General features: G+C 61.5%; 57 protein-coding genes (1 of these 57 only partly in view). 26 read left to right on the forward strand and 31 right to left on the reverse strand.

Features of this window, described 5'->3' with window-relative positions:
• Positions 1-105: 105 nt before the first annotated feature.
• Positions 106-909: an AraC family transcriptional regulator gene (locus CI807_RS26445; RefSeq protein WP_016976716.1), complete on the reverse strand. Its 804-nt coding sequence runs from the start codon at positions 907-909 to the stop codon at positions 106-108.
• An 85-nt stretch (positions 910-994) separates the two neighbouring features.
• Complete coding sequence (locus CI807_RS26450; RefSeq protein ID WP_095016866.1) at positions 995-1,963, reverse strand: hypothetical protein; 969 nt, start codon at positions 1,961-1,963, stop codon at positions 995-997.
• Between the two features lie 173 nt (positions 1,964-2,136).
• On the opposite strand from CI807_RS26450, the gene CI807_RS26455 reads away from it, so the two are divergent.
• Together CI807_RS26455 and CI807_RS26460 are read left to right on the forward strand one after the other, a co-directional pair.
• A complete protein-coding gene (locus CI807_RS26455; protein WP_095016867.1) occupies positions 2,137-3,627 on the forward strand; it encodes a PAS domain S-box protein in 1,491 nt (496 codons plus the stop codon).
• Between the two features lie 107 nt (positions 3,628-3,734).
• On the forward strand, positions 3,735-4,007 hold the full coding sequence (locus CI807_RS26460) for a DUF1652 domain-containing protein (protein WP_071489650.1): 273 nt from the start codon (positions 3,735-3,737) through the stop codon (positions 4,005-4,007).
• On the opposite strand, the gene CI807_RS26465 is transcribed toward CI807_RS26460, so the two are convergent.
• Both CI807_RS26465 and CI807_RS26470 read right to left on the reverse strand, forming a co-directional pair.
• Positions 3,970-5,163 carry an MFS transporter gene (locus CI807_RS26465; RefSeq protein WP_095016868.1) on the reverse strand — a complete coding sequence of 398 codons (1,194 nt, stop codon included), beginning with the start codon at positions 5,161-5,163 and terminating at the stop codon, positions 3,970-3,972. The two genes, CI807_RS26460 and CI807_RS26465, sit on opposite strands and share 38 nt — an antisense overlap.
• Before the next feature lie 77 nt (positions 5,164-5,240).
• Complete coding sequence (locus CI807_RS26470; protein ID WP_095016869.1) at positions 5,241-5,549, reverse strand: RcnB family protein; 309 nt, start codon at positions 5,547-5,549, stop codon at positions 5,241-5,243.
• A 141-nt stretch (positions 5,550-5,690) separates the two neighbouring features.
• Between CI807_RS26470 and CI807_RS26475 the strand changes: the two genes are divergently transcribed.
• From CI807_RS26475 to CI807_RS26490, 4 genes are all read left to right on the forward strand, one after another.
• Positions 5,691-6,248, forward strand: a complete 558-nt coding sequence (locus CI807_RS26475) for a helix-turn-helix domain-containing protein (protein WP_095016870.1) — start codon at positions 5,691-5,693, stop codon at positions 6,246-6,248.
• An 11-nt stretch (positions 6,249-6,259) separates the two neighbouring features.
• Complete coding sequence (locus tag CI807_RS26480) at positions 6,260-7,606, forward strand: glutamine synthetase family protein (protein WP_095016871.1); 1,347 nt, start codon at positions 6,260-6,262, stop codon at positions 7,604-7,606.
• Between the two features lie 34 nt (positions 7,607-7,640).
• Positions 7,641-8,741 (forward strand): DNA alkylation repair protein, encoded by a 1,101-nt coding sequence (locus CI807_RS26485; RefSeq protein ID WP_095016872.1) that lies wholly within the window; start codon positions 7,641-7,643, stop codon positions 8,739-8,741.
• 146 nt (positions 8,742-8,887) lie between these two features.
• Entirely contained in the window at positions 8,888-10,747 is a 1,860-nt protein-coding gene (locus CI807_RS26490; protein ID WP_095016873.1) for a DUF3857 domain-containing transglutaminase family protein, read from the forward strand.
• 104 nt (positions 10,748-10,851) lie between these two features.
• On the opposite strand, the gene CI807_RS26495 is transcribed toward CI807_RS26490, so the two are convergent.
• Positions 10,852-11,745 carry a LysR family transcriptional regulator gene (locus CI807_RS26495; protein ID WP_095016874.1) on the reverse strand — a complete coding sequence of 298 codons (894 nt, stop codon included), beginning with the start codon at positions 11,743-11,745 and terminating at the stop codon, positions 10,852-10,854.
• 129 nt (positions 11,746-11,874) lie between these two features.
• On the opposite strand from CI807_RS26495, the gene CI807_RS26500 reads away from it, so the two are divergent.
• The 6 genes from CI807_RS26500 to CI807_RS26525 all read left to right on the forward strand — a co-directional run bounded on the left by CI807_RS26500 (position 11,875) and on the right by CI807_RS26525 (position 19,551).
• Positions 11,875-13,521, forward strand: a complete 1,647-nt coding sequence (locus CI807_RS26500) for a GMC family oxidoreductase (protein WP_095016875.1) — start codon at positions 11,875-11,877, stop codon at positions 13,519-13,521.
• A 65-nt stretch (positions 13,522-13,586) separates the two neighbouring features.
• Complete coding sequence (locus CI807_RS26505) at positions 13,587-15,212, forward strand: MFS transporter (protein ID WP_095016876.1); 1,626 nt, start codon at positions 13,587-13,589, stop codon at positions 15,210-15,212.
• 162 nt (positions 15,213-15,374) lie between these two features.
• On the forward strand, positions 15,375-17,324 hold the full coding sequence (locus CI807_RS26510) for a DNA topoisomerase III (RefSeq protein ID WP_095016877.1): 1,950 nt from the start codon (positions 15,375-15,377) through the stop codon (positions 17,322-17,324).
• Between the two features lie 131 nt (positions 17,325-17,455).
• The gene (locus tag CI807_RS26515; protein ID WP_095016878.1) at positions 17,456-17,896 is read left to right on the forward strand and encodes a CBS domain-containing protein; all 441 of its coding nucleotides are present in this window, start codon (positions 17,456-17,458) and stop codon (positions 17,894-17,896) included.
• Positions 17,897-17,904: 8 nt separating this feature from the next.
• Positions 17,905-18,750: an NAD-dependent protein deacetylase gene (locus CI807_RS26520; RefSeq protein ID WP_095016879.1), complete on the forward strand. Its 846-nt coding sequence runs from the start codon at positions 17,905-17,907 to the stop codon at positions 18,748-18,750.
• A gap of 471 nt (positions 18,751-19,221) precedes the next feature.
• The gene (locus CI807_RS26525; RefSeq protein WP_095016880.1) at positions 19,222-19,551 is read left to right on the forward strand and encodes a hypothetical protein; all 330 of its coding nucleotides are present in this window, start codon (positions 19,222-19,224) and stop codon (positions 19,549-19,551) included.
• Positions 19,552-19,612: 61 nt separating this feature from the next.
• Here the strand turns inward: CI807_RS26525 and CI807_RS26530 are convergent, their stop codons facing one another.
• Complete coding sequence (locus tag CI807_RS26530; protein ID WP_095016881.1) at positions 19,613-20,518, reverse strand: LysR family transcriptional regulator; 906 nt, start codon at positions 20,516-20,518, stop codon at positions 19,613-19,615.
• Between the two features lie 133 nt (positions 20,519-20,651).
• Here CI807_RS26530 and CI807_RS26535 point away from each other — a divergent pair, with 133 nt between their 5' ends.
• The 3 genes from CI807_RS26535 to CI807_RS26545 are packed head-to-tail and all read left to right on the forward strand — an operon-like array spanning position 20,652 to position 23,237.
• Positions 20,652-21,350, forward strand: coding sequence for a CoA transferase subunit A (locus CI807_RS26535; protein WP_095016882.1), 699 nt, complete (start codon positions 20,652-20,654; stop codon positions 21,348-21,350).
• A 34-nt stretch (positions 21,351-21,384) separates the two neighbouring features.
• Entirely contained in the window at positions 21,385-22,044 is a 660-nt protein-coding gene (locus CI807_RS26540; protein WP_003211625.1) for a CoA transferase subunit B, read from the forward strand.
• Positions 22,045-22,055: 11 nt separating this feature from the next.
• Entirely contained in the window at positions 22,056-23,237 is a 1,182-nt protein-coding gene (locus CI807_RS26545) for an acetyl-CoA C-acetyltransferase (protein ID WP_095016883.1), read from the forward strand.
• A gap of 169 nt (positions 23,238-23,406) precedes the next feature.
• On the opposite strand, the gene CI807_RS26550 is transcribed toward CI807_RS26545, so the two are convergent.
• Together CI807_RS26550 and CI807_RS26555 are read right to left on the reverse strand one after the other, a co-directional pair.
• Complete coding sequence (locus CI807_RS26550; RefSeq protein WP_095016884.1) at positions 23,407-23,823, reverse strand: PaaI family thioesterase; 417 nt, start codon at positions 23,821-23,823, stop codon at positions 23,407-23,409.
• A 249-nt stretch (positions 23,824-24,072) separates the two neighbouring features.
• A complete protein-coding gene (locus tag CI807_RS26555) occupies positions 24,073-25,158 on the reverse strand; it encodes a DUF1615 domain-containing protein (RefSeq protein WP_095016885.1) in 1,086 nt (361 codons plus the stop codon).
• Between the two features lie 146 nt (positions 25,159-25,304).
• On the opposite strand from CI807_RS26555, the gene CI807_RS26560 reads away from it, so the two are divergent.
• A complete protein-coding gene (locus CI807_RS26560) occupies positions 25,305-25,919 on the forward strand; it encodes a LysE family translocator (RefSeq protein ID WP_095016886.1) in 615 nt (204 codons plus the stop codon).
• 27 nt (positions 25,920-25,946) lie between these two features.
• Here CI807_RS26560 and hemB read toward each other — a convergent pair whose 3' ends face one another.
• The 3 genes from hemB to CI807_RS26575 all read right to left on the reverse strand — a co-directional run bounded on the left by hemB (position 25,947) and on the right by CI807_RS26575 (position 28,582).
• On the reverse strand, positions 25,947-26,921 hold the full coding sequence (gene hemB, locus CI807_RS26565) for a porphobilinogen synthase (RefSeq protein WP_016977356.1): 975 nt from the start codon (positions 26,919-26,921) through the stop codon (positions 25,947-25,949).
• A 116-nt stretch (positions 26,922-27,037) separates the two neighbouring features.
• Positions 27,038-27,880, reverse strand: coding sequence for a PhzF family phenazine biosynthesis protein (locus CI807_RS26570; RefSeq protein ID WP_095016887.1), 843 nt, complete (start codon positions 27,878-27,880; stop codon positions 27,038-27,040).
• A gap of 3 nt (positions 27,881-27,883) precedes the next feature.
• Positions 27,884-28,582, reverse strand: a complete 699-nt coding sequence (locus CI807_RS26575) for a glutathione S-transferase N-terminal domain-containing protein (RefSeq protein WP_095016888.1) — start codon at positions 28,580-28,582, stop codon at positions 27,884-27,886.
• 253 nt (positions 28,583-28,835) lie between these two features.
• On the opposite strand from CI807_RS26575, the gene CI807_RS26580 reads away from it, so the two are divergent.
• Positions 28,836-29,537: a histidine phosphatase family protein gene (locus tag CI807_RS26580; protein WP_095016889.1), complete on the forward strand. Its 702-nt coding sequence runs from the start codon at positions 28,836-28,838 to the stop codon at positions 29,535-29,537.
• Positions 29,538-29,592: 55 nt separating this feature from the next.
• Here CI807_RS26580 and CI807_RS26585 read toward each other — a convergent pair whose 3' ends face one another.
• Complete coding sequence (locus CI807_RS26585; RefSeq protein ID WP_010211333.1) at positions 29,593-30,345, reverse strand: TerC family protein; 753 nt, start codon at positions 30,343-30,345, stop codon at positions 29,593-29,595.
• A gap of 42 nt (positions 30,346-30,387) precedes the next feature.
• Positions 30,388-30,639, reverse strand: coding sequence for a hypothetical protein (locus tag CI807_RS26590; protein ID WP_095017630.1), 252 nt, complete (start codon positions 30,637-30,639; stop codon positions 30,388-30,390).
• 134 nt (positions 30,640-30,773) lie between these two features.
• On the opposite strand from CI807_RS26590, the gene nhaR reads away from it, so the two are divergent.
• Positions 30,774-31,676: a transcriptional activator NhaR gene (gene nhaR, locus CI807_RS26595; protein ID WP_020372645.1), complete on the forward strand. Its 903-nt coding sequence runs from the start codon at positions 30,774-30,776 to the stop codon at positions 31,674-31,676.
• Positions 31,677-31,680: 4 nt separating this feature from the next.
• Here nhaR and CI807_RS26600 read toward each other — a convergent pair whose 3' ends face one another.
• Positions 31,681-32,838: an MFS transporter gene (locus CI807_RS26600; RefSeq protein ID WP_095016890.1), complete on the reverse strand. Its 1,158-nt coding sequence runs from the start codon at positions 32,836-32,838 to the stop codon at positions 31,681-31,683.
• Positions 32,839-33,067: 229 nt separating this feature from the next.
• Here CI807_RS26600 and sstT point away from each other — a divergent pair, with 229 nt between their 5' ends.
• Positions 33,068-34,288: a serine/threonine transporter SstT gene (gene sstT, locus CI807_RS26605; protein ID WP_095016891.1), complete on the forward strand. Its 1,221-nt coding sequence runs from the start codon at positions 33,068-33,070 to the stop codon at positions 34,286-34,288.
• A gap of 69 nt (positions 34,289-34,357) precedes the next feature.
• On the opposite strand, the gene CI807_RS26610 is transcribed toward sstT, so the two are convergent.
• Complete coding sequence (locus tag CI807_RS26610) at positions 34,358-34,867, reverse strand: DUF1993 family protein (RefSeq protein ID WP_095016892.1); 510 nt, start codon at positions 34,865-34,867, stop codon at positions 34,358-34,360.
• A gap of 115 nt (positions 34,868-34,982) precedes the next feature.
• Between CI807_RS26610 and CI807_RS26615 the strand changes: the two genes are divergently transcribed.
• The gene (locus CI807_RS26615) at positions 34,983-35,630 is read left to right on the forward strand and encodes a YceH family protein (protein ID WP_095016893.1); all 648 of its coding nucleotides are present in this window, start codon (positions 34,983-34,985) and stop codon (positions 35,628-35,630) included.
• 33 nt (positions 35,631-35,663) lie between these two features.
• Here the strand turns inward: CI807_RS26615 and CI807_RS26620 are convergent, their stop codons facing one another.
• Genes CI807_RS26620 through CI807_RS26630 form a run of 3 tightly spaced genes read right to left on the reverse strand, consistent with a single transcriptional unit; the run spans position 35,664 to position 38,101 of the window.
• Entirely contained in the window at positions 35,664-36,470 is an 807-nt protein-coding gene (locus tag CI807_RS26620) for a sulfite exporter TauE/SafE family protein (RefSeq protein WP_095016894.1), read from the reverse strand.
• On the reverse strand, positions 36,471-37,715 hold the full coding sequence (locus tag CI807_RS26625) for an FAD/NAD(P)-binding oxidoreductase (protein WP_095016895.1): 1,245 nt from the start codon (positions 37,713-37,715) through the stop codon (positions 36,471-36,473).
• 50 nt (positions 37,716-37,765) lie between these two features.
• Positions 37,766-38,101, reverse strand: coding sequence for a helix-turn-helix transcriptional regulator (locus CI807_RS26630; RefSeq protein WP_005789341.1), 336 nt, complete (start codon positions 38,099-38,101; stop codon positions 37,766-37,768).
• 94 nt (positions 38,102-38,195) lie between these two features.
• On the opposite strand from CI807_RS26630, the gene CI807_RS26635 reads away from it, so the two are divergent.
• The gene (locus tag CI807_RS26635; protein WP_095016896.1) at positions 38,196-39,059 is read left to right on the forward strand and encodes an MBL fold metallo-hydrolase; all 864 of its coding nucleotides are present in this window, start codon (positions 38,196-38,198) and stop codon (positions 39,057-39,059) included.
• On the opposite strand, the gene bkdR is transcribed toward CI807_RS26635, so the two are convergent.
• Positions 39,056-39,541, reverse strand: a complete 486-nt coding sequence (bkdR, locus tag CI807_RS26640; RefSeq protein WP_010209335.1) for a Bkd operon transcriptional regulator BkdR — start codon at positions 39,539-39,541, stop codon at positions 39,056-39,058. The genes CI807_RS26635 and bkdR overlap by 4 nt on opposite strands.
• A gap of 195 nt (positions 39,542-39,736) precedes the next feature.
• Between bkdR and CI807_RS26645 the strand changes: the two genes are divergently transcribed.
• From CI807_RS26645 to CI807_RS26665, 5 genes are all read left to right on the forward strand, one after another.
• Positions 39,737-40,972 carry a 3-methyl-2-oxobutanoate dehydrogenase (2-methylpropanoyl-transferring) subunit alpha gene (locus tag CI807_RS26645; RefSeq protein ID WP_016978111.1) on the forward strand — a complete coding sequence of 412 codons (1,236 nt, stop codon included), beginning with the start codon at positions 39,737-39,739 and terminating at the stop codon, positions 40,970-40,972.
• Position 40,973: 1 nt separating this feature from the next.
• Positions 40,974-42,032, forward strand: a complete 1,059-nt coding sequence (locus CI807_RS26650) for an alpha-ketoacid dehydrogenase subunit beta (protein ID WP_016978112.1) — start codon at positions 40,974-40,976, stop codon at positions 42,030-42,032.
• Positions 42,033-43,292 carry a dihydrolipoamide acetyltransferase family protein gene (locus tag CI807_RS26655; protein ID WP_095016897.1) on the forward strand — a complete coding sequence of 420 codons (1,260 nt, stop codon included), beginning with the start codon at positions 42,033-42,035 and terminating at the stop codon, positions 43,290-43,292.
• A gap of 3 nt (positions 43,293-43,295) precedes the next feature.
• The gene (lpdA, locus tag CI807_RS26660) at positions 43,296-44,675 is read left to right on the forward strand and encodes a dihydrolipoyl dehydrogenase (RefSeq protein WP_095016898.1); all 1,380 of its coding nucleotides are present in this window, start codon (positions 43,296-43,298) and stop codon (positions 44,673-44,675) included.
• A gap of 200 nt (positions 44,676-44,875) precedes the next feature.
• On the forward strand, positions 44,876-45,895 hold the full coding sequence (locus CI807_RS26665) for a branched-chain amino acid aminotransferase (RefSeq protein WP_095016899.1): 1,020 nt from the start codon (positions 44,876-44,878) through the stop codon (positions 45,893-45,895).
• Positions 45,896-45,931: 36 nt separating this feature from the next.
• Here the strand turns inward: CI807_RS26665 and CI807_RS26670 are convergent, their stop codons facing one another.
• The 12 genes in view from CI807_RS26670 to gspE are tightly spaced (at most 48 nt apart) and all read right to left on the reverse strand, a layout consistent with a single transcriptional unit that may run on beyond the window.
• Positions 45,932-46,822, reverse strand: a complete 891-nt coding sequence (locus CI807_RS26670) for a GNAT family acetyltransferase (protein WP_095016900.1) — start codon at positions 46,820-46,822, stop codon at positions 45,932-45,934.
• A gap of 48 nt (positions 46,823-46,870) precedes the next feature.
• The gene (gene gspD, locus CI807_RS26675; protein WP_095016901.1) at positions 46,871-48,982 is read right to left on the reverse strand and encodes a type II secretion system secretin GspD; all 2,112 of its coding nucleotides are present in this window, start codon (positions 48,980-48,982) and stop codon (positions 46,871-46,873) included.
• Positions 48,983-48,987: 5 nt separating this feature from the next.
• Positions 48,988-49,506, reverse strand: coding sequence for a general secretion pathway protein GspN (locus CI807_RS26680; protein WP_095016902.1), 519 nt, complete (start codon positions 49,504-49,506; stop codon positions 48,988-48,990).
• On the reverse strand, positions 49,503-50,105 hold the full coding sequence (gene gspM / locus CI807_RS26685; protein WP_095016903.1) for a type II secretion system protein GspM: 603 nt from the start codon (positions 50,103-50,105) through the stop codon (positions 49,503-49,505). The genes CI807_RS26680 and gspM overlap by 4 nt, the downstream gene beginning before the upstream one ends.
• Positions 50,080-51,072 carry a PilN domain-containing protein gene (locus CI807_RS26690; RefSeq protein ID WP_095016904.1) on the reverse strand — a complete coding sequence of 331 codons (993 nt, stop codon included), beginning with the start codon at positions 51,070-51,072 and terminating at the stop codon, positions 50,080-50,082. Before CI807_RS26690 ends, gspM begins: the two co-directional genes overlap by 26 nt.
• The gene (locus tag CI807_RS26695; RefSeq protein WP_095016905.1) at positions 51,069-51,770 is read right to left on the reverse strand and encodes a general secretion pathway protein GspK; all 702 of its coding nucleotides are present in this window, start codon (positions 51,768-51,770) and stop codon (positions 51,069-51,071) included. Before CI807_RS26695 ends, CI807_RS26690 begins: the two co-directional genes overlap by 4 nt.
• Positions 51,767-52,336 (reverse strand): prepilin-type N-terminal cleavage/methylation domain-containing protein, encoded by a 570-nt coding sequence (locus CI807_RS26700; protein ID WP_095016906.1) that lies wholly within the window; start codon positions 52,334-52,336, stop codon positions 51,767-51,769. Before CI807_RS26700 ends, CI807_RS26695 begins: the two co-directional genes overlap by 4 nt.
• Positions 52,333-52,665, reverse strand: coding sequence for a type II secretion system protein (locus CI807_RS26705; protein ID WP_095016907.1), 333 nt, complete (start codon positions 52,663-52,665; stop codon positions 52,333-52,335). Before CI807_RS26705 ends, CI807_RS26700 begins: the two co-directional genes overlap by 4 nt.
• Positions 52,662-53,087, reverse strand: coding sequence for a GspH/FimT family pseudopilin (locus CI807_RS26710; RefSeq protein WP_095016908.1), 426 nt, complete (start codon positions 53,085-53,087; stop codon positions 52,662-52,664). The genes CI807_RS26705 and CI807_RS26710 overlap by 4 nt, the downstream gene beginning before the upstream one ends.
• A gap of 7 nt (positions 53,088-53,094) precedes the next feature.
• Complete coding sequence (locus CI807_RS26715; protein WP_016978124.1) at positions 53,095-53,484, reverse strand: type II secretion system protein GspG; 390 nt, start codon at positions 53,482-53,484, stop codon at positions 53,095-53,097.
• A gap of 13 nt (positions 53,485-53,497) precedes the next feature.
• Positions 53,498-54,694, reverse strand: coding sequence for a type II secretion system inner membrane protein GspF (gene gspF / locus CI807_RS26720; protein WP_095016909.1), 1,197 nt, complete (start codon positions 54,692-54,694; stop codon positions 53,498-53,500).
• Positions 54,691-55,567: the 3' portion of a type II secretion system ATPase GspE gene (gene gspE / locus CI807_RS26725; RefSeq protein WP_371858019.1), read on the reverse strand. 785 nt of this gene lie beyond the right edge of the window; only the last 877 of its 1,662 coding nucleotides appear in the window; the start codon falls outside the window, past its right edge — the gene reads right to left on this strand; it ends in the stop codon at positions 54,691-54,693. The genes gspF and gspE overlap by 4 nt, the downstream gene beginning before the upstream one ends.

A 55,567-nucleotide genomic window follows, 5' to 3' on the forward strand; every position in this document is an offset into this window, starting at 1 on the left:
CGGCCAGCGTGTTTGACGGGGCGCCTAAGATCAAAAGCCCGATCAAAAGCCAGATCAAAATCACGATCAAGAACGGCTCGCTTCGCATTGTGGTTTGTGCTGGTGTCAGCTACGGCGCCATTCATCCGGCGAGATGCCCAACACCCGGCGAAACACATGGGCCAGGTGCGACGGTGATTCGTAGCCGACGTTGTTGGCGATCTCCAGCACCGACAGGCGTGTATGCCGAAGAAGGGTTTGCGCCCGTTCCAGGCGCAGCCGTTGCACATAGGCCAACACCGTCTCACCGGTGTGCAACGCAAACAGGCGGGTCAGGTGCCGACGCGACATATGGAACACTGCCGCAATCTCATCCAGCCCCGGCGCATGCTCAAGGTTGCCTTCCACATAAGCCTTCACATCGCGCACCAGCATGGCGCCGTGGCGTTCGGTGGACGAGCGCTGCAGGCTCGGCTGGCTGAGGGAAACCGCCAGGCATTCGAGCAGCAGCAAATGATCGGCCTGGGCCAATTGGCGACGGCGGTCGACATAGGGGTCGGGTTGGCTGAAGGCCTTTTTCGCCAGCAGCAAATGGTGCAGCGGCGCCGAGGTTTGCCAGATACCCAGGGTGGGCACGCGCAGCAGGCGGTTGGCGTCACCGGACAGGTCACGCAGGGCGTAGCGCATGTAGTCAGGGTCGACGTAGAACGCCAGGTGGCCCTGGCTGGCGGTGAGTGACGATGAGGAATGGCTGCATTGCGGCGGCACCAACACGAACTGGCGTTCGATCACCGAGGTGGTGCGCCCGCTGTCTTCGTCCTTGAAGCGCAGCAAACCGTGTTCGGGCACCATCAGCATGAACTCGTCATGGGCGTGGGCCCCGGTTTCATAGGCGCCGTTGGAGTTGAAGACGCTGTAGATATCACGCATCGCCAGGCACTGCCGGTGGGTGTTGGAGTGCTGACACTAGCATGTTTGGTGCCAGTGAAAAGCAGCGTCCATGCTGCAAACCCCGTTAAGCCAACGGCACTCGACGCGTGGTCAGGGCCATGCGCCCCACCAGGAAGCTCAACGCTGCGCCCAGCAGCAACATCGCCAAGGTGCTCCACGCCGCGCGGGAGAGCTGTTGGGCCGCCACTTCGCCGGCTTCACGGGCTTTCTGCTCGGCCTGCTGTTTCAGCTCATCGACCTTCTGCATGGCTTGTTGATAAGCCTGGGCATAGTTGTCGACGATCTGGGTGGCTTCCTCCTTACTCTTGCCAGTGCGGGCCGCAACGATATTGACCAATGCGTCTTTGTCCGCTGCATTCAGCGCGGGCTCACCGGAAGCCTTGACGCGTTCGAACCATTGCTTCAACGCATCGCCAGCCTGGGCAGGGTTGCTGGCTGCGGCGGTCGCCGACCGCTTGCCATCGGCAGTGGCCTGGTCGGTTTTCTGTTCGACGTTGGCCGGGTCCAGCTCAGGCTTGCCGCTTTGCTTGAGCAAGGTATCCAGCTCGCCTTGCAGGCTGTTCCAGTCCAGCTGGATGCCCTGCTCGTTCAACTGCTGCTTGACACTGTCGCCAATGCCCGGTGCTACCGCGGCAATGCCGCTGCCGGCAGCCGACAGGCCTTTGCCCACCACATTGCCGGCGGTGCCGACGACACTGGCGGCCAAGCCCGCCAGCAGCCAGGTGGTGAGCAGCGTGGTGAGGGTCCAGGTCAGTACGCCGTGCAGGCCGCCGCGATCAGGGGCCGTGCGGCCGGCCACAAAGGCGCCGAGGCCAACAGCGACCAGGGTCGAGACAAACAGCCAGATCCCGGCACCGGTGCCGAACCCACTCAAGGGGTTGCCCGCTTGCATGGGGTTGACGGCGCTGGCGCCGATGGCGGTGCCCAACACGCTCAGCACCAGGTAACTCACCAGGGCAATTGCACTCCCGGCCAGCACCGCACTCCAGGACACGCGAAACGGCGAACGGTTGGTTTCATAGACAGGGGTCATGATTGATCCTTTTAGCGTTATTGACCGCCTTAGTCTGGCGAGCCAAGTACCGCTCGTCCCCGCGCAAATGCACCGGGCTGCATAGTGCATTTGCACCCCACCCCAGGCAATTGGTCTGCACTATCCTGAAGCCCCGGTGTCGTAATTCCACGCGTCTAAAACCCGGAGAAACCATGACCCAGGATGTCCTCGCCAAAGAAACCAACCGCCGCCAACTGCAGCAGATTGTCTCCGGGGTATCCGACGGCATCATCCTCGCGGAAGTCGACCAAACCATCCTCTGGGCCAACGAAGCTGCGCTGAACATGCACGGCATCGATGACGTCGCTGCACTGGGTGCCAATACCCAGGCCTACGCCGAACGATTTGCCCTGCGCTATCGCAACAACCACCCGGTGCTGTTGGAGAACTACCCCCTGGCCCGTGTCGCTGCTGGCGAAGAGTTCAGTGACGTGGTGGTGGAAGTCACGCCCACCGCCGATGAAGAAAAAACCTGGGTCCACCGCCTGCGCAGCCTGGTAATCAGTGACTCCCACGGTGAACCGGAACTACTGGTGCTGATCCTCAGTGACGCCACCGAATGGGCCAGCGCCGAACAGCGCTTCGAAAAAACCTTCAATGCCAACCCGGCGCCGGCAGTGATCTGTCGCCTGAGTGACTTGCGCTACATCAAGGTCAACCAAGGCTTCCTGGAAATGACCGGCTACAACCGCGATCAGGTCATCGGTAAATCCGTCTATGAACTGGACGTGCTGGAACAGGCCGAGCGCAAGGACCTGGCCATCCAGCGCCTGGGCGAAGGCGCGACCATCCCGCAGATGCAGGCCGAACTGCGCCTGCCTGAGGGCGGCAGCAAATTGGTGATCGTGGCCGGCCAGCCGCTGGACATGAACGAAGAGGACTGCATGTTGTTTTCGTTCATGGACCTGGAGCCGCGACGCAAAGCAGAAATCGCCCTGCGCCAGAGCGAGGAGCGTTTCGCCAAATCCTTCCGCCTCACGCCCGTGCCGACCCTGGTGTGCAGCGCCGGCAACCGCCAGGTGGTGGACATCAACGAGGCGTTCATGAGCATCACCGGCTATATCAGCGAAGAGCTGATCGGCAAGTCCATTGAAGACATCGACTTTATCGACAGTCCCCAGGCGGGCGCGCAGTTGTTTGCCACCCTGGAAAAAGCCGGCAACCTCGACGGCCAGGACCTCAAGGTGCGCAAGAAAGGCAGCGAAGTGATCGATTGTGTGGTGTCCGCCGATACCGTGATCATTGAGGACGTGCCGTGTTACCTGCTGGTGATGATGAACATCACCGAACGCAAACGCTCCGAGCTGGAGTTGGTGGCGGCCATCGAGGAAGTGATGCAGGACGCTTCCTGGTTCAGCCAGACACTGATCGAAAAACTCGCCAACGCCAAGAGCGTCAACAGCCCCAATCAACCGAATATCGCCTTTACCGACCTCACGGCCCGTGAACGCGATGTCCTGGGTTTGATCTGTGAAGGCCTGGCCGACAAAGAGATCGCCTCACGCCTCAAACTGGCGCCCAATACCGTACGTAACCATGTGGCCACGGTGTACTCGAAGTTGGGGGTGCACAGCCGCAGCGCGGCTATCGTCTGGGCCCGTGAACGCGGGCTGTTTGCCGGGGAATTGCGCCTCAAGAAATAGGCCGCGAAAGTGCAAATGCACTAGTGCACCTAGTGCGAATTCGCCTTATTGCAGCGGGCGGCACGCCATAACCTTCAAGCATCGAACTTATGCCTGAAGGAACCCGCATGTTTACCCTCTCTCAACTGCGAAATTGCATCGAAGAAGGCCTGTCGCCGCTGACATGTGAGTTCACCCTGTGCCGGGACGCGTCCCTGACCCTCAAGGTCTATGACGCCGAAACCGGCCGGGTGGATCTGGTGGTGACCGGGATCAGCACCAACCGCCTGCAGACCCCGCAAGAAGTGGAAAAGATGGTGGAAGAACTGCGCTACGAACTGCAGAGCAACACCATGGGCAAGCTCACACTGGATGACTTGCCTTCAACGACGCCCCAATGAAATAGAACACCCCGCCCCCCACGATGAACGCCCCCAGCATGTAGAACATGTAGTGGGCCGGCAGGCTGGACAGCACCAGTCCGCATAACACCGGCCCCAACGCGGCGCCCAGGTTGGACAGGTTCTGTGCCCCGTAGTACATGCCGCGCAGGTGGTCCGGGGCAATCCGGTCGATAAACATGTACTCGGCCGGAAACACGATGATCTCCCCCACCGTGAACACCGCCATCGCCAGCACCCACGCCAACAGGCTGGTCGACAACGCGAAACCAATGATCCCCAGCAAAAACATGCCCAGGCCTGCGATCAGCCATTGACCGAGATAGCGGTGCGAAATGCGCCGCCCGATCACGTATTGCAGAGCAATCACCAGCACCGCATTGGTGGTCAGCACGGCACTGACCACGGTGTAGGTGTAATCGGCAGTGGTGGTCGTTACCAGGTATTGCGAAAGCCACGCGGTGAACTGGCCGAACACCACGGCACTGAGCACGCCGCCGAAGGTGAAGCAGACCAGGCGATGATCGCTTAAAAGCACCCGGCCGACGGCCAGGAACGGCACCGGCTTTTGCGGGGCATCGACGGTGGCCAGGCTACGGTCGCCCCAGCGCCAGTACAGCAGGAAAAACCCTACACCCAAGAGCGCAGACAGAATAAACGGCAAGCTGATATCCAGCTTGGCAATCATCGCCCCGAAAAAAGGCCCAACCGCATAGCCGATATTGGTCAGGGTGTACTTGATGGAAAACACTTCGCTGCGGGCACCTTCGGGCAACAGGCTGGCAAAGCCGGCTTTGACGGCGATATCGATCACCGCGTAAGCCAGGTTGATCAGGATCAGGCAGGTGTAGAACGCCCAGATAGTCTGCGCCAGTACCGTGCCGATGAAACCCAGCACAAACAGCATGCTCAAGGCCAGCAGTAGCCGGTAGCTATTGATGCGGTCTACGAGAAAGCCGCCGTACACACTGAGCAACGAGCCGACAATCAGCGAACTGCCGATCACCAGGCCGACCTGGGTGATATCGAGGGCGAAGCGATGGCTGAGGTAAATGACCAGATACGGAAACGTGATTGCCTTGGCCAACGTGAGCAGCAACGTGGCAGACAACAACAGATTAACGGTGCGGGGGTAGTTTCTTATTGTGGCAAGCATCCTGCTCTCGATCTTTATAAGGTAACCCGGCCTCTATAGCCGGTTACCTTAACCCGGGGCAATCCACACCCACACTGTCATTTCTTCACGGGGGTGATCTCAAGAATGGTGCCGTTGGTGGTCTTGAGCAACACAAACTTGTCGCCCACCCGCGCCCACTGGCTGTCTTCTTCAGGCTGCTTGAGGCCGCGTTTTTGCCAGTCGCTGACCGCCGACTCCTTGCGCATCAGAATATCGGGCGCGCGGTCACCTTCTTTCAGGTCACGGGTGTTGATGTTGGAAGGTTGCACGGTTTCCTGAGGCGTATCACCGGCCTGCACGACAAAACTGACAGTGGACAGGCTGGTGGCGACCAGCAGCGAGGCGATCAGGGATTTGGACTTCATGGGTGCTCCTTCAATGAATGATGCGTACCCAGGTTCGGACCGCTGCCGCGCATGATCATTCAATCCACCTGGGGCAGATGTCCCATTGCCTCCGTGAAATAAATCCTGTAATTTTTCATGAAATTTATCGAAATAAATTTCATGACACCCCAAGAAGAACTTGCCGCCCTCGCCGCGCTGATCCACGACCTGCGTAAGCACAAGAAGCTCACCCTCGCCCAGCTCGCGCAAAAAATCGAGCGCTCGGTGGGTTTCCTGTCCCAGGTCGAACGTGGCCTGTCCCGCCCGACCGTGGCCGATCTCACTGCCATCAGTCACGCCCTCGACGTGCCCACCACCTATTTCTACAGCCAGCCCAAGCCCAAGGCGGTGGACTGGATTACCCGCCCCAATGAGCGGCGCACGGTGTATTACGCCAATGGCATCACCGACATCCTCGTCTCTCCGAGCATGAACGGCGCCTTTTCGATGCTCGACAGCCTGTTGGCGCCTGGCGCCAACAGCGGTGAACAAACCATGAGCGACCGCGCCGAACAAGCCGGTTTTGTGCTGGAAGGCGAGTTGACCCTGTGGGTTGAAGGTGAAGCCGACTCGGTCACCCTCGGCCCAGGCGACAGTTTCCACCTGGCCAGCTTCGCCCATTGCCGCTATGCCAACCTGACCGACCTGCCCGCCCGCGTGTTGTGGGTTTACAACTAGGAGCTGCACCCGTGAAAAGCCAAGCCTGCACGTTACTGGCCGAAGTACGGACCTTTCGACAGAACCACCCCGACGTGCGTTATGTCGACCTGATCGCCCTGGACATCCCAGGGCACTTCTACGGCAAGCGCTACCCCGTCGAGATGCTGGAAAAAGTCGCCGCCGGCAGCCCGCTGAAGCTACCGCAGAACGCCGTGCTGCTGGGGGTTCAGGGCGGGTTGTTCAAGATTGGCGACTATTGCTTCAACGACGGCGACCCGGATGCCAACCGCCGCCTGGTGCCTGGCACGCTCAAGCCAGTGAGCTGGGAGTCGCAGCCCTTGGGCCAGATGCTGATCACCTCGGACGGCACCGAAGCGCCCATCGAATTCGAACCCCGCGAAGTGCTGGCCAAGGTGCTGGAGCGTCTGCAGCACAAGGGCATCCACCCGGTGGTGGCGTTTGAACTGGAGTTCTACCTGTTCGACAAAAAACTCGACAACGGCCTGCCGCAATTCGCCCGCGACCCACTGAGCGATGACCCCGACGACCAGCCCAACCTGCATATCGAACGGCTGTCGCGCTTTGGCGAAGTGCTCGACGACATGGCGCAAACCGCCACGGACCAGGGCATCGACATCACGGTGATCACTGCCGAGATCGGCCCCGGCCAGTTCGAGATCAACTTCGGCCACCTCGACGATGGCATGCGCGCCGCCGACTGGGCCGCCCTGTTCTGCCGCAGCACCCGTGGCGTGGCGCTCAAGCACGGTTACCGCGCCAGCTTCATGGCCAAGCCGTACCTGCAATACCCGGGTAGCGGCATGCATGTACATGTCAGCCTGTATGACGGCGCTGGCAATAACCTGCTGGCGGCGCACCAGCAGCAACCGCTGCGGCATGCTGTGGCCGGCTGCCTGGAATTGTTGCCTCATTGCATGCCGATCTTCTCGCCCAACCACAACGCCTTCCGCCGCCTGGGCGGTGCAGTCAACGCCGCCACCCGTGCCAGTTGGGGCTTTGAAGACCGTGACGCGTGCGTGCGCATTCCCGAGTCAGACCCACGCAACCTGCGCATCGAGCACCGGCTGGCCAGCGCCGATGCCAACCCCTATCTGGTGCTGGCGGCGATCCTCGTCGGCCTGGAGCATGGCCTTGAAGCCAAGCGCGAACCCATCGCCCCGCTGAACGAAGATCGCAGCAGTGGCACCGACTTCCCACTGGAAATGCTCGACGCCGTGCGCGCCATGCAGCATCAAGCGGTATTGCGCGATAAGCTGGGCGCCGAATTTGTCGACGTGTACTGCGAAAACAAACGCCAGGACCACCTGGCCTTCCAACAAGAGATCAACGCGCGGGAGTACCGCTGGTTTCTCTAACCGCCACTTTCTCTAACCGCCACCGGAATCACCGATGACCGACCAAAGCGCCCCGGCCCTCAAGGAAATCTTCAACGTCGAACGCCTGCAACACATCGCCGATGAAATGACAGCCGTGTACCCGGCGTTCGACGCCAAGGGCTTCCTCAAGCACGCCAAGGCCGGGTTGGCCGAGTTGTCGGTGATGCAGCGCATGGCGCGGGTCAGCGAAAGCCTGCACGCGGTGATCCCGCTGGATTATCCGCAGACCCTCAAGCTGCTGCATGCCCTGGCGCCGCGCCTGAACAGCGCGTTTGTCAGCCTGTTCCTGCCGCATTTCGTGGCAAGTTACGGGTTGCACGATTTCAAGCGCTCCATGGCTGCTCTTAAATACTTCACCACCTTTGGTTCCGCCGAATTCGCCATCCGCCACTTTCTGCTGCACGACTTCCCGGGCACATTGGCAGTGATGCAAGACTGGTCGCTGGATGACAACGAACACGTGCGCCGCCTGGCCAGCGAAGGTTCGCGGCCGCGCCTGCCTTGGTCATTCCGTTTGGCCGAAGTGCAGGCCAACCCCGAGCTGTGCGCATCGATCCTCGACAACCTTAAGGCCGATAACAGCCTCTACGTACGCAAGTCCGTGGCCAACCACCTCAACGACATCACCAAGGACCACCCGGACTGGGTGCTCAGCCTGATCGAGGGCTGGAACCTGGATAACCCGCACACCGCGTGGATCGCCCGCCATGCTCTGCGTAGCCTGATCAAACAAGGCAACACCCGCGCCCTGACGATCATGGGCGCAGGCGCCAAGGCCGAGGTGAAGATCCACCATCTACAGGTCACGCCGGCGGTGATCAACCTGGGCGACCGCATCAACCTGTCGTTCAGCCTGGAGTCCACCGCCACTACCCCACAGAAACTGGTGGTGGACTACGCCATCGACTACGTGAAAAGCGCCGGCCACAGTGCCGCAAAGGTCTTCAAGCTCAAGGCGTTTACCCTCGGCGCTGGCGAACTTCACAGCCTCCGACGTGAGCAACATATCCGCGAGTTGACCACGCGTAAGCATTACCCCGGCAAGCATGTCGTCCATGTGTTGATCAACGGCGAGAGGCTTGCCAGTGCCGACTTCGAACTGCGAAACGACTGACACAAATCAAAGAAAAGGCTCTAGCACGGGCCTTTCAGCCACATAAATTGTCGAACAATCCTGGCTTTCTCAGTTGCGATCCATTATCATCCAGCGCCTTCTCGCTACCCATTGGGTAGCTGTTTCAATGTGTCACCGAGGCGCCCATGTACCGTTTTTCGTTTCACCGCCCCCTGATTGCCATCAGCCTGGGGCTTGTTGCTCCTGGCGTGTTTGCCGCACTGCAACCGCTGGCCGAAGCACCACTGGCCAGCGACACTGAGCTGCACTGCCACTTCAACCGCGACGCCAGTACCGACTGCACCACCACCTACCGCTATACGATCCTCAAGCCGAGCGGCCGCGAAATGCTCTCGCGCATCGACTTCGATTATTCCGAAGGCGACACCTTTGAAGTGATCAGCGCGCAGTCCACCCAGCCCGGCGCCAAGCCAGTGGCGCTGGATGCGACGCAGATCGACACCCGCACCGCGCCCAATCCGGACCAGGGCTTCAGCCGCAACAAACAGACCTCGCTGGCCTTCCCCAACCTGCGCGTCGGCACGCAGATTCGCTACACCGTACGCGAGCACCACGCCGCCAAGCCCTTGATGACCCAGTTTCACTACGTGCTCAAATTCGGCGCCAGCCCGGCGCGGCGCGACCGATTCAAGGCGCGTTTTACTGCCGAGCGCCCCCTCCAGTGGCGCAGCGAACTGTTCGAGGGTTTCAGCGTAACGCCGTCGCAGAATGGCAAGACCCTGGACGTGGTGCAAAAGGCCCCGACCTACCTCAACTACATCAACGAGGCCTCCAACGCCGCGTTGCTGCGCATCCCGCGTATCGAGGTGGGCAGTGCTCTGGAGCGCCAGGCGTACTTCGGGGCGTTCGCGCAGCGCTACAACCAGATCCTCGGGGCCAACCTGCCATCGCAAAGTGCTGCTGCCGTGGTTGCCGTGCGCGGTTTGGCGCCGGCCGAACAGGTCGCGGCATTGATGCAGCACATCAACGATCACTATCGCTACCTGGGTAATTGGCGGGCGACAGAGCGCGGCTACGTGCCCTTTAACCTCGCTGAAATCGAACAGCACGGTTATGGCGACTGCAAGGACCTGGCAATCCTGCTGACCGCCTTGCTCAAGGCCAGTGGCATCAAGGCCGAAACCGCCTGGGTAAGCCGGGGCGATGTGGTCGAGTCGCTACTGATCCCCGGCACCCAGGCGCCGAACCACGCCATCGTGCGCGCCGAAGTGGACGGCCAGGTGTGGTGGCTCGACCCGACCAACCCGGTGTTCGCCCCCGGCCAGGTCATGCCCGATATCCAGGACCGCTGGGTGCTGGTCAACGACGCCCAGAGTCAGGTGCGCGAGGAACATATCCCGCTGGAACGCCCCGAAACCACCCTGCGCCTGGACAAACAGGTGCACTACGACAAACAAGGCGACGGCGCGACCCAGGCCACGATCACCTTCAGCCGCCTGCCGCTGATGCAACTGAGCGTCGCCGACCGCCAGCAAGGCAGCACCGCTACCGACCAGGACATCTGCGCCAACTTCGGCAACGAGATCAGCGACTGCCAGATCACTCGCCCGGCCACCGGCTTTGTGGTGCATGACGGCTACACCGTCACGGCCCAAATGAATGATCAGCGGGCACTGGAAAAGCTGGCGAATGACTACGTGTACAGCGATGAATCGCTCAAGGGTCGTTGGGATGGTTTTATCAACTACCGCCGCCAAGGGCAGCAGGCCGAGCTTGATCTGGGCAACCCGCAAACCCATGACTACAGCATCACCCTGAGCGGCGGGCGGATGGAAAAAACCATCCCGGGTTGCCAGGTGCGTTCGCCGTGGTATGACTTGGATCTGCAGGGTTCGCAGGAGAATGGCGGGCTGCGTTATCACTATCGCCTGAGTCAGAAGGTGCGTTGGTTGAGCCATGATGAGATTGTCAGCAAGGCGTTCGGGAAAATGATTGAGGATGCACGGGCTTGCGCGGAGCAGGTGCATCAGGTGGTGAAACTCTAACCCCATTTTGTAGGAGCGAGCTTGCTCGCGAAGAAACCTGAGAGCGCCGCGCTATATCATGAACGCTGCGTTATCGTTGACGTTCTTCGCGAGCAAGCTCGCTCCTACAGGGGCTCGCCAAGCAACAAGCGTTGCTCGCGCGCGCACAACTCCACCACGTAATCCCACAACACCCGCAGCCGCACCGACTTGTGCAACTCCCGGCGCGAACTGATCCAGTAACTGCGCTGGATCCCCTCCCCCGGCAGCAACGGCACCAACTCCGGATCGCCAGACGCCATGAAGCACGGCAGCACCGCAATCCCCAACCCGGAGCGCGCGGCCTGGTGCTGGGCAATCACGCTAGTGCTGTGGAACACCACCTTGGGGTTGCGGCAGAAGCTGCTGAGGAACTTGAGTTCCTGGCTGAACAGCAAATCATCCACGTAATCGATCCACGCGTGCGCGGCGAGGTCTTCGCGCTTTTCGATCGGTGGGTTGCGGTCCAGATAGGCACGGCTGGCGTAGAGGGCCAGGCGGTAGTCGGTGAGTTTGCGGGTAACCAGTTGATCGACACTGGGGCGTTCGAGGTGGATGCTGATCTCCGCTTCGCGGTTGAGAATGCTGACAAAGCGCGGCACCGCCACCAACTCCACTTCCAGCCCAGGGTAGCGATCAAATAGCCCACCCATGCGACTGGCCAGGAACATCACGCCCAAGCCTTCGGCCACGCCGAGGCGGATCTTGCCCAAGGGCGCGGCGGAGTGGGTCAGTTCGTCCTCGGCCAACAGCGCGACGTTTTCCATGGCTTCGGCGTGCTTGAGCAGCGCTTCGCCGGCAGGCGTCAACTCGTAGCCCTGCGCGTGCTGAACGAACAGCGCGGTGCCGAGGCTTTTCTCGATCGCCTCGATATGCCGGGCCACGGTGGCGTGGGTAGTCTTCAGGCGTTGCGCGGCGGTGAGCAAGCGGCCGCTGCGCTGCAGCTCCAGAAAATACCGCAGGTCGTTCCAGTCGAACATGACGCCTCCATTGCGTGAGCCTTGGCGGTGCTGTTTAAAAACGCACAGCAGCTGGGTAAAAACTAACATTTTTAAGACGAAAACTAACAACTAGGATGGAGCCAATAAGAAAAACAAGCGAGGCCTCAGATGCCCATTGCAACTGCTGAATACGATTACATCGTCGTAGGCGCCGGCCCCGCGGGCTGCCTGCTGGCCAATCGACTGTCCGCCAACCCCGCTCACCGCGTGCTGCTGCTTGAAGCCGGCGGCCGTGACAACTACCCCTGGATCCACATTCCCGTCGGCTACCTGTTCTGCATCGGCAACCCACGCACCGACTGGTGTTTCAAGACCGAAGCCCAGGAAGGCCTGCAAGGCCGTGCGCTGAGTTACCCACGGGGCAAGGTGCTGGGCGGCTGCTCCTCCATCAACGGCATGATCTACATGCGCGGCCAGGCCCGGGATTACGACGGCTGGGCTGCAGAAGGCAACGCGGGCTGGGCCTGGAAAGACGTGCTGCCGCTGTTCAAGCAGAGCGAAAACCATTTTGCCGGTGGCTCGGAATTCCACAGCGATGGCGGTGAATGGCGCGTCGAACAGCAGCGCCTGCACTGGCCGATCCTCGATGCCTTCCGTGATGCGGCGGCGCAAAGTGGTATTGCCAACATCAATGACTTCAACCAGGGCGACAACGAAGGCTGCGGCTACTTCCAGGTCAACCAGAAAGCCGGCGTACGCTGGAATGCGGCCAAGGCGTTTCTCAAGCCGGTTCGCCAGCGCCCCAACCTCACGGTGATGACCGAAGTGGAGGTCGACCGCGTGCTGCTGGAAAACGGCCGTGCCTCCCAGGTGATCGGACGCCAGCAGGGCCAGCAGCTGAGTTGGAAGGCCCGCAAGGAGATCGTCCTGTGCGCTGGCTCCGTGGGGTCGCCAGGCATCTTGCAGCGTTCAGGAATCGGTCCGTCCAGTGTGCTCAAACCCTTGGGCATCGACGTCCTGCATGAACTGCCGGGCGTTGGTGGCAACCTGCAGGACCACCTGCAACTGCGGCTGATCTACAAACTGGAAAACGCCCGCACCCTCAACCAGATCGCCGGCACGCTATGGGGCAAGATGGGCATGGGCCTGCGCTACCTGTATGACCGCAGCGGCCCGCTGTCGATGGCGCCCAGCCAGCTCGGCGCGTTTGCCCGCTCGGGCGCGGAACAGACCTCGGCCAACCTCGAATACCACGTGCAGCCGCTGTCACTTGAGCGTTTTGGCGAGCCGCTGCACGCATTCCCGGCGTTCACCGCATCGGTCTGCGATTTGCGCCCGCAAAGTCGCGGGCGCATCGACATTCGCTCGGCCAACCCGGCGGATGCACCGCTGATCCGCCCCAATTACCTGAGCCATCCGGAGGACTTGCGGGTGGCCGCCGACGCGATCCGCCTGACGCGCCGCATTGTTGCCGCACCGGCCCTGAGCCAGTTCAAACCGGTGGAATACCTGCCGGGGGATTCGCTGCAAAGCGAGGACGAATTGCACGAAGCCGCCGCGCGCATCGGGACGACCATCTTCCATCCGGTCGGCACCTGCCGCATGGGCAGCGATAAAGACGCGGTGGTGGACGCGCAACTGCGGGTGCATGGCGTGCCTGGTTTGCGCATTGCCGATGCCTCTGTCATGCCGCGCATCACGTCCGGCAATACCTGTTCACCGACGCTGATGATCGCGGAGAAGGCCGCGCAGCTGATCCTTTCGCCGAATACAAGGAGTCTCGCCCCGGAGAAAGAACTGGTTCATGCAATCTGAATAGCGGCGCCAGAACTGGCGCCGACAGTGGAACAACAATAAATAATCACTGTGAGGGCTACCCGATGTCAGAACATGCTCAACCCCTGGGCTCGGCGGTCAACGCCGCCGTTACCCGTAACGACTCAAAGAAGGTCATCTTCGCCTCGTCCCTGGGGACGGTGTTCGAGTGGTATGACTTTTTCCTCTACGGCGCCCTCGCGGCGGTGATCAGCAAGCAGTTCTTTGCCGGGGTCAACGACACCACGGCGTTCATCTTTGCCTTGATGGCCTTTGCAGCCGGCTTTGTGGTGCGGCCGTTCGGCGCGCTGGTGTTTGGCCGCCTGGGCGACATGATCGGGCGCAAGTACACCTTCCTGGTCACCATCATCTTGATGGGCGTGGCGACCTTCTGTGTCGGGCTGTTGCCGACCTACGCCAGCATCGGCATTGCGGCACCGATCATCCTGATCGTGCTGCGCATGCTGCAAGGCCTGGCGCTGGGCGGTGAATACGGCGGTGCAGCGACCTATGTGGCGGAACATGCGCCAGCGGGCAAACGCGGCTTCCACACCAGCTGGATTCAATCCACGGCGACCCTCGGCCTGCTGCTGTCACTGCTGGTGGTGCTGGCCTGCCGTTACTTCACCGGTGACCAGTTCGAAGTGTGGGGCTGGCGTATTCCGTTCCTGTTCTCCATCGTGCTGTTGGGTATTTCCACCTGGATCCGCATGAGCCTGCATGAGTCGCCGGCGTTCCTCAAAATGAAAGAGGAAGGCAAGGCCAGCAAGTCGCCGATCCGCGATTCATTCGGAAAATGGGAAAACCTCAAGATCGTGCTGATCGCCCTGTTCAGCATCAACGGCGGCCAGGCGGTGACCTTCTACGCGGCGCAGTTCTATGTGCTGTTCTTCCTCACCCAGTTCCTGAAGATGGACCCGGCCCTGGCCAACATGCTGCTGATCATCAGCGTGGTGATCGGCGCGCCGTTCTTTATCTTCTTCGGCTGGCTGTCGGACAAGGTGGGCCGCAAGCCGGTGCTGATGCTCGGCCTGCTGCTGGCGACCGCGCTGTACTTCCCGATTTTCAAGAGCCTGGCGCACTACACCAACCCGGCGATGGACCAGGCCAGTAACCAGGCCCCGATCACCGTGCTGGCCGATCCGGCGACCTGTACCTTTCAGTTCGACCCGGTGGGCAAGGCCAAATTCGACAGCCCGTGCGACAAGGTCAAGACCTTTCTGGTCAAGCAGGGCCTGCCCTACAGCAGCGCCGCCGCACCGGCCGGCAGCCCGGTGCAGGTGAGCGTGGGCGACGTGCGTATCGAAGGTTTTGACGAAAAAGCCCTGCGAGGCGCCGTGACATTGGCCGGCTACCCGTCGTCGGCGGACGTGGCCCAGGTCAACAAGACCATGGTGGTGGTGCTGATCGTGGCGCTGATCCTGATCGCCGCCATGTGCTACGGCCCGCTGGCCGCGTTGATGGTGGAGTTGTTCCCGACCCGCATCCGCTACACCTCGATGTCCCTGCCCTACCACATCGGCAACGGCTGGTTTGGCGGGTTCCTGCCGACCGTGTCGTTCGCGCTGGTGGTGTACACCGGCGATATCTTCTACGGCCTGTGGTACCCGGTGGTGGTGACCGGAGTGAGTCTGATCGTGGGGCTGTTCTGCCTCAAAGAAACGCGGCATGTGGATATTGATAACAATTGAATCAGCTTTAAGGGGGATAGCTGCAAGTAAACGCTGACCGGCTTTTACTTGCAGCTTGCAGCTTGAAACTTATAGCTGTACATCCATCCAGATAAAGGTTGATCAAACCTCTTCTTTTGCCCATGCTTCAACCCATTCAACGGCGTAACGAACGGGCTGAGCATGCGGCTGTACCTCTGTGAAAAACCTTCCCAGGCCAAGGATATAGCGGCCGTACTCGGCGCCAGTCGTCGGGGCGATGGCTGCTGGCTGGGCAATGGCGTCACGGTCACCTGGTGCATCGGCCACCTGCTGGAAACCGCCCCGCCCGACGCCTACGACGAAAAGTACAAACGCTGGGTGCTGGCCGACCTGCCCATCGTCCCGGAAAAATGGAAGATGCGCGTCAAGCCCAAGACCGCCAGCCAGTTCAAGGCGGTCAAGCGGTTGCTGGGAGAAGCCCAGGAACTGGTGATCGCCACCGACGCCGACCGCGAAGGCGAGATGATCGCGCGTGAGCTGGTGGAGCATTGCCGCTATCGCGGGCCGATCCAGCGGCTGTGGCTGTCAGCGCTGGACGACGCCTCCATCCGCAAGGCTTTAGCGGCCCTCAAGCCCGGTGCCGAAACCTTCAGCCTGTACCACTCGGCCCTGGGCCGTTCCCGCGCCGACTGGCTGATCGGCATGAACATGAGTCGCCTGTTTACCTTGCTGGGGCGCCAATCCGGTTATCAGGGCGTATTGCCTGTAGGTCGCGTGCAAACGCCGACCTTGCGCCTGGTGGTGGACCGCGACCGCAGCATCGCCGATTTCGTGCCGGTGGCGTACTGGGCCATCGATGTCGACCTGCGCCACAACGCCATGACCTTCACCGCCCAGTGGCGCGCGGCCGAGGATGCCTGTGATGACCAGGGCCGCTGCCTCAACCCGCAACTGGCGCGAGACGCTGCCGACGCGATGCGCAACGCCGCCACCGCAAGGCTGGTCAAGCTGCGTACCGAACGCATGCGCGAAGTGGCACCGCTGCCCTTCGATCTCGGCAACCTGCAGGAAATCTGCTCGAAAAAACTCGGCCTCGGCGCCCAGGAAACCCTGGATATTGCCCAGTCGCTGTATGAAACCCACAAGGCCATCACCTACCCGCGCAGTGACTGCGGCTACCTACCGTTGAGCCAGCACAGCGACGCGCCGAAGATTCTTGCTGCGTTGGGGCGTGCTGATACAGCGGTGAACGAGCTGATGCCGCATATCGACCCGCAGCGTCGCTCACGGGCATGGAATGACGCCAAGGTCAGCGCCCACCACGGCATCATCCCGACCGGCGCCGGCAAGGACGTGGGGCAACTCACCGGCAAGCACCGCGCGGTGTACACCTTGATTCGGGCACGCTACCTGGCGCAGTTCCTGCCCAACCATGAATACGATCGTACTCAGGCGGATTTCGACGGTGCAGGCCAAGCGTTGCGCGCGGTGGGCAAAGTGGTGATCGACCCGGGTTGGAAACGCGCCCTGCCCGAAGCCTTGGCGCCAGCCAAAGGGCGTGAAGCGCCAGCCCCACAAGCATTGCCGGCATTGGTACAGGGCCAGGATTATGCCGTGGCCAAGGTCAACCTCAAGGACCTGTGGACCCAGCCGCCTAAACCCTTCACCGAAGGCGACCTGATCAAGGCGATGAAAAACGTCGCCAAGCTGGTGGAAGACCCGCTGCTCAAGCAAAAGCTCAAGGACACCACCGGCATCGGCACCGAAGCCACCCGCGCGGGCATCATCCAGGGCCTGTTGGACCGTGGCTACCTGGTGAAGAACGGTAAGGCGCTGTCGGCCACCCCGGCAGCGTTCAGCCTGATCGACGCCGTACCCCGCGCTATCGCAGACCCCGGCACCACGGCGATCTGGGAGCAGGCGCTGGACATGGTGCAAAGCGGCGAAATGAGCCTGGAAGAATTCGTGGCCAAGCAGGCGGCCTGGATGAGCAAACAGGTAGCACGCTGCAATGGCCTGCGCATGACCATCACCGGCCCGGCCAGTCCGGCAGTCCGAGGTGCCGCGCCGTGGAAAAAGAAGCGCAAAAGCGCACCACGCAAAGCGGGAGCCAGCCCCAAACGGACGAGAAAGCCGACAACTGCGGGGTAAAACCCGAAAAAATCCGGCGAATGACGTTTTTCGACGGGTTTAGCGCCGCTTTGGACCTTGCCGCCGCGAGGGCCGTCTAGGATTCTGTAGGGGGAGCCTGACTAACCAACAAAAAAACCGGAGTGGCCGCCATGAAAACCGTTGCAGAAGTGCTCAAAGCCAAGGACAAGAAAAACCAGGAAGTCCATGTCATCAAACACGACCACACCGTGTTTGAAGCACTGGTCCGCATGTCGGAGAAAAACGTCGGGGCCTTGCCGGTCGTCCAGGATGGCGTGGTGGTAGGCATCATCAGCGAACGTGATTACGCCCGCAAAATCATGCTCAAGGGGCTTTCGTCGGTCACCACAAAGGTGCATGAGGTGATGAGTTCTCCAGTGATCACCGTCGACACCCATAAAAAGGTCGATGAGTGCATGAACATCATGACCGACAGTCACCTGCGCCACCTGCCGGTGGTCGAAGACGGCAAACTGTTGGGCCTGCTCTCCATCGGTGACTTGGTCAAAGAAGCCATTGCCGACCAGGCTCACCTGATCAAACAGCTGGAGCAGTACATCCGCGGCGAATAGGGGAACCCATGCTCGACACGCTGGAACATCAAGAGGACCACCTCGACACCCTGTACCGGGCCATGGCAGACCGGCGTTTTCTGGTGTTGACCGGTGCGGGGATCAGCACGTCGTCGGGCATTCCCGATTACCGCGACAGCGAAGGCGTGCGTCGGGGCAAGGCGCCAATGATGTACCAGGAATTCCTCGCCACCCCTCAGGCGCGACGCCGTTATTGGGCGCGAGCGATGTTGGGCTGGCCGAGGGTCCGCATTGCGCAACCGAACAAGGCGCACCAGGCGTTGGCGATGCTGCAACAACGCGAGCGCATCAGTGGGTTGATCACCCAGAACGTCGACACCCTGCATGATCAGGCCGGCAGCCATGACGTGATCGAACTGCACGGCAGCCTGCACCGGGTGCTGTGCCTGGATTGCCAATTGCACAGCCAGCGCGATGCAATCCAGCGGCAGATGGAAATCGACAACCCCTATTTGGCGCATGTCCATGCGGTGCAGGCGCCGGATGGCGACACCCTGCTTGATCCCGCCTTTGAAGAACACTTCCAGGTCCCGCGCTGCCCCCACTGCAATGGCGAGCGCTTGAAACCGGATGTGGTGTTTTTTGGCGAGAACGTAGCGCCGACAACAGCGGCCAGGGCGATGGTTGCAGTAGAGCATGCCGAGGGGTTGCTGGTGGTGGGGTCGTCGCTGATGGCCTATTCGGCGTTTCGCCTGTGCAAGGCCATGGTCGAACAGGGCAAACCCGTCATTGCCATCAACTTGGGCAAGACCCGAGGGGATGAGCTATTACAGGTGAAGATCGAAGCCGAGTGTGAGCGATTGTTGCCCTTGCTGACAGAGCGATTGGCCTGATATCTGCCTGACCTACACCTCCAGAAAATGACGCCCAAGTCACGTTTTCCCGCATTCCCCCGTCCCCACGGCGATTTATGTAGTGATCAAAAATAATCACTACATAACCGTTGACGTAACCTTTTTGTCCTTGCATTATCGAGACGTCTCCCGGATCGGGAGCGTTGGCAACAAGCGTTTTGAACAAGCTCGTCTGACCGCCGAGCTGTTTTTTCCGGATGTGCACTGCCCACAAGGCGGATTGATGAAGCTGACCGGCCCGAAGGGCTCGGTACAAGGCGCTCAAATGCGGCTTGTCTTCGTTATGAAAGCATTGCGTAGCAGTTCATCAGCAAGACTACATGCATCAGGTTCAAGACCCTGCCCGTATTCGGCAGACAATCGCTGACGCCCGGTTTTCGCAACCGGAGACAACTAAAGATGTTTTAACGAACCAACTGATAGATCGCCAACTGGTCAAGGGGCTTACACATGAATCTGAACAACCAACCAACTATCGATGAATTGGCTGAGATGTTCGCAGCGCAGAAAGACACACTCGACGACCATATCCTGTGGATTGGCAAATCGGGCGAAGTGCAACTTGACTGCCTGGAGCCCAATACCGAAGAGGCTGAGTTCGACCGCAATCACCGTGAGCTGGCGGCACGCCTGAGGGTTTACCGTCGGGGCCAGGGTTATGTCGGCAAGAAAGCCGCCGCCGATCGCAACTTTATCGAGCAGGTATTCCACACACTTAATACCGAATGGCAGAACCTCAAAGGCCAATCGAACGTTAAAGTGATTGATAGATACTGCTGATAACACCGCCTTAAACATTTAAGCCCGCTTGTTCATTCAAGCGGGCTTTTTAATGCATGAGTTACAACAATGCCGGAAACCGCCCCTTTGTCGCTTCATCGCGGAAAATATCAAACAACACCTGCGCCGCTGCCGAGAGTTCATGCCCTGGCTTGGTCAGCACACCAATCGGCCGCTCGATTACCGGGTCGGTCAAGGTGATGCAGTGGGCGCCCGCCTCTTCCATCTGCCTTGCGCACAACGCCGGTACCGCGCTGACGCCCAAACCACTCGCGACCATCTTGCCCACTGTCGCCAGTTGATGACTTTCCAGGGCGACCGGCAGCTTCATCTGTAGCGCGCCCAGATGCTCCTCCAGCATGACCCGAACCGTCGACGGACGTTGCAAAGTGATGAACGGCTGTTCAAGCAAGGTTTTCCAATCGATTTGAGTACAGTCTGCCAAGGGCGAATCACCCGGAACCACCGCGATAAAGCGATCCAGGTACAAAGGCGTAAATGCCAGTGATGAACCTTCAGCAGGCTCAAACGCCACGCCCAACTCTACCTGCCGGTCGCGCACCATCTCCAGCACCTGCTCATTGATCAGATCATGCACGGTCACATTCACCTGAGGGTAACGCGCGCGGAATATCTTCAGGATCGGTGGCAGCAAATTGCCCGCAAACGAGGGCATCGCCGCGACAGTGACTCGCCCACGCTGCAAAGTGAAACGCTGGCGCAGTTCGTCTTCGGCGTTGTCCCAGTCGGCAATCAGCCGGCGCGCCAGGGGCAGCAAGGACTCGCCTTCGGGCGTCAGGGCAACGTTGCGGGTATTGCGGCTGAACAGGCGCCCGCCCAGGCCTTCTTCCAGACCCTTGATGGTCAGGCTCAGCGCCGATTGGGAGAGGTGCAGGCGCTCGCAGGCGGCGGCAAAACTCAGGCTTTGGGCCACGGCGAGAAACGCGCGCATCTGTTTAACGGTCATGACGCTACTCCAAACGGTCAGGCGACTATGCTGTTTTTTAAATCAATCAACCTTAAAAAACAACTTAACAAATCAATCAGTCGGCGCAACACTCGGTTCATTGGCTGGCCCACAAACAATAAAAGAGGTGCATATGGCAGGTTTCGATAAACGCGTGGCGTCCTACGAGGAAGCACTGGCAGGCCTGGAAGACGGCATGACCGTACTCTCCGGCGGTTTTGGCCTGTGCGGCATTCCGGAAAACCTCATCGCCGAGATCAAGCGCAAAGGCACCCGCGACCTGACCGTGGTTTCCAACAACTGTGGCGTCGACGGTTTCGGCCTGGGCGTGTTGCTGGAAGAAAAACAGATCAGCAAGGTGATCGCCTCCTACGTCGGTGAAAACGCCCTGTTCGAGAAGCAATTGCTTAGCGGCGAAATCGAAGTGGTGCTGACCCCTCAAGGCACCCTGGCCGAGAAAATGCGCGCGGGCGGCGCCGGCATCCCGGCCTTCTTCACCGCGACCGGCGTCGGCACCCCGGTGGCTGAAGGCAAGGAAACCCGCGAATTCAACGGTCGTCCGTACCTGATGGAAGAATCCATCACCGGCGACTTCGCCATCGTCAAAGGCTGGAAAGCCGACCACTTCGGCAACGTCATCTATCGCCACACCGCCCAGAACTTCAACCCGCTGGCCGCCACCGCCGGCAAGATCACCGTGGTCGAAGTCGAAGAAATCGTCGAACCGGGCGACCTGGACCCGGCGCAGATCCACACCCCTGGCATCTACGTCGACCGGATCATCTGCGGCACGTTCGAGAAGCGCATCGAACAGCGCACCGTGCGCAAATAATCCGTCCCCAGCCCGAATAATAAGGACACATAAAATGGCTCTTACCCGCGAACAAATGGCTCAACGCGTCGCCCGCGAAATGCAGGACGGCTTCTACGTGAACCTCGGCATCGGCATTCCGACCCTGGTGGCCAACTACATCCCCGAAGGCATGGAAGTAATGCTGCAATCGGAAAACGGCCTGCTGGGCATGGGTCCTTTTCCTACAGAAGAAACCATTGATGCCGACATGATCAACGCCGGCAAGCAGACCGTGACCGCACGCATCGGTGCGTCGATCTTCTCCTCCGCCGAGTCTTTCGCGATGATCCGTGGCGGCCACGTCGACCTCACTGTGCTTGGCGCATTTGAGGTGGACGTACAAGGCAACATCGCCTCATGGATGATTCCCGGCAAGCTGGTCAAAGGCATGGGCGGCGCCATGGACCTGGTGGCCGGTGCAGAAAACATCATTGTGATCATGACCCACGCGTCCAAGGACGGTGAGTCCAAGCTGCTCAGCCAGTGCAGCCTGCCGCTGACCGGCGCCAACTGCATCAAGCGTGTATTGACCGACCTCGCGTACCTGGAAATCGAAAATGGCGCTTTTGTCCTCAAGGAACGCGCACCTGGCGTCAGCGTTGAGGAGATTGTGAGCAAGACCGCCGGTAAACTGATCGTCCCGGACCACGTTCCAGAAATGCACTTCCAGTGAGGACAGATTCCATGCAAGACGTCGTGATTGTTGCTGCCACCCGCACCGCCGTGGGCAGCTTCCAGGGTTCGCTGGCGAATATCCCGGCACCGGAATTGGGCGCTGCCGTGATCCGTCGCCTGTTGGAACAGACTGGCCTGGACCCGGCCCAAGTGGATGAAGTGATCCTCGGCCAGGTGCTCACCGCCGGCTCAGGCCAAAACCCGGCGCGGCAGGCTTCGATCCTCGCCGGCCTGCCCCACGCCGTGCCGAGCCTGACCCTCAACAAAGTCTGCGGCTCCGGCCTCAAGGCCCTGCACCTGGGCGCCCAGGCCATCCGTTGCGGCGATGCCGAAGTGATCATCGCCGGCGGCATGGAGAACATGAGCCTGGCACCGTACGTACTGCCCGCCGCACGCACGGGTTTGCGCATGGGCCACGCCAAGATGATCGACAGCATGATCACCGACGGCCTGTGGGATGCATTCAACGACTACCACATGGGCATCACCGCCGAGAACCTGGTGGACAAGTACGGCATCAGCCGTGAAGCCCAGGACGCGTTCGCTGCGGCGTCCCAACAAAAAGCCTCCGCCGCTATCGAAGCGGGCCGCTTTGTCGACGAGATCACCCCGATCCTGATTCCCCAACGTAAAGGCGACCCGGTGGCCTTCGCCGTGGATGAACAGCCACGCGCCGGCACCACCGCCGAGTCCCTGGCCAAGCTGAAACCGGCGTTCAAGAAAGACGGCAGCGTCACCGCCGGCAACGCCTCCAGCCTCAACGACGGCGCCGCCGCCGTGCTGCTGATGAGCGCCGACAAGGCCAAGGCCCTCGGCCTGCCGGTACTGGCGCGTATCGCCAGCTACGCCAACGCGGGCGTCGACCCAGCCATCATGGGCATCGGCCCGGTCTCGGCGACCCGCCGCTGCCTGGACAAAGCCGGCTGGAGCCTGGGTGACCTGGACCTGATCGAAGCCAACGAAGCCTTCGCCGCACAATCCCTGGCGGTGGGCAAAGAGCTGGAATGGGACGCAGAAAAGGTCAACGTCAACGGCGGCGCTATCGCCATCGGCCACCCGATCGGCGCATCAGGCTGCCGCGTGCTGGTGACCCTGCTGCATGAAATGATCAAGCGTGATGCCAAGAAAGGTTTGGCAACGCTGTGCATCGGTGGCGGCCAGGGTGTCGCGCTGGCGCTCGAACGCGCTTGACTGTAGAAGCGAGCTTGCTCGCGAAGAATCTACAGGCGCTGAGTAGTGCCAGAAGAGCTGCGTTATCGTTAGCGATCTTCGCGAGCAAGCTCGCTCCTACAGAAAAGCAATAAAGGGCAACATTGAGAGGGCCTGGTTCCACGAAAACCAGGCCTTTTCTTTATGGTTTTCACTGAGGTTGCGGCACCGCAAACACCGCATTCGCCCGCGCCACCACCTTCTCCCCCACCTGCAAGCTCACCGTGGCAAACGCCATCTGCCGCCCCCGCTTGTGATGCTCCAACCGCACCACAATCCACTCCCCCACCTGCACCGCCCCCAGGTAGTCCAAGGTCATGCTCGCGGTTATCAACGGCAGCGGCGGCTCACTGGAAAATGCCATCGCATAACCCATGCCGATATCCGCCAGGGTCGCCAACACCCCGCCATGCACGGTACCGCGCCCATTGGCGTGGCGATTGTCGGCACGCAGGCCAATTTCCAATTGCAGCCCCTCCCCTCGGCAATAGGCCGGGCCGAGCAGATCCAGCAATGGACTGCTGCGGGGCAATGAAACAAAACCTTCAGGTACGGCGTGAGTGATCATGGCGGACTCTTCCCTGGAGTGAAGGTTAAGATGTACGCCTGGCCGCACGCAGCGGCCATTACCATCTACCCCGCAAATCCCCCGTGATGCTTTGCGTTAATCCACCAGACCCGCTTTAACCTGGTGGCAGGCACTGCCGACGCCCTGGATCGCGCAGCCTATGCGCTGCCGTTTGTGATCCTGGCGTTTCCAGTGGTGTGGTTGTGGGGAGCGGGCTCGCCACAACAAGCCCGCTCCCCACAAAGCTGATCAGCGCTTCATGCACCGCTGATAACGTTCATCCACCCGCTTGGCGAACCAGGCGGTGGTGAGGTTGCGGGTGATCTTGGGGCTCTTGAGCACGATGCCCGGCAGGATCGCCCGTGGCATTGGCTTGCCCGCAGCCTTGTCGGCCAAGGCGAACACGCGTTTGTAGAGCGTGGTGTCTTCAAAGTCCAGTTGCTCACCCTGCTCCAGCTGGCTGCGGATGCTGGGGTTGCGCATATCCAGCTTTGCGCCCAGCGAACGCACTGCCAACTCGGTCGTGCCGGGCAACAACGAACCGTAGCGAATCAAATCCCCATCCAATGCCAGTTCTTTGCCCGAGGCACGGCTGACGGCAGCCTGGAACGCGGCATTGCGGCTGGCGTACCAGCCGGCATTGAAATCGGCAAAGCGATACAACGGCTGGTCATAGTTCACCGGATAACCGAGCAAATGCGCGATGCCGAAGTACATGCCGCCCCGGCGGGTGAACACTTCGCGGCGAATGCTACCGTCCACCGTGTAGGGATAACCTCGCGCCTGTTTCTGCGCAAAGTCGATACTCACCTGCATCGGCCCTGCGGTATGCACCGGGTTGAAACCACCAAACAGCGTGTTTCCCAGAGGCACCATGCTGATGAAGTCATCGAAGATGCCGCTCAGGTCTTTCTCCGTGCGCGCAGCGCTCAGGCGATCAGCGTAAGTCTTGCCGGTGGGCGAACGCAGTTGCAGCGCGCTGCGTACGACAAACGCCGGCACATGGACTTTTCCTGCACGCCGCAGGATTTCATCCTGCGCGATCTTGCCCATATTCGGCACGGGTGGGTCCACTTGGTAAGTGGACTCCTGCTCGGTGACCGCGAGCACCGCGCAGATGTTTTCCGTGCTGGGGTAGATTTTCTGGGTATCGAAGGCGGTGTAGATGTCCTGGGCCCACCCCGTGCGGTCGGACACCTGGGCCGGCAGCAGCCGCACGATCTGCGTCTTGACTTCGGCTTCGCTGCGCTCCGGCTGCTGCGCGTTGCGTGGAGTGGAGCAACCAGCCAGCACCAGCAAAGTGGCAAAACAGAGGATCAGGCGGCTTGAATGCATGGGGCTTCCTTGAATGACGGCGGGCCGGATAGTGCTGATATCGACCGGTAAGTGTAAGCAGGGTTCGCCCGGCAGGTACCCTCGCCAGTCACCCGCAAACGTGACAGGATCTGTCATCGACCATTCGTACACGGAGTTTGAATGCCATGCTCAGCCTCAACTTCCTTATCACCTGCCTGATTGTCGTGCTGATTCCCGGCACCGGCGTGATCTTTACCGTGTCCACCGGCCTCGCCGCCGGCAAGCGCGCCAGTGTGTTCGCCTCGTTGGGCTGTACCGCAGGGATCATCCCGCATTTGCTCGCGTCGGTTCTCGGCCTCTCGGCCTTGTTGCACACCAGCGCGTTGGCATTCGAAATGTTGAAGTACGCGGGCGCCGCCTACCTGTTGTACGTAGCGTATGCCACCTGGCGGGATCGCTCGGCCTTTGCGATCAGCGACACACCGACTCACACACGTGCGCGGACACTGATGTTGCGCGGCCTGCTGATGAACATTCTCAACCCGAAGCTGACCATCTTCTTCCTCGCGTTCCTGCCCCAGTTCGTCACACCAGGCAGCACGGCGCCCGCCCTGCAGATGTTGGTGCTGAGCGCTGTGTTCATGGCAATGACGTTTGTGGTGTTCGTGGCCTATGGCCTGCTAGCCAATGTGTTTCGGCGTGCCGTGATCGAGTCACCACGGGTGCAGAACTGGCTGCGCCGCAGTTTTGCGGCGGCTTTTGCGGGGTTGGGGTTGAATCTGGCGTTTGCGCAACGCTGAAGGCAGCATTGCGCAAACGCCCCTCAATCAGATCCCGGCCAACGCCAGGTCCATCGCAAAGTAGGTGAAGATCAAGTCCGCACCCGCGCGCTTGATCGACCCCAACGTCTCGCGCACCACACGATCCTCGTCAATCGCACCCGCTTGGGCGCCGAACTTGATCATCGCGTACTCGCCGCTCACCTGATACGCCGCCACGGGCAGGCGCGAGGCTTCGCGGATGTCGCGGATGATGTCGAGGTAGGCTCCGGCTGGCTTGACCATCAACGCGTCCGCGCCTTCCTGCTCGTCCAGCAACGATTCACGCACGGCTTCACGGCGGTTCATCGGGTTCATCTGGTAGCTTTTGCGGTCGCCCTTGAGCGCGCTGCCGCCGGCTTCGCGGAACGGGCCGTAGAGGGCCGAGGCGAATTTGGTCGAGTAAGCCATGATCGGGATATGGGTGAAGCCGGCATCATCCAGGGCGCGGCGAATCGCCTGGACCTGGCCGTCCATCGCCGCCGAAGGTGCGATCACATCGGCACCGGCGCGGGCCGCCGCCACGGCTTGTTTGCCGAGGTTGACCAAGGTCGCATCGTTGTCGACATGGGCACCGTGCATCACGCCGCAATGGCCGTGGTCGGTGTATTCGCAGAAGCAGGTGTCGGACATCACGATCATTTCCGGCACGGCGTCCTTGATGATCGAGGACATGCGCGAGACCAGGCCGCGTTCCTTCCAGGTGTCGCTACCGCTGGCGTCCAGGTGGTGCGACACGCCAAAGGTCATCACCGACTTGATGCCGGCGCGGGCATAGCGCTCGATCTCGCCGGCCAGTTTCTTCTCAGGGATGCGCAACACGCCGGGCATGCTGGTGATCGGCACGAAGTCGTCGATTTCTTCTTCGACGAAGATCGGCAGCACCAGATCATTGAGGGTGAATTCGCTTTCCTGGAACAAACCACGCAGCTCCGGGGAGCGGCGCAGGCGGCGTGGGCGGGCTTGGGGGAACTGGCTGGTCATGGCTTTCCTATCAGAAGGCAGAAATCTTTGGGGCGAAAGCTTATGCCCCTTGGCCCCGGCAGCACAAACGTCGAGGGGCCAATAGTGTATTGCGCCGCCCGTAACAATTCATTGATCTAGAGCTGCAATCGCCCTTCGATACACACCGCCACAGCGCCACCCACCCAGATTTCATCGCCCTGGCGCTCGACACGAATGCGCCCCGCCCGTCCGATGGCCGTGCCCTGACTGACCACATAGCGCTCAGGCGCCAGGCCTTCGGCCAGCAGCCATTGGGCGACGCCAGCGTTCAGGCTGCCGGTGGCCGGGTCCTCCTGGGCGCCGTCACCCGCAATGAAGGCGCGGACTTCAAACTGTGAGTCCACATCGTCCCGCGTGGGATCGCAGGGGGCGATTACACCCACCGCCAAACCGAGCATTTGCGAATAGTCCGGTTGCAAATCCAATACTTGATTACGGTCCGACAGCATCACCGCCAGCCATCCCGCACCGTTGTCGACCCACTGGCTACGCACGATGGCGTCGGGCGCCAAGCCCAGCGCCAGACGCAGGCGCTCGACCAACGAGGCCTCCAGCGCCCCTGAACGCAACAACGGCGGCGCGATAAATGCCAACTCATCGCCCTGGCGACGGATACGCACCAGGCCAATTTCACACTCCTGGATGATCTCCTCATCCTTCGCAATCCCGCCGGCCTGCAGCCACGCATGGCAACTGCCCAGCGTCGGGTGCCCGGCGAACGGCAGTTCCGTCAAGGTGGTGAAGATTCGTACCCGGTAGTCAGCCCTGGGATCACGCGGTGTCAGCAAAAACGTGGTTTCGCTGAGGTTGGTCCAATTGGCGAAGTCCGCCATCTGCTGATCCGTCAAGCTGTCGGCGCCAAACACCACCGCCAGCGGGTTGCCTTTGAGCGCCACGCGGCTGAACACGTCCAGCTGTTTGAAATCAAAAGTCGGCATGCTTCACCTCGGAATATTAAGGCCACGGATCACGGCCGGCCTTGCGACAAAACCGTCCAGCGCGCGCAACACATTAGGGAAGTCGGCAATGCCCACCAGGTCACCCGACTCGTAGAAGCCGATCAGGTTGCGGACCCACGGGAAGATCGCGATGTCGGCAATGCTGTACTCATCGCCCATGATCCAGGTGCGGCCCAGCAGGCGTTTCTCCAGCACCTCCAGCAAGCGCCGGGATTCGGCGGCGTAACGGTCGCGGGGGCGCTTGTCCTCGTAGGCCTTGCCGGCAAATTTGTTGAAGAACCCCAACTGGCCAAACATCGGCCCGATACCGCCCATCTGGAACATCAACCATTGGATCGTTTCATAGCGGGTGGCCGGGTCTTCGGAGAGCAACTGGCTGGTTTTTTCCGCCAGGTAGATCAGGATCGCTCCGGACTCGAACAGCGCCAATGGATGGCCGCTGGGGCCATTGGGGTCGATGATTGCGGGGATCTTGTTGTTGGGATTCAAGGACATGAATTCAGGCGACAACTGGTCCTGGGTCTCGAAACTGATCGAGTGCGCTTCATAGGGCAGACCCAACTCTTCAAGCATGATCGACACTTTGACCCCGTTGGGCGTCGGCAAGGAGTACAGTTGCAGACGCTCGGGATGCTGGGCGGGCCATTTGCTATTAATCGGGAAAGCGGCGATTGGGTTCATCGGGAAGCCCCAGGTAGGTGCAGGAAGCCCATGATAGTCATCTGGCCGATGTCCTGCATGGGTCATCAATACGCAACAACTGCGGGCTATTCTCCCGCGTGGGCGAACCAATACGCCCTTGCGCACTCGAACGTGCGCTCAAACGGTGAAAGGAGGCACCTCGCTATTGCGACAGGGAACACCGCAGCACGCCGCAGGCGTCGCTGGGCCGGGCTTGTCCGCCTTAACCCGATGCACTGAAGACTCGACACTAATGACAATCAAGCCTCTGTGCCTTGCTAGACGCCTCAAACGATATTCATACATTTTGTTGCCGGTACTGCTGGTCGGCGGCGCTATCGATCTGACCCTGGAATCGCGCATCAGCAATGCCGATCAGGTCGACGGCGTGCAAACCCTGGTCTTCCTCCGCCACGGTGAAAAACCCGCGGGTGGCCTGGGCCAGCTCAATTGCCAGGGCCTCAACCGGGCGATGAACCTCGCAACAGTACTGCCGGAGCGGTTCGGCAAAGCCAACTTCGTCTTCGCCGCCAATCCGACGCGTAATGTGGAAGAAGGTGAGTTTGACAATTCCTACAGCTATATTCGCCCCCTGATGACCATCAGCCCCAGCGCCATCAAGTTGGGCCTGCCGGTGAACATCAAGTTTTCAGCGAATGACACCAGCGCCCTCGCCGACGAACTGGTGGAAGCCAAATACCACAACTCCATCATCTACACCGCCTGGTCCCACGGTTATCTGCCGGAATTGATCAACAAGGTAGCCAGTGAGGCCGTAGGCGAAAAGCACACCATCACCGACGACTGGTCCGGCAGCGACTACGACACCTTGTATGTACTGACGCTGACCTGGCACAACGGCAAAGCGTCGTTGCTGAGCCGCAATTACAAGCAAGGTTTGAACAACGGCGATGAGAGCTGCCCGGATCCTACACAGGTCAGCGCAGAATCCTGACAGCAAAAGGCCGGCTGGGCTCTGGTGAGCGCAGCCGGCCTTTTGGTTTCAGCCGTTATTGCCGGGCAGCAAGCAAACGCTTGTGGCGGTTACGGCGAGCAATGTTCAGGCATTCAATCGCTGCCGAGAACGCCATGGCTGCGTACACGTAGCCCTTAGGCACATGGGCGCCGAAGCCTTCGGCGATCAACGTCATACCGATCATGATCAGGAAGCCCAGGGCCAACATCACCACGGTCGGGTTGTCGTTGATGAACTTGGCCAGCGGCTCGGCCGCCACCAGCATCACGATCACCGAGGTCACCACGGCAATGATCATGATCGGCAAGTGCTCGGTCATGCCTACGGCGGTGATGATGCTGTCGATGGAGAACACCAGGTCGAGCAACAGGATCTGGCCGATAGCCGCAGCGAAGCCGATGGCCACGACGTTGCCAGCGCTGGTTTCCTTCTCTTCCGGCTCCGGGTCCATGCTGTGATGGATCTCGGTGGTTGCCTTCCACACCAGGAACAGGCCACCGGCGATCAGGATCATGTCCTTCCACGAGAACGCCTGGCCAAACACTTCGAATACCGGCGCGGTCAACTGCACGATGAACGCGATGGTGCTCAACAGGCCCAGACGCAACACCAACGCCATGCTGATACCGATGCGTCGAGCCTTGGCCCGATGCTGCTCCGGCAGCTTGTTGGTGAGGATCGAGATGAAGATCAGGTTATCGATGCCCAGCACGATCTCCATGACGATCAAGGTCGCCAGGGCAACCCAGGCGGTGGGGCTGGCGGCCAGTTGTAAAAGGTAATCCATAGGTCAGTCCTGACGTTCTTCGTGAATATAAAGTGCGGGAAATTAGGCTTCTTTGCTGTTCGATTCGGTTTCTTTGTCTTCCTGATCATCCTTCTTCTGCGGGTTGATCAGGCCGTTGGTCGCTTCACTCAATGCCTGCTCGGCCGCCTTGTGCGTGTCATCGATGGCTTGCTTGGCCGATTCGGTGGCCTTGCCCAGCACCTGCTGCGCGCTTTTCTCGACCTGATCGCAGCCGCTGATCACTACCAATGAAAGCGCAAGCAACGATGCCATGCCCAGGGAATTGAGTTTCATCATGTCTTCCTCGTTAGAACCATTGGGTCCAAATAGTGGCCCCGCGATAGCGAGGCATTCTATGCAGGTGGACAGTTCAGGAAAATTCGTATTTTTCTCGCGTATACTTCGGTTTTCACGAAGTGACGGTGGCCATGCTCAATTACCGACAACTGCACTACTTCTGGGTGGTGGCCAAGACCGGCAGCATCGTGCGCGCGTGTGAGCAGCTTAACCTCACGCCCCAGACCATCAGCGGGCAGATCAGCCTGTTGGAGCAAACCTTTGGTATCGCGCTGTTTCAGCGCGTCGGCCGTCAGTTGGAACTGACCGAAGCCGGGCGCCAGGCCCTGCCCTACGCCGAGCAGATGTTCCAGACCGGCAATGAATTGGAGGCCATGCTGCGCGCGCAGCCCGATGAACAGCAGATCCTGTTCCGCGTCGGCGTGGCGGATGTGGTGCCCAAGTCCATCGTTTACCGGCTGATCGCGCCGACCATGGAGTTGAGCGAACCGATCCGCATCACCTGCCGAGAAGACAAACTCGAACGCCTGCTGGCCGACCTGGCCATCCAGCGCCTGGACCTGGTGATTTCCGACAGCCCCATGCCTACACACCTGGACATCAAGGGCTACAGCCAGAAGTTGGGGGAATGTGGCATCAGCTTTTTTGCCACCCAGGCGTTGGCTGACGCATACGGCGGGGATTTCCCACAGTGCCTGCACGGCGCGCCGCTATTGATTCCAGGGGCGGAAACCGTGGTGCGCAGCCGTTTGCAGCGCTGGTTTGCCGAACAGCAGATCCAGCCGAAGATCATCGGTGAGTTCGACGACAGCGCCTTGATGCAGGCCTTCGGCCAATCCGGCAGCGGAATCTTTATCGCCCCCAGCGTGATTGCCGATGAGGTGGTGCGCCAGTACGGCGTGGCGCTGATTGGCCAGACCGTGGCGGTGACCGAGTCGTTCTACGCGATCTCGGTGGAGCGCAAGGTCAAGCACCCCGGCATCGTGGCGATTACCGAAGGCGCTCGACGGGAGTTGTTTACCACCCTGCCCTGACGGTTCAAGCCTGGGAGGCGACCGGTTGCTTGGCAGTCATCAACCACAACGCCAGCAGGATCGACACCAGGATAAACCCGGACGCAGCAAAACCCAGGCTGCCCAGGCCAAGGGTGTCGATCACATGGCCGCCCACCAGGGCGCCCAGGCCGATGCCCAGGTTGGCCCCGGCGATGTTCAGCGACGCGGCAAATGCCGGCGCATGGGGTGCGGCTTTCATCAAGCGCACATGGCTGACCAGAAACATCGCCGCCTGGGTCACGCCCCACACGGCCATCGCCGCCGCCAGGCCAAGTGTGGAATGGATCGCCGGCACCAGCGCCACCATGCCCGCAATCATGAATCCGCAAAACACCATCGACGCGATCAACGGGTGGCGATCCACCGCACGCCCGCCCAACGAATTGCCAATCAGCCCGACCGCACCGAAGCCCATCAGGCACCAGCCCACCAACGTACCGTCAAAACCGGCCAGGCGTTCCAGGATGTCCGCCAGGTAGGTGTACGCCGTGAACATGCCGCTGAACACCAGGATCGACAACAGGATATGGCCCTGCATCAGTGGGTTGCGCAGGATCTTGAACTGCGAGCGCAGCGTCACTTGATCGTTCTTGGGCTGGGTCACCGGCAAGTAGATAAACAGCAACAAGGCCTTGGCCAGTGCCACCACCGCGAGGATGGCAAACGCGGTGCGCCAGCCGAACATATCGGAAATCAACGTACCTACCGGAATACCGAACACCGTGGCACACACGATGCCGAAGCCGATCTTCTCAATGGCGCGCCCGGCGAATTCGGGGCCGACGATGTCCACCGCCGTTTCGCTGGCCAACGCCCAGAACACCGGCAAGCCCAGCGCCGGGATCAACCGCGCCAACGCCATCACCCAGATATTCGGTGCCAGCGCCGCCACGGTATTGGCCACACCGAACATGATCAGAATGCTGATAAACAGCCGCTTGCGTGGGAAACGCGCGCAGTAGGCCGTCAGAAATGGACCAAAGGCCGCCACGGTAAACGCGAACAAGGTCACCAGCAGCCCGGCCTGGGACACACTCACATTCAGGTCCCGGGCGATGGAGGGCAGCAGGCCGACGATGACGAATTCCGTGGTCAGCACGGTAAAGCCGGCGGCCGACAGCAGCAGGATGGGAAACAACATGAAAACTCCAGAAACGACGACATCAACGACAACCCGAAGGGCGCGCTGAAGGATTAGGAAAGATGAGAGGACGGAATGTTAACAGGATTTTGCAAAGACTGGGGCGGGCGGGTGACGCAATGCCGCACCGCCGGGGACATTTCCTACAGCATGCTAGACTTCGCGATCCGCGTCCTACAGCCCTTTCTGCCTGTGCCGCCGTGCCTCCAAAAACTAGAGACAAGTGTTTATGACTGCTGCCCCTTCCCTCCTGCAACGACTGGCCCGCGTCAGCCTGGTCACGCAAATCGTCATCGGCCTGATCGCCGGCATCCTGCTGGCCTTGCTGTTGCCCGAGACGGCCAAGGCCACCGGGTTTATCGGCAAGGTGTTCGTCACGGCGCTCAAGGCCGTGGCGCCGATTTTGGTGTTTGTGCTGGTGATGGCGTCGATCGCCAACCATAAGCACGGCCAGGAAACCCACATCAAGCCGATCCTGTTCCTGTACCTGCTGGGCACCTTTGCCGCCGCCGTGGTCGCGGTGATTGCGAGCATGTGGTTCCCCTCCTCGCTGGTGCTGGCAACCCACGACGCAACGGTGACCGCGCCCGGCGGCATTGGTGAAGTACTGCAAAGCCTGCTGTTGAGCGTGGTGGACAACCCGGTCAGCGCACTGATGAATGCCAACTTCATCGGCATCCTGGCCTGGGCCATCGGCATGGGCATAGCCATTCGCCATGCCGGCGAGACCACCCGCACCGTGCTCGACGACCTGTCCAACGGCGTCACGCTAATCGTGCGGGTGGTGATCCGCTTTGCGCCGCTGGGCATTTTCGGCCTGGTGGCCTCGACCCTGGCCACTTCCGGCTTCGGCGCCCTGCTCGGCTACGCTCACCTGCTGGTGGTGCTGATCGGCTGCATGCTGTTCGTGGCGCTGGTGGTCAACCCGGCCATCGTGTTCTGGAAACTGCGCCGCAATCCGTATCCCTTGGTGTTGATGTGCTTGCGCGAAAGCGGGATCACCGCGTTCTTCACCCGCAGTTCCGCGGCGAACATCCCGGTCAACCTGGCCTTGAGTAAACGCCTGGGCCTGCATGAGGACACCTACTCGGTGTCAATCCCGCTCGGTGCCACCATCAACATGGCCGGCGCGGCGATCACCATCACCGTACTGACCCTGGCCGCCGTGCACACTCTGGGCATTGCCGTCGACCTGCCCACCGCCGTGCTGCTCAGCGTGGTCGCGGCCGTCTGCGCCTGCGGTGCTTCTGGCGTGGCGGGCGGCTCGCTGCTGTTGATCCCGCTGGCGTGCAGCCTGTTTGGCATTCCCAGCGAGATCGCCATGCAAGTGGTTGCTGTGGGCTTCATCATCGGCGTGCTGCAGGATTCGGCCGAAACCGCGCTGAATTCGTCCACCGATGTGCTGTTCACCGCCGCCGCCTGCCTGGGCAAGGAAGAACAGCCGGCTTGACCGCCAGCCACAAAAAAGCCCGGGGCCGTTCACTGAAGAACGCCCCCGGGCTTTTTTGTGACTGGATGCTTAGAAAGCGCCCATGTAATCACGCTTGCCCACTTCCACGCCGTTGTGGCGCAGCAGCGCGTAAGCGGTGGTGACGTGGAAGAAGAACTGCGGCAGGCCGTAGGTCAGCAGGTAGGACTGGCCGCTGAAACGCTTCTCTTTCGGTGTGCCTGGACGCGTGACGATCTCGATGCCTTCCTTGCCGTCGACTTGCTCGGGCTGGATGGTGTCGACAAAGGCCAGCACTTTGGAGATCAGCGCTTGCAGGTCAGCGAAGGTGACTTCGGTATCTTCATATTTCGGCACTTCGATCTCGGCCAGGCGTGCAGAAACGCCCTTGGCGAAGTCGACGGCGATCTGCACCTGGCGCACCAACTGGAACATGTCCGGGAACAGGCGTGCTTGCAGCAAGGCGTTCGGCTCGATGTTCTTGGCGGTGGCGTGGGCTTCGGCCTTGGCCAGCACACCGCTCAGGGCGGTGAGCATTTGCTTGAAGACGGGGATGGAGGCGGCGTACAGGGAAATAGTCATGGCAGTCTCTGGGTAATGTCACGGTTTGAACCAGCGGCGATTATAGCCATGCCCGCCGCTTGTCTTTTATTTTTTCCGGCTTACGCTAGGCACTTCACTGCATAGGGAAAGCGCGATGACCGCCGAGCACGACACCGAGACCCCTGAGCCGCGCCTGAACAGCACGGAAATCCGCATCCTGGGCTGCCTGATCGAAAAGCAGGCGACCAACCCGGAAACCTATCCCCTGACCCTCAATGCCCTGGTACTGGCCTGCAACCAGAAGACCAGCCGCGAGCCGGTCATGACCCTCAGCCAGGGCCAGGTCGGCCAGAGCCTGCGTGCTCTGGAAGGCCAGGGCTTCACCCGCCTGGTGATGGGCAGCCGTGCCGACCGCTGGGAACATCGTGTGGACAAGGCGCTGGAGCTGGTGCCGGCCCAGGTGATCCTCACCGGGCTGCTGTTCTTGCGTGGGCCGCAGACCGTCAATGAACTGCTGACCCGCAGCGGGCGCATGCATGACTTCGAAGATGCCGAGCAGGTGGTGCATCAGCTAGAGCGTTTGATCGCACGCGGGCTGGCGTTGCTGGTGCCACGTCAGGCCGGGCAGCGCGAAGACCGCTACACCCATGCGCTGGGCGATCCGGCGGACATCGAGACGATCCTCGCGGCGCGGGGCAACCCCGTGGAACGCGGGGCTGGCGTTTCAGCGGACCGGATCGAAGAACTGGAAGCGCGGATTGCAGCGCTTGAAGAGCGCCTGGCCCAGTTGGAACAGGGCTGAAGGTGCTGCGCAGCAAGCGCCCTCGCCACCGTTTCAGCGCAAGGCGTTAACTAGCATTCCAATCGCAACCAGTATGCACAGGCTGGCAAACCCCACTTGCAAGATACGGGCGGGAATCACCGAGCACAGGCGTCGGCCAGCGAGCATGCCGACGATGCTTGCGCCAATAAACACCCAGCCCACCGACTCGATGCGCACACCGGCATGGAATGCACCGGCCACGCCGATCAGCGAGAGCAGGCTGATCACCATCAAGGAGGTGGCGACGATGCCGCGCATCTGCACATCGGTGAGTTGCTTGAACGCCGGCACGATCAGAAAGCCACCGCCAACGCCCAGCAGGCCGGACACTGCACCGGTCACCGCGCCGAGGGCGGCCAGGGTCGCGCTGCATTTGGCGGTCCAGGCCAGGCGCCCGGTCTGCTGATCGAGCATGCAGTTCTTCTGCCCCCAGGACGCCGTGCCATGGTCGCTCGGCCCTGCCTCGCGTTTTTCACGCTGCAACATGCGCCAGGCTACTAGAACCATCAACCCGCTGAACAGGCCCATCAGCAGCGCTTCCGGCAATTGGTGGGCAAGAAAAACACCCACTGGCGAAAACAGCGCACCGAGCAAGGCGATCAATAACGCGGCGCGGTAACGCACCAGGCCATGGCGCAAACCGTCAATCGCCCCTACCGCCGCCGCCGCACCAACCGCAAGCAACGACACCGGCGCGGCCTGGGTCATGCTCAGGCCCAACCCCAACACCAGCGCCGGCACCCCGAGGATGCCGCCGCCCGCGCCGGTCAGGCCCATGACCAGGCCCATCAATAACCCCAACACACTGGCCAGCAGCATTCAGTCCACCTTGCTCAGGCGGGTCAGCCATTCGCGCCCCTTGAGCATACCGTTCCAGTAGAACCACGGCAGCAAAGTGGCCTTGAGGAACCACATCGAGCGGCGCGCCTGGGTCGGGTCCAGGGGAAAGGTCGGCAGCAACTTGCCGCCGTAGCCGAACTCAGCCAGCACCACCTTGCCCTTCTCCACCGTCAATGGGCAGGAACCATAGCCATCGTATTTAAGCGGCAGCGGCGCCTGTTTGCGCAGGGCCAGCAGGTTTTCAGCAACCACTACGATCTGCTTGCGTACCGCAGCGGCGGTCTTGGCGTTGGGGGTGCCGCACACATCACCCAGGCCGAAGATGTGTGGGTAGCGCAGGTGTTGCAGGCTGTGGGGGCTCACTTCGCACCAGCCGGCGGCGTCGGCCAGCGGGCTTTGGCGGATGAAATCCGGAGAAACCTGCGGTGGGACCACGTGCAGCAGGTCGAAGGATTTTTCTTCAATGCGCGCAGTGCCTTCGGCGTCCTTCACTTCGAACCAGGCCTTGCCTGCGGGGCCATCGACTTTCACCAGGTTGGCGTTGAACGCCAGGCGGGCGTTGTACTTCTCCACGTATTTCATCAACGGCGGCACGAAGGTCGCGACGCCGAACAGCGCGGCACCGGCCAGGTTGAATTCGACGTCGATGTTTTTCAGCACGCCCTGCTTGAGCCAGTGATCGCAGGACAAATACAGGGCCTTTTGCGGCGCGCCTGCGCATTTGATCGGCATGGCTGGCTGGGTGAAGATCGCCTTGCCACCCTTGAGTTGCTGCACCCGTTGCCAGGTGTAAGCCGCGTGCTGGTAGCTGTAGTTGGACGTGACACCATGCTTGCCGAGGGTGTCTTGCAGGCCTTCGACCTTCTCCCAGGCCAGGCGCAGGCCGGGGCAGACAATCAGGTTTTGCCAACTGACACGCTGGCCGCTGTCAAGGATCAGGGTCTGCTCGTCAGGCAGAACTTCGGTGACGGCGGCTTGCACCCAGGTAACGCCGTTGGGCAATACATCAGCCAGCGGACGACGGGTCTTTTTCAGGTCATAGGCGCCGCCGCCCACCAGGGTCCAGGCGGGCTGGTAGCAATGATGGTCGCTCGGTTCGATCAGGATGATATTCAGGTGCGGGTCGCGCTTGAGCAGGCTGGCCAGCAGGCCAATGCCCGCCGAGCCGCCGCCGATGACTACGATGTCGCCACTGATGGTTGGGCCCCAGTGTTGGTCGGTCATGGTCTATCGCCTTTGTCATACATGCACACAAGGGTCGCTGCCGGATGGCGTCACGCCCAGCTTTTTATGACCGCGCCGCAGTACAAGCCGGACAGGGTCTTCATCACTTGAATCACTTCGTGGCTGGCCAACCCGTAGAAGATGTATTTACCTTCCCGACGGGTGGCGACCAACCCTTCGTCACGCAGGATGCCCAACTGTTGAGACAGTGTGGGCTGGCGCACGCCGGTCAGGGCTTCCAGTTCGCCGACATTGCGCTCGCCCTGGGTCAACTGGCACAGGATCAACAAACGGTCCTCATTGGCCAGGGCCTTGAGCAAGGAACAGGCCTTGGACGCCGATGCGCGCAACTGGGCGACTTCGCCCTCACTCAGAGTAGATTCCATTTGCCTCGGGTCCTTTTTGTCACTTAAGCTCAAAACATTATGTGAAAACGTAAACTGATTGTAACTACTTTTTTCTTCATCCGGGACAACCGCCATGCCAGCGCTGATCCAAGCCTTTCTGGACGAGGCATCGTCGACCTACACCTACGTGGTTTATGAAACCGATGGCGGCCCCTGCGCCATCGTCGATTCGGTGCTCAACTACGACCCCGCTTCGGGGCGCACCGACACCGCCCAGGCCGACAAGGTCATCAGCTTTGTGCGCGAGCATGGGCTGCAGGTGCAATGGCTGCTGGAAACCCACGCTCACGCTGATCACTTGTCTGCCGCGCCTTACCTGCGCCGCACGCTGGGCGGCAAGATCGCCATCGGGCAGTCCATCAGCAAAGTACAGGGTGTGTTCAAGAACCTGTTCAACCTGGAGCCGGAATTTCGCGTGGATGGCTCGCAGTTCGATCATCTGTTTGCGCCGGATGAGGTGTTTCACATCGGCACGATCAAGGCCCAGGCCCTGCATGTGCCCGGGCATACCCCGGCGGACATGGCCTACCTGATCGACGACCGGTTGATCCTGGTGGGGGACACGCTGTTCATGCCGGATGTCGGTACAGCGCGCTGTGATTTCCCCGGCGGCGATGCGCGGCAGTTGTATGCGTCGATGCGCAAATTGCTGGGCTTTCCATTGGAAACCGAGTTGTACGTCTGCCACGACTACCCGCCCGAAGGTCGTGAGGCAAAGTGCCGGACCACGGTGGCCGAGCAGCGGGCGGGGAATATCCATGTGCATGATGGCGTGGATGAAGCCGCGTTTGTCGAGATGCGCACCACGCGCGACGCAGGGCTGGGGATGCCGACGCTCTTGCTGCCGGCGATCCAGGTGAATGTGCGGGCGGGGAATATGCCGCCGGCGGAGGACAATGGTGTGGTGTACCTGAAGATTCCGGTCAACCACCTCTAACCCAGGTTGATGCCGTTGGCCGGTAACGGCAACGCGGTTTTATAGCGCACTTGCTTGAGGGCAAAGCTGGAGCGGATATTGGCGACGCCCGGCACCTTGGTCAAAAAGTCCATCATGAAACGCTCCAGCGACTGGATTGTCGGCACCAGCACCCGGATCAGATAGTCCGGGTCACCGGCCATCAGGTAACACTCCATCACTTCTGGCCGGTCCGAGATCGCGCCTTCGAACTGCTGCAACGCCAATTCATTCTGCTTTTCCAGGCTGACGTGGATGAATACGTTGACGTGCAGCCCCAATAGATCGGCGTCGAGCAGCGTGACTTGGTCACGAATCAAGCCCAATTCCTCCATCGCCTTCACCCGATTGAAACACGGCGTGGGCGACAGGTTCACCGAGCGGGCCAGGTCGGCGTTGGTGATGCGGGCGTTCTCCTGCAGGGCGTTGAGAATGCCAATATCGGTACGGTCCAGTTTGCGCATGAGACAAAATCACCTGTTTATTATGTTTATGCAGATTTTTTATCCGCAAATGATCCTGAGTGCAATGAAACACAGATAAATATTCTTCCACGCCCCGCCTATGATTGTTGTAGGACAAGATTTCTCCTACCCGGAGACTGACTGTCAGCTAGCGCGCCCACTACAAGAAATTCACAAGATAGAGCGTAGAAAGCCATGACCCAGCAGTATGAACCACTGCGCCTGCACGTCCCTGAACCCTCGGGACGCCCAGGCTGCAAGACCGACTTCACGTACCTGCGCCTGACCGACGCAGGTCTAGTGCGCAAACCCGCCATCGACGTAGAACCCGCCGACACCGCCGACCTGGCCAAGGGCCTGATCCGCGTGCTCGACGACCAGGGCCAGGCCCTCGGCCCATGGGCCGAAGGCGTCCCGGTCGAGATCCTGCGCAAAGGCATGCGTGCCATGCTCAAGACGCGCATTTTCGACAACCGCATGGTGGTCGCCCAGCGTCAGAAAAAAATGTCGTTCTACATGCAAAGCCTTGGCGAAGAAGCCATCGGCAGCGCCCAGGCCCTGGCCTTGAACATCGACGACATGTGCTTCCCCACCTACCGCCAGCAAAGCATCCTGATGGCCCGCGAAGTGCCCCTGGTGGACCTGATCTGCCAACTGCTGTCCAACGAGCGTGATCCGCTCAAGGGCCGTCAGTTGCCGATCATGTACTCGGTCAAGGACGCAGGCTTCTTCACCATTTCCGGTAACCTCGCCACCCAATTCGTACAAGGCGTGGGCTGGGGCATGGCCTCGGCGATCAAGGGCGATACCAAGATCGCCTCGGCCTGGATTGGCGACGGCGCCACCGCCGAATCGGACTTCCACACCGCCCTCACCTTCGCCCACGTGTACCGTGCGCCGGTGATCCTCAACGTGGTCAACAACCAGTGGGCCATCTCCACCTTCCAGGCCATTGCCGGCGGTGAAGCCACGACCTTCGCCGGACGCGGCGTCGGTTGCGGCATCGCCTCCCTGCGGGTGGACGGCAACGATTTCATCGCGGTGTACGCCGCCTCCGCCTGGGCCGCCGAGCGTGCGCGCCGCAACCTTGGTCCCACGCTGATCGAGTGGGTCACCTACCGCGCCGGCCCGCACTCCACTTCGGATGATCCATCGAAATACCGTCCCGCCGACGACTGGAGCCATTTCCCTCTGGGCGACCCGATTGCCCGTCTCAAGCAGCACCTGATCAAGATTGGCCAGTGGTCCGAAGAGGAACACGCAGCGGTCAGTGCAGAACTTGAAGCCGAAGTGGTCAAGGCGCAGAAAGAAGCCGAACAGTACGGCACCCTCGCCGGCGGCCAGATTCCAAGCGCCGCGACCATGTTCGAAGACGTCTACAAAGAGATGCCGGAGCATTTGAAGCGCCAGCGTCAAGAGTTGGGGATCTGACATGAACGATCACAACAACAGTATTGAAGTGGAAACCGCCATGACCACCACCACCATGACCATGATCCAGGCCCTGCGCTCGGCCATGGATGTGATGCTCGAACGTGACGACAACGTGGTGGTGTTCGGCCAGGACGTCGGTTATTTCGGCGGTGTGTTCCGTTGCACCGAAGGCTTGCAGACCAAGTACGGCAGCTCCCGCGTGTTTGACGCGCCGATCTCCGAAAGCGGCATTATCGGCGTGGCCGTGGGCATGGGCGCCTACGGCCTGCGTCCGGTGGCCGAGATCCAGTTCGCCGACTACGTCTACCCCGCCACCGACCAGATCATCTCCGAAGCGGCGCGCCTGCGTTACCGCTCGGCCGGCCAGTTCACCGCGCCACTGACCATGCGCATGCCATGCGGCGGTGGCATCTACGGTGGTCAGACGCACAGCCAGAGTATCGAAGCGGTGTTCACCCAGGTCTGCGGGCTGCGCACGGTGATGCCGTCCAACCCTTACGACGCCAAAGGTTTGCTGATCGCCTCCATCGAGAACGATGACCCGGTGATCTTCCTTGAGCCAAAACGCCTGTACAACGGCCCATTCGATGGCCATCACGACCGCCCGGTAACCCCGTGGTCGAAACACCCGCAAGCCCAAGTACCGGACGGTTATTACACCGTGCCGCTGGACGTGGCCGCCATCGTGCGTCCGGGTTCGGCCGTGACGGTGCTGACCTATGGCACCACCGTGTATGTGTCGCAAGTCGCCGCCGAAGAAACCGGCATTGACGCCGAGGTCATCGACCTGCGCAGCCTGTGGCCGCTGGACCTGGAAACCATCGTCAAATCCGTGAAGAAGACTGGCCGTTGCGTGGTGGTGCATGAAGCCACCCGCACCTGCGGCTTTGGTGCGGAGTTGGTGTCGCTGGTGCAGGAACACTGCTTCCACCACCTGGAAGCGCCGATCGAACGCGTCACCGGCTGGGACACCCCCTACCCGCACGCGCAAGAGTGGGCGTATTTCCCAGGGCCGTCCCGAGTGGGCGCGGCGTTGAAACGGGTCATGGAGGTCTGAATGGGCACGCACGTTATCAAGATGCCGGACATTGGCGAAGGCATCGCGGAAGTTGAACTGTCGGTGTGGCATGTGAAGGTTGGCGACATGGTCGTGGAAGACCAGGTGCTGGCGGATGTGATGACCGACAAGGCGATGGTGGACATTCCCTCGCCCGTGCACGGTAAGGTGATTTCCCTCGGCGGCGAGCCGGGGGAAGTCATGGCCGTGGGCAGTATTCTGATCAGCATTGAAGTGGAAGGTGCCGGCAACGCCAAGGAAGCGCCCGCCGTGAAGGAAACGCCGAAGCCCCCGCCTGTGGTTGAAGCCAAGCCTGCGCCAGTCGTGGTTGAAAGCAAACCTGCGCCGGTTATCGCAGCCCAGGCACCTGTGGCACGTGAAGCCGACGAACGCCCGCTGGCCTCCCCGGCCGTGCGCAAACACGCATTGGACGCCGGGATTCAACTGCGTCTGGTCCAGGGCTCTGGCCCGGCGGGCCGGATTCTGCACGAAGATCTGGAGGCTTACTTGCTCCAGGGTCCGGCGAAAAACGCTACAGCAGCCAACCCCTACGCCGAACGCAACACCGAGGAACAAATCCCGGTGATCGGCATGCGCCGCAAGATCGCCCAGCGTATGCAGGACGCCACCCGGCGCGCGGCGCATTTCAGTTATGTGGAAGAGATCGACGTCACCGCCCTTGATGAGCTGCGCGTGCACCTCAACGAGAAACACGGCGCCACACGCGGCAAGCTGACCCTGCTGCCGTTCATCGTGCGCGCCATGGTGGTAGCACTGCGTGACTTCCCGCAGATCAACGCGCGTTACGACGACGAAGCCCAGGTCATCACCCGCCTCGGCGCGGTGCATGTGGGCGTCGCCACCCAGAGCGACGTTGGCCTGATGGTGCCGGTGGTGCGTCACGCCGAAGCCCGCAGCCTGTGGGGCAATGCCGAAGAAATCACACGTTTGGCCACGGCTGCGCGCAACGGCAAGGCCAGCCGCGATGAGCTGTCGGGCTCGACCATCACCCTGACCAGCCTGGGTGCCTTGGGCGGCATCGTCAGCACGCCGGTGCTGAATCTGCCGGAAGTGGCCATCGTCGGCGTCAACCGTATCGTTGAACGGCCGATGGTGATCAAGGGCCAGATCGTGGTACGCAAGATGATGAACCTCTCCAGCTCCTTCGATCACCGGGTGGTCGATGGCATGGACGCGGCGCAATTCATCCAGGCCATTCGCGGCCTGCTCGAACAACCCGCCAGCCTGTTCCTGGAGTAAGGCATGACGCAGACATTGAATACCACGCTGTTGATTATCGGCGGCGGCCCTGGCGGTTATGTGGCGGCGATTCGTGCCGGCCAGTTGGGCATCCCGACCATCCTGGTGGAAGGCCAGGCGCTGGGCGGCACCTGCCTGAACATAGGCTGCATTCCGTCCAAGGCCTTGATCCACGTGGCCGAGCAGTTCCAGCAAACCATCCACCACAGCCAGGGTTCGCAACTGGGCATCGAAGTGGATGTGCCGACCCTGGACATCCGCAAAAGCGTGGAATGGAAAGACGGCATCGTCGATCGCCTGACCACCGGCGTCGCCGCCTTGCTGAAGAAACACAAAGTGCAGGTGATCCACGGTTGGGCCAAGGTGGTGGACGGCAAGACCGTCGACGTCGGCGACCAGCGCATCCAGTGCGAACACTTGCTGCTGGCCACCGGCTCGAAAAGCGTCAACCTGCCGATGCTGCCGATTGGCGGGCCGATCATCTCGTCCACTGAAGCGCTGGCGCCAACACGAGTGCCCAAGCGCCTGATCGTGGTGGGTGGCGGGTATATCGGCCTGGAACTGGGCATCGCCTACCGCAAGCTCGGTGCCGAGGTCAGTGTGGTCGAGGCACAGGATCGTATCCTGCCGGCCTACGATGCCGAGTTGACCCAGCCTGTGAATGAATCCCTCAAGCAACTGGGCGTGAAGCTGTACCTCAAGCACAGCGTCACCGGTTTTGCCGATGGCAGCCTGCAAGTACGCGACCCGAATGGCGACACCCTGTCGCTGGCAACGGATCAGGTGCTGGTTGCTGTGGGTCGCAAACCCAACACCCAAGGCTGGAACCTCGAAGCGCTGAACCTGGAGATGAACGGCGCGGCGATCAAGATCGACAGCCGTTGCCAGACCAGCATGCGCAATGTGTATGCCATCGGCGACCTGAGCGGCGAGCCGATGCTCGCGCACCGCGCCATGGCCCAGGGTGAAATGGTCGCCGAACTGATCAGCGGCAAGTCCCGCGAATTCAACCCGGCCGCGATTCCGGCAGTGTGCTTTACCGACCCGGAACTGGTGGTGGTCGGCAAAACGCCAGACGAAGCCAAGGCCGCCGGGCTGGACTGCATCGTGTCGAGCTTCCCGTTCGCGGCCAATGGCCGGGCGATGACCCTGGAGTCGAAAACCGGCTTCGTGCGGGTGGTGGCACGGCGTGACAACCACCTGATCGTCGGCTGGCAGGCCGTGGGGGTTGGCGTCTCCGAACTGTCCACCGCCTTTGGCCTGAGCCTGGAAATGGGTTCGCGCCTGGAGGACGTGGCGGGCACCATCCACGCCCATCCAACACTCGGCGAAGCGGTGCAGGAAGCCGCGCTACGCGCCTTGGGCCACGCCTTGCACCTGTAAACACAGCCTCTGTAGGAGCGAGCTTGCTCGCGAAAATCGTCAACGATGACGCGTGAAACCAGAATGAACGCGGCGCCCTTGAGTTTTTCGCGAGCAAGCTCGCTCCTACAAGGGACGCGGGGGATGCGAACGGCCCCGGGAATGAAGTATTGTTGCGCCCATCCAGAAAAAAACCGACTTGACCAACGATAGAGGGTGTCATGGGTAACGAAAGCATCAATTGGGACAAGCTGGGTTTTGACTACATCAAGACCGACAAGCGGTTTCTCCAGGTCTGGAAAAACGGCGAATGGCAAGAAGGCACCCTGACCGACGACAACGTGCTGCACATCAGCGAGGGCTCCACCGCCCTGCACTACGGCCAGCAATGCTTTGAAGGCCTCAAGGCCTACCGCTGCAAGGACGGCTCGATCAACCTGTTCCGCCCGGACCAGAACGCCGCCCGTATGCAACGCAGCTGCGCGCGCCTGCTGATGCCGCATGTGCCGACCGATGTGTTCATCGACGCCTGCAAGCAAGTGGTCAAGGCCAACGAACATTTCATCCCGCCGTACGGCAGCGGCGGCGCGCTGTACCTGCGCCCGTTCGTGATCGGCACCGGTGACAACATCGGCGTGCGTACCGCGCCGGAATTCATCTTCTCCGTGTTCTGCATCCCGGTCGGCGCCTACTTCAAAGGCGGCCTGGTGCCCCACAACTTCCAGATCTCCACCTTCGACCGCGCCGCACCACAAGGCACCGGTGCCGCCAAGGTCGGTGGCAACTACGCCGCCAGCCTGATGCCAGGTTCCGAAGCGAAGAAAGCCGGTTTTGCCGACGCGATCTACCTGGACCCGATGACCCACTCGAAAATCGAAGAAGTCGGCTCGGCCAACTTCTTCGGGATCACCCACGACAACCAGTTCATCACGCCGAAGTCGCCTTCGGTGCTGCCAGGCATCACCCGCCTGTCGCTGATCGAACTGGCCAAGACCCGCCTGGGCCTGGACGTGGTCGAGGGCGAAGTGTTCATCGACAAGCTGGACCAGTTCAAGGAAGCCGGCGCCTGCGGTACGGCTGCGGTGATTTCGCCAATCGGCGGCATCCAGTACAACGGCAAGCTGCACGTGTTCCACAGCGAGACCGAAGTCGGCCCGATCACCCAGAAGCTCTACAAAGAGCTGACCGGTGTGCAGACCGGCGACGTTGAAGCGCCGGAAGGCTGGATCGTCAAGGTCTAAGCAACCCTGAAAAAACCCGCCAGATGGCGGGTTTTTTTATTGTTCCGGGATATTCACCGTGATCTTCTTGCCCATGCTGATCCTCGGCTCCACCCCATACCCCAATGCCTCGTAGAACCCCACCACCGCGTCATTGCCGCCATTGATCTGCAGGTTGATCTTCATGCAACCCAAGGCGGTCAACGCCTGTTCCGCATAGCGAACCAGTGAAGACCCCAAGCCATGGCGCCGATAGTCGGCATGCACCGCCACTGAATACAGCCAGCCACGATGGCCGTCATAACCGGCCAGAACCGTTCCGATCACCGTCTTTTTATCCGTGGCCACGAAGAACAACCCATCGTTGACGGCCAGCTTCTTATCGATCGCCAGGGTCGGCACGTTATGGGCAGTGTCATAGCCAAAGGCCTGCTGCCATAACGCAACCACTTGCGCCCGATGCTGACGGTCGCGGTACGGCCCGATGGGATGCCGGGACAGCAGCGTCTTTTCCATAACCAACGTACGCTCGTTGCCGTGGTAAACGTCGCGCACGGTGTTGAACCCCAGCTTGGTGTAGAACGGCTCGGCCGTCAGTGATGACGGCACGCTCAATACCGTCACCCCCGCCTCACGGGCGCGCAGTTCAATCTCGATCATCAACAGCCGGCCAATGCCTTGCCCTTGCAAAGCTGGATTGACGAACACCGAGCGCACCACATTACCGTCAAGGGCGGCGGTGGCGACGATCATTTGATCTTGAATGGCCACCAGTACCAGGCGGCGCTCAAGCAAGGCCAACACGGCATCAGGCGTGAAATTACTGGCCACCCGCGCAATCACATCGATCGGATAATCCCGCGCATTACTGCTGTGCAAGGCCGCCAGGATGACCTGGCTGATCCCTTCGGCATCGGCTGCCTGGGCGAGACGGACGACGGTAGACATGATTCCTCCTGGTAGACGGCGCAATAACAAACACCTATGTACACCAACCTACCCCCCTGGCCGCAACAACTGCATCTGCTGCCGATAATCATCCGTCACCTGCCGCGCCTGCCCACTGCTGGTAATCACCTTAGGCGTAATCAACACAATCAGCTCCGTCCGATCCTTCGACTTGCTGGTACTCCCAAACAACCACCGCAACCCCGGAATCTTCCCCAGATACGGCACAGCACTCACACTCTCCCCGTTGTCCTGCTTGATCAACCCCCCCAGCAACACGGTCTGCCCACTCTGCACCGCCACCTGCGTCGACACCGAGCGCGTCGAGATACGCGGATTCACCGGCGTGTCGCTGTTCGCACTCTGACTCTCGGCATCACTGACCTGCTGCTGAATATCCATGTACACCAACCCACCCGGATTGATCCGAGGCACCACGTCCAGAATCACGCCCGTCTGCACATACTCGACACTGCTCAGCGTGGTATCCGCATCCCCGGTATTCACCGTGGTCTGGTTGATCGGAATGTTGTCCCCTACCTGAATCTGCGCCGGCTGGTTGTTCATCACCACCAGCGACGGCGCCGACAACACCTGGGTGCGGCCATTGGTTTCCAGCGCATGCAACGCCACCTGCAGATTCGAACTGACAAACGAGTAGAACAACGAATCCGTCGCCCCCAACCCCGCCCCACCCCCGCCGAGTGCGCCCTGGCTGCCGGAAGCGTTGGCGACGGTGGTGCTGGAGGAATTACCCGCCAGCCGCCCCAGGTACCACTGCACGCCCAGGTCCAATTCACCGGTGAGCTTGACCTCAAGAATCCGTGTCTCGATCTGCACTTGCAGCGGCGGGTTATCAAGCCGTTTGATCGCCGCTTCGATCTCTTTCCACTGCGCGGGCCGGGTGCGCACCAGCAGTTGATTGCTGCTCTTTTGCGCGGTAATGCGAGTGCCGGCTTCGAGCGCGCTGGTGGGCGCGACTGCCTTCTCGTCCGGCTCCGGCGCTTCGCCAGCAGGCGGATTGTTCTGCAAGCCGCCGGTATTGAGTGACGACAGGATCGTCGTGCGCAGGCCAGGCGCGACCTTGGCCGGTGTGTCGTCCTTGATCGCGCCGGTGCCGTAGATTTGCCGCAGGTACTTGGCCAAATCAGCAGCCTTCATGTTGCGCACGTCGTAGACATACATCTGCGGCTCGTTGCCGCCGCCCTCGTCGATGGTGCGGATCCAGTCGCCCACTTCGCCGAGGTACTGTGGCTGGGAAGAAATCGCCACCACCGAGTTGGTCCGCTCAATCGGCAAAAAACGCAGCATGCCGGCCAGGGGCATGCCGCTGTCAGGACCGAACAGGCTTTGCAACTGGGGCATCAACTCGGCCACGGAAGCGCGTTGCAGGCCGAACACGCCCACCGACATGCCTTTGAGCCAGTCCACATCAAAGGTGTCGATGGTGTCCTGGTAGTTGGCCAGTTCATCCGGGGTGCCGGCCAGGCTCAACACGTTGCGGGCTGGGTCGACCAGTAAAAAAGCATTCTCACGCGCGAACGGCTTGAGTAACTTCTGCATCTCCGTGGCAGAGATGTAGCGCAGCGGAAACAGCCGCGCCGACAGGCCGCTGGACGGTTGCGCCACGCTCATCTGCGGCACCAGCTTGCCCGCCACGGCCTGGTTGGCGGGCAGGATCACGTAGCGATCCCCCTGTTTGATCATGGCGTTGTCGGTCCAGGACAGCAGGGTTTCGAGGATCGACAGCGCCTGTTGTTTGTCCACCGGCTTGGAGGTGGAAAAGCTCACGTTGCCTTTTACGCCCTGGGTGATGCTGTAGTTTTCGTGCAGCAGGTCGCCCATCACGCTGTTGATCACCGCTTCGATGGGCTGATCGGCGAAGTTGAAGACGATATCGCCACCCTCCTCTTTCGCCACCGGCTGTACTGCCGGCCCGCGCACGAACTGCTGGTTGCCACGGATCAGTTGGCGCTGGGTTGGCGTTTTAACCACAGGCGGTGGACTTTCCGGCGCGGTGTGCTCGGTCGGCGGGCGTTGCGAGCCGGTGCCTTGCAGGGCTTCGTGCAGCAGGTCGTCGTCCGGATCGAGGCGGTCGGGGAAGGATCCACAACCACTCAGGACAAGAGCGGTCGCCAGGCAAAACGTTGAGGTGCGCATGTCGATCAAGGGAGAGGCTCGCGGGGCAAAGTAATGGGGGGCCGGGTGGACGGCGGCGGCAGGCGCTTGGCGTAGAAGCTCAAGGTTTGCGTGCGGCCGTCCAGGCTGAATCGGGCGGATTGCGGGGTCAGGTGGTCCAGGCGCCAGCCGTTGGGCAACGCCTGGCCGAGGCGGACCGTCAGCGCGCGGCCATCGGCCTGCTTGAGCATGGCCATTTGCAGGTTGCCGGTGATCATGATGCCGCTGAGGGTCAGGTTGGCCAGGCTGGTGACCTGGGCTTTGCCCACGACGCGATCCGGGCTGCGATCCGGGCTGAACAACGGCGCCTGCCACGTGGCGGCGAGGTGCTCCAGCGGGACACTCGGCGCGACCTGTACCTGGGCGGTGGGATGGGCGCGCGCGGGCGCTTCAGGCAGCCATTGCGGTTCATCACCGATGCTGCTGAGGATCACCGCCATCAACAGGCCCAGCAAACCCGACAAGCCGAGCAGGCCCCACTCCACGGGGCGTAACTTGCTGATCATGGCGTCACCCGCGCCGGTTGCAGGTAACCGCGTACCAATAGATGCACCACCAGCTTGCCCGCACCTCCACTGGCCGGCGCCTGTTGGCTGCGGCGGATGCGCAGTTCATCCACGAACAAGAACGGCGGTTGATACTCCAGCTCATGCAACAGCGCTTCCAGGGGTTCGATGGCGCAGTCGAGGGTCAGGCTGACCTTGACCTGGCGATACGGCTCGCCGTCGTCCTGCTCCGGCGTGATGGGCTTGCGCTGGGTCAGGCTGCAACCGCCGCCGAGGTTGGCGTGGCTGTTGATCAGGTCGGCAAGGCGCTGCATCAGGTCGGCGGCCACCACGTCGGGGTCGTCCCCCGGCAACAGGCTGGTGCTGCTGGCCGGGTCCTGGCGGGCTTGCTCAAGCTGTTGGCGCAACGCATCACGTTGACGCAACACGCCGGCATAGCGCTGCTGTTGCTCGCGCAACTGTTCGGCCTGTTCGCCCATGTCGCGCAGGGGGCCGGCGAACCAACTGTCGATCAGCAGCCAGTAGGCCGTGCCGAGTACCAACGCCAACACCAGCAAGGCAGTGCCGCGGCGTTCACGGGGTGTGAGGGGTCGGCGCATCGGCGGCCTCCTGGCGTAGGTGGGCACGCAAGGCAAACTGATCCTTGCCGGTACGGGCATCGGGCTGGATCACCCCTTCGAACTGGGCGTTTTCCAGGCTGCGGCAGCCTTTGATGCGGGTAATCAGTGCGCTGGCCTTGGCGCTTTGACCTGAGAGGGAAATCTCGCCGTCCTTCACGTCCAACTGATCCAGCCAGGTGTCGGCGGGCAGGCAAGTGGTCAGGTCGTTGAGTAGCACGGCCAGGGGCGGTTGCGCCAGTTTGCGCCGGGTAAGGTACTGCGCCGCGCCCCGGGTATTGAGCAGTTGCTGGCGCAGGGCATGCACCTCGGCGACCTCGGCTTTCTGTTGCTGCACACTGGCGTGCATGGCGTCGATGACGCGTTGGCGGTCGTTGAGCCACAGCAGCATCGCTGCGATCAGCAAGGCCCCGCACAACCACGGCAGGCTGCGTTGCAAACCCATGCCCGGCGGGCGTTGGCGCGGGCGCAACGGCGGGGGCAGCAGGTCGATGCCCAGGTTGGCCGCATCCACGCGATGGGGGTGCAGGCCGAGTGCAGCGCAGTCGGTGAGGATCGGGTCCAAGCGTTCGCGCAGGATCGCCACCAGCGTGACCTCAAGGTGGGTGGACGTGCGCCGTTCCTGACGCGCGACGAAGTAGAGTTGGTCGGCCTCGAACGGGGTGTAGCGGTCCAGTTCATAACCCACCACCGCGTTGAGGTTACGCGCGGCGGCCAAAGGCAGTTGAACGTGTTGCAGCAATACGTCATCCGCGCCGAGCATCAGCACCTGGCGCGTACTGTCCGACGCGACCGGCGCCGCCAACGGCCAGTGGTGGATCTGCTCCGGCGGTTCTGGCCGTGCCAACCCACTCGGCACACAGGCGCGCAGCTCCGCAAGCCACAAGCGCCAACCCTGTTGCAGCAGGCTGCCGCGCCAGTGCCGGGCGATGGGTTCCAGTCGATTCATTCTTGCCAACGCAACACCCGATAGGGTTGTGCGCTGTCCTCCGTTGGGCTCAATAAAACGGTGACTTGCAGCCGCGCCTGATAACCACCGGGGCGCTCGGCGCGGCTGTCGACCACCAGCACTTCGCCAGGGTCGGCACCTTCGGCGTTCTGGCGCGGCAGGTTCAGCGCCTTGCGCATCAGCGGGCTGGCGAAGGCGGGATCGGGGCGATCCAGGTCGCTCCACAAGGTGATCTCGGGTAGCAATTGGCTGTAGAGGGTTTGCGTCATACCGGGCAGTTGACGCACTTCTTCCAGCACCCGGAACGGCGCCAGGCCCTTTCGGCGGCGCGCTTCAAGGGCCTTGGACAGTTGCGTCGCCTGGGCTGGAGTGGCGCCGCAGGCCAGGACCAGGCGGGTGAAATCCTGCGCCTCGGCGTTTATCAGGTAGAGCTTGCCGCGCTCACTGCGCAGGCTGACGTGCAACTGGGCATCATCAAACGTCAGGGGGATCTCGCGACCATCGGCCACCCAGCGCCGGTCAGCCATGACCAGGGCGATGCCGGCTTCAGCGGCCAGCACGGTTTGTGTGTGCTGGCGCAGCCACAGGGCCTGGCGGCTTTCCAGCTGCACCCAGCCGGCCAGGCCGCCGAGCAACACGCTGAGCAAGGCCAGCACCCACAGCACCAGCAGCAGGGCCGCACCGCGTTGGCGCCTCACTCTTCCACGCTCCCGCTGGACAAGTTCAAGCGCAGGGCAATCACCTGGCTGACCCAGGGCACCGGGCCGTCGACGTTGGCGGCGATGCGCACGGCCGCAGGCAGGCGTTTGGGCCATGGCCAATCACTGATCCAACCCGTCGGCTGACCCAACGGCGACACGCCGCGATAACTGAACCGCACAGCCTCGATGTTGTTCAGCAGCACCTGGGGTTCACGCTGGGAAAAGCCGACCTGCAAATCCTGTTCGACCCGTTGCAGACTGAACCGATGAATCCCACCACCCAGCACGCCGGGCAAGGTCGAGACAAACTCCAGCCGCTGCGCCGTGCCGACAAAAAAACCATCGCCCTCGCCCACCGCCAGCGGCAATGCCTCGCTGATCGCCGTGCGCAAAAACTGTTGAGCGGCGCGCACTTGATCCAGGCTCACGGTATACGCCTGGGCCTTGGACACGGCACGATTGGCGCCCAGCAATGCGCCCCCAACCAGCACCAGCAAAATGCCCAACAAACTGAGCACTACGAGGATTTCCAGCAAGGTAAAGCCCTGCTCGCGGCGCTTCATAGGCGCGCCTTCAAGGTGCTGAAACGGGCCTGGTGCGGGCCTTCGCTGAGGGTCAGGTCGAGGCGAAACACATGCGTCTGTTGCCGGGTGCTGATCAGTTGCCAGTGAATACCGTCGAGCTCGCCTTGGCTGACGCCGTTGCTCAATCGTCCCGCTGCCTCCTGATCGAAAATCGTCAGCGCCGCATGGGAAAGCCGATCACTGTGGGCCACCTGGGACAACGAGCGCGCACTCTGGCCGAACGCAACCAACAGCACCGTGCTGCACACCGCCATCAGCGTCAGCGCGGCGAGCATTTCCAGCAGCGTGAACCCAGCCTGGCGCCTCATGGCAATGCCTTGGATTGCACGCTGCCGGTAAGCCAGCCGATATCGATGCGCCAACGCCGGGTGCCATTCGCCAATAGAAGATTGCCGCCCGTGGAGCTACCGTCGGGATAGAACTCGACGGAGGGGCCCACCTGCTCGGCAGTGTGCAGTGTCACTTGCAGCTCGGACGGCCACTGTTGCAGCGCACGTCCCGGCGCCTGGAACGTACGGTCTTGCATATCGAATGCAGTACGCGCCGCCTGCCCGCTGACTATCGCCCCCGCCCGTGTGGTGCGCAGCGCCTCCACCATCTGCCCTACCGCGCGACGCTCTTTCGCCGTCTGCAGGCCCTGGCGCACGCCCAGCCCCAGCAAACTGGCGGCGAGGCTGATCAACAGGATCACCACCAACATTTCCAGCAGGGTAAAGCCGCGCTGGATCATGGCCGCGTTACTCCCAATTGCCCAGGTCGGCGCTATAACCTTCGCCGCCCGGCTGGCCATCCTGGCCATAGAAGATCAGGTCGAAGGCGCCGTGCTCGCCGGGAAAACGATAGCCGAAGGCATGCCCGAACGGGTCCTTGAGGTCAGAAGGCTTGGCATAACCGCCGGGCCTGTCCACCAACTGTTGCAGGCTGGTGGGCGGCGCGCCGACGTCGAGTGCGTAGCTGTCGATCTTCATGCTCAGGCTGGCCAGCTGCGCCTTGCCCGCGCCGTACTTGCCCTTGTCCACATTGCCGCCGACCTGGCGCACGACGATGGTGGCGACGATGCCCAGCAGCACGATCACCGCGAGCATTTCCAACAGGGTGAAACCGCTTTGGCGGCGGGGTTTTCTCATGGGTCAAGCTCCTTCATATATTGCTGGTCAGGCTCATCAGCGGCAGCATGATCGCCAACATGATCACCGCCACCAGCACCGCCATGACCACGGTCAGGGACGGCACCAGTGCGGCAAGCAGGCGGTCGATGCCGCGCTTGGCTTCGACGTCGAAGATGTCGGCGACCTTGAGCAACATGCTGTCGAGTTCGCCGGCCTGTTCGCCGACTTCAATCATTTGCAGCGCCAGCTCGGGCAACAGCGGCTGGCTGCCGAACGCGCAGGCGAGAGTACCGCCGCCTTTTACCGATTCCGTCGCATGGCCCACTTGAGCCTGCAACGCGCGGTTGGTGCAGACGTGCCGCGCGATCACCAAGGCTTGCAGCAACGCCACGCCATTGTTGAGCAGCGTGCCGAGGGTGCGCGTCAGGCGTGCCGCTTCGACCCGTTGCAACAACGGGCCGAGCACGCGAATGCCGAGCAGCCGTCGATCGTATTGTTCTCGAAATGCCGGATTGCGCAGGCGTACAGCCCAACACCCACCGCTGACGATCAGCCCGGCCAGCACCGCCAGGCCGTAGCTGCCCAGGAACTCACCCAAGGCCAGAATCACCTCGGTAATCCACGGAATCGGCACGCCCAGGTCCTGGAAGATCGGCACGAACTGCGGCACCACATACGCCAGCAACAACGCCAGGGAGCCCAGCACGCCCACCACCAGGAAGGCCGGATAGATCAGCGCATTGATCACCTCGCCGCGCAGCCGCTCGCTGCGTTCCAGATAGTCGCTGAGCTGACGCAGGGTACTTTCCAGCGCGCCACCGGCTTCACCGGCACGCACCATGCTCAGGTACAACGGTGAGAAGCTGCCGCCCTCTTGTTCCAATGCGGCGGACAGGGGTTTACCCGCCTTGACGTGATCGCGGATGCGCTCGATCAGCGCGCGCACCTGAGCGGGGCCGGGTTGCTTGAGCAACAGGGTCAACGAGCGTTCCAGAGGCTGGCCGGCCCCCAACAGCGTCGCCAACTGCTGGGTAAAACTCACCAACGCCGTGCCCTTCAACTGCCCACGTGGGTTGCGCAGCAGGGGCCTGCCGGCTGCTTCAATCTGCAGCAGCAACAGGCCGCGCTTGTGCAAGGCGGCGACGGCGGCAACTTGATCCGTGGCTTCCAGCGTACCGTTCTGCGGCACGCCCTGGTTGTCCAGGGCGCGGAACTTGAACAGGCTCACGCGCTGTCCCCACGGGTGACGCGCAGCACTTCTTCCAACGAGGTAATACCGGCCAAGGCCTGACGTAGCCCTTCTTCATACAGGGTGCGCAAACCGGCGCGGCGTGCGGCCTGTTCCAGCGTGGCGGCATCGGCGTGACGCATCAGCAGGCTGCGCAGCTCATCGTTCATCACCAGCAGCTCAGTGAGCGCACTGCGGCCGTGATAGTCGCCGCGATAGAGCAGGATCGGCCGTTGTTCGGTCAGGCGATCCAGGCCATGTTCTGCGATCAGTTCCGGCGGTGCTTCAAAGGCCACGCGGGTGGCCGGGTCCAGGCGCCGCACCAGGCGCTGGGCGAGGATGCCGCTGACGGTCGAGGCGATCAGGTAGCTTTCCACGCCCATGTCCAGCAGCCGTGTGATACTCGCCGCGGCGCTGTTGGTGTGCAGGGTGGAAAGGACGAGGTGCCCGGTCAGCGACGATTGAATGGCGATGCGGCAGGTTTCCAGGTCGCGGATCTCGCCGATCATGATCACGTCCGGGTCCTGGCGCACGATGGAGCGCAGCGCCCCGGCGAAGTCCAGGCCGATGGCGGGCTTGACCTGGATCTGGTTGATGCCTTCGAGTTGGTATTCCACCGGGTCTTCCACGGTGATGATCTTGCGCTCGGCGGTGTTGAGCCGCGACAGCGCGGTGTAGAGCGTGGTGGTCTTGCCGGAACCGGTGGGCCCGGTGACCAGCAGAATGCCGTGGGGCCGTTCCAGCAAGTCAAGGAAAGTGGCCAGGCGCTGGCCGTCGAAGCCCAGGCTCGGGAAGTCGAACTGCACGGTTTGCCGGTCCAGCAGGCGCAGCACCACCGACTCGCCGAAACTGGTGGGCACCGTGGACACGCGA

This window comes from Pseudomonas sp. NS1(2017), from assembly GCF_002269425.1.
In the GTDB taxonomy this organism is placed as follows: Bacteria; Pseudomonadota; Gammaproteobacteria; order Pseudomonadales; family Pseudomonadaceae; genus Aquipseudomonas; species Aquipseudomonas reactans.

What these genes read in the sequence shown, in the direction of transcription:
- CI807_RS26445 (WP_016976716.1), bottom strand. Translation starts at nt 909, where the DNA reads ATGCGTGATATCTACAGCGTCTTCAACTCCAACGGCGCCTATGAAACC.
- CI807_RS26450 (WP_095016866.1), bottom strand. Translation starts at nt 1,963, where the DNA reads ATGACCCCTGTCTATGAAACCAACCGTTCGCCGTTTCGCGTGTCCTGG.
- CI807_RS26455 (WP_095016867.1), top strand. Translation starts at nt 2,137, where the DNA reads ATGACCCAGGATGTCCTCGCCAAAGAAACCAACCGCCGCCAACTGCAG.
- CI807_RS26460 (WP_071489650.1), top strand. Translation starts at nt 3,735, where the DNA reads ATGTTTACCCTCTCTCAACTGCGAAATTGCATCGAAGAAGGCCTGTCG.
- CI807_RS26465 (WP_095016868.1), bottom strand. Translation starts at nt 5,163, where the DNA reads ATGCTTGCCACAATAAGAAACTACCCCCGCACCGTTAATCTGTTGTTG.
- CI807_RS26470 (WP_095016869.1), bottom strand. Translation starts at nt 5,549, where the DNA reads ATGAAGTCCAAATCCCTGATCGCCTCGCTGCTGGTCGCCACCAGCCTG.
- CI807_RS26475 (WP_095016870.1), top strand. Translation starts at nt 5,691, where the DNA reads ATGACACCCCAAGAAGAACTTGCCGCCCTCGCCGCGCTGATCCACGAC.
- CI807_RS26485 (WP_095016872.1), top strand. Translation starts at nt 7,641, where the DNA reads ATGACCGACCAAAGCGCCCCGGCCCTCAAGGAAATCTTCAACGTCGAA.
- CI807_RS26490 (WP_095016873.1), top strand. Translation starts at nt 8,888, where the DNA reads ATGTACCGTTTTTCGTTTCACCGCCCCCTGATTGCCATCAGCCTGGGG.
- CI807_RS26495 (WP_095016874.1), bottom strand. Translation starts at nt 11,745, where the DNA reads ATGTTCGACTGGAACGACCTGCGGTATTTTCTGGAGCTGCAGCGCAGC.
- CI807_RS26500 (WP_095016875.1), top strand. Translation starts at nt 11,875, where the DNA reads ATGCCCATTGCAACTGCTGAATACGATTACATCGTCGTAGGCGCCGGC.
- CI807_RS26505 (WP_095016876.1), top strand. Translation starts at nt 13,587, where the DNA reads ATGTCAGAACATGCTCAACCCCTGGGCTCGGCGGTCAACGCCGCCGTT.
- CI807_RS26510 (WP_095016877.1), top strand. Translation starts at nt 15,375, where the DNA reads ATGCGGCTGTACCTCTGTGAAAAACCTTCCCAGGCCAAGGATATAGCG.
- CI807_RS26515 (WP_095016878.1), top strand. Translation starts at nt 17,456, where the DNA reads ATGAAAACCGTTGCAGAAGTGCTCAAAGCCAAGGACAAGAAAAACCAG.
- CI807_RS26520 (WP_095016879.1), top strand. Translation starts at nt 17,905, where the DNA reads ATGCTCGACACGCTGGAACATCAAGAGGACCACCTCGACACCCTGTAC.
- CI807_RS26525 (WP_095016880.1), top strand. Translation starts at nt 19,222, where the DNA reads ATGAATCTGAACAACCAACCAACTATCGATGAATTGGCTGAGATGTTC.
- CI807_RS26530 (WP_095016881.1), bottom strand. Translation starts at nt 20,518, where the DNA reads ATGACCGTTAAACAGATGCGCGCGTTTCTCGCCGTGGCCCAAAGCCTG.
- CI807_RS26535 (WP_095016882.1), top strand. Translation starts at nt 20,652, where the DNA reads ATGGCAGGTTTCGATAAACGCGTGGCGTCCTACGAGGAAGCACTGGCA.
- CI807_RS26540 (WP_003211625.1), top strand. Translation starts at nt 21,385, where the DNA reads ATGGCTCTTACCCGCGAACAAATGGCTCAACGCGTCGCCCGCGAAATG.
- CI807_RS26545 (WP_095016883.1), top strand. Translation starts at nt 22,056, where the DNA reads ATGCAAGACGTCGTGATTGTTGCTGCCACCCGCACCGCCGTGGGCAGC.
- CI807_RS26550 (WP_095016884.1), bottom strand. Translation starts at nt 23,823, where the DNA reads ATGATCACTCACGCCGTACCTGAAGGTTTTGTTTCATTGCCCCGCAGC.
- CI807_RS26555 (WP_095016885.1), bottom strand. Translation starts at nt 25,158, where the DNA reads ATGCATTCAAGCCGCCTGATCCTCTGTTTTGCCACTTTGCTGGTGCTG.
- CI807_RS26560 (WP_095016886.1), top strand. Translation starts at nt 25,305, where the DNA reads ATGCTCAGCCTCAACTTCCTTATCACCTGCCTGATTGTCGTGCTGATT.
- hemB (WP_016977356.1), bottom strand. Translation starts at nt 26,921, where the DNA reads ATGACCAGCCAGTTCCCCCAAGCCCGCCCACGCCGCCTGCGCCGCTCC.
- CI807_RS26570 (WP_095016887.1), bottom strand. Translation starts at nt 27,880, where the DNA reads ATGCCGACTTTTGATTTCAAACAGCTGGACGTGTTCAGCCGCGTGGCG.
- CI807_RS26575 (WP_095016888.1), bottom strand. Translation starts at nt 28,582, where the DNA reads ATGAACCCAATCGCCGCTTTCCCGATTAATAGCAAATGGCCCGCCCAG.
- CI807_RS26580 (WP_095016889.1), top strand. Translation starts at nt 28,836, where the DNA reads ATGACAATCAAGCCTCTGTGCCTTGCTAGACGCCTCAAACGATATTCA.
- CI807_RS26585 (WP_010211333.1), bottom strand. Translation starts at nt 30,345, where the DNA reads ATGGATTACCTTTTACAACTGGCCGCCAGCCCCACCGCCTGGGTTGCC.
- CI807_RS26590 (WP_095017630.1), bottom strand. Translation starts at nt 30,639, where the DNA reads ATGAAACTCAATTCCCTGGGCATGGCATCGTTGCTTGCGCTTTCATTG.
- nhaR (WP_020372645.1), top strand. Translation starts at nt 30,774, where the DNA reads ATGCTCAATTACCGACAACTGCACTACTTCTGGGTGGTGGCCAAGACC.
- CI807_RS26600 (WP_095016890.1), bottom strand. Translation starts at nt 32,838, where the DNA reads ATGTTGTTTCCCATCCTGCTGCTGTCGGCCGCCGGCTTTACCGTGCTG.
- sstT (WP_095016891.1), top strand. Translation starts at nt 33,068, where the DNA reads ATGACTGCTGCCCCTTCCCTCCTGCAACGACTGGCCCGCGTCAGCCTG.
- CI807_RS26610 (WP_095016892.1), bottom strand. Translation starts at nt 34,867, where the DNA reads ATGACTATTTCCCTGTACGCCGCCTCCATCCCCGTCTTCAAGCAAATG.
- CI807_RS26615 (WP_095016893.1), top strand. Translation starts at nt 34,983, where the DNA reads ATGACCGCCGAGCACGACACCGAGACCCCTGAGCCGCGCCTGAACAGC.
- CI807_RS26620 (WP_095016894.1), bottom strand. Translation starts at nt 36,470, where the DNA reads ATGCTGCTGGCCAGTGTGTTGGGGTTATTGATGGGCCTGGTCATGGGC.
- CI807_RS26625 (WP_095016895.1), bottom strand. Translation starts at nt 37,715, where the DNA reads ATGACCGACCAACACTGGGGCCCAACCATCAGTGGCGACATCGTAGTC.
- CI807_RS26630 (WP_005789341.1), bottom strand. Translation starts at nt 38,101, where the DNA reads ATGGAATCTACTCTGAGTGAGGGCGAAGTCGCCCAGTTGCGCGCATCG.
- CI807_RS26635 (WP_095016896.1), top strand. Translation starts at nt 38,196, where the DNA reads ATGCCAGCGCTGATCCAAGCCTTTCTGGACGAGGCATCGTCGACCTAC.
- bkdR (WP_010209335.1), bottom strand. Translation starts at nt 39,541, where the DNA reads ATGCGCAAACTGGACCGTACCGATATTGGCATTCTCAACGCCCTGCAG.
- CI807_RS26645 (WP_016978111.1), top strand. Translation starts at nt 39,737, where the DNA reads ATGACCCAGCAGTATGAACCACTGCGCCTGCACGTCCCTGAACCCTCG.
- CI807_RS26650 (WP_016978112.1), top strand. Translation starts at nt 40,974, where the DNA reads ATGAACGATCACAACAACAGTATTGAAGTGGAAACCGCCATGACCACC.
- CI807_RS26655 (WP_095016897.1), top strand. Translation starts at nt 42,033, where the DNA reads ATGGGCACGCACGTTATCAAGATGCCGGACATTGGCGAAGGCATCGCG.
- lpdA (WP_095016898.1), top strand. Translation starts at nt 43,296, where the DNA reads ATGACGCAGACATTGAATACCACGCTGTTGATTATCGGCGGCGGCCCT.
- CI807_RS26665 (WP_095016899.1), top strand. Translation starts at nt 44,876, where the DNA reads ATGGGTAACGAAAGCATCAATTGGGACAAGCTGGGTTTTGACTACATC.
- CI807_RS26670 (WP_095016900.1), bottom strand. Translation starts at nt 46,822, where the DNA reads ATGTCTACCGTCGTCCGTCTCGCCCAGGCAGCCGATGCCGAAGGGATC.
- gspD (WP_095016901.1), bottom strand. Translation starts at nt 48,982, where the DNA reads ATGCGCACCTCAACGTTTTGCCTGGCGACCGCTCTTGTCCTGAGTGGT.
- CI807_RS26680 (WP_095016902.1), bottom strand. Translation starts at nt 49,506, where the DNA reads ATGATCAGCAAGTTACGCCCCGTGGAGTGGGGCCTGCTCGGCTTGTCG.
- gspM (WP_095016903.1), bottom strand. Translation starts at nt 50,105, where the DNA reads ATGCGCCGACCCCTCACACCCCGTGAACGCCGCGGCACTGCCTTGCTG.
- CI807_RS26690 (WP_095016904.1), bottom strand. Translation starts at nt 51,072, where the DNA reads ATGAATCGACTGGAACCCATCGCCCGGCACTGGCGCGGCAGCCTGCTG.
- CI807_RS26700 (WP_095016906.1), bottom strand. Translation starts at nt 52,336, where the DNA reads ATGAAGCGCCGCGAGCAGGGCTTTACCTTGCTGGAAATCCTCGTAGTG.
- CI807_RS26705 (WP_095016907.1), bottom strand. Translation starts at nt 52,665, where the DNA reads ATGAGGCGCCAGGCTGGGTTCACGCTGCTGGAAATGCTCGCCGCGCTG.
- CI807_RS26710 (WP_095016908.1), bottom strand. Translation starts at nt 53,087, where the DNA reads ATGATCCAGCGCGGCTTTACCCTGCTGGAAATGTTGGTGGTGATCCTG.
- CI807_RS26715 (WP_016978124.1), bottom strand. Translation starts at nt 53,484, where the DNA reads ATGAGAAAACCCCGCCGCCAAAGCGGTTTCACCCTGTTGGAAATGCTC.